Here is a 57,671-nt window from a genome sequence, read left to right as displayed (position 1 = left end):
CGTCGTTAGAAGGGACGTTGTGGTTAGCACCTGAAACACCTCAAGCTAAAGCGACTGAGAACACAATGCAATCTAATCAGAGCTTATTTACACGCGCGAAAACGGACGAGCTGTATGTTCATATCACATCACCATTAAAGGCATGGAAGGAGTCTATCTCTGGTCAGTCTATACCAGGAACGAAAATTGAATTATTTATTGATGGGCAATTAATGACGACAAAGCATGCAGGAAATGATGGGAACTGGAAAGTTGAACGTGGATTGTTACTACAAGAAGGGCAAAAAATACAAATCAGAGCTACTTTAGGTCTGGAAATGATGGAGACAAAAACGTATACAGTAGGAATGGGAGCGCCTATATTTATTAACGACTTAAATAATGATAGTACAAAGGTGACTGGATTGGGAAGTGCGGGGGCCAAAGTTAGTATTAAAACGAGCAGTGGAAGTGAGCTTGGATCAGCTACAATTCCTACAGGCGGTTTTTTTGAAGTTACGATTCCAAAACAGCCAAAAGGCAGTAAACTGTTTATCAGTCAAGCGAGGAATGGGGAAGAAAGTGAAGTGACTGAGGTAGAGGTTGGCGAGGCTAAAGATATATTAGCACCAACAATAACAGCAGGTCTTTATAAAGGGAGTACAAAAATATCGGGGAAAGCGACACCGAAAGCAACCGTTTTTGTGAGTGTTTTTCATAAAAACGAAGGGGGTGGCGCAGGAACTGTAGCAAATGTACGTGCTGATGATGGCGGTAATTGGGAAACGGGTGTTCTGGCGCTAAAAGTAGGTGATATAGTGAGAACTTCATCTAGTTTAGGCGGAGTAAATATTACTAGTGAGGCGGTTGTCGTAGCTCCTGATCTGGTTAAGAATGTGAATTATGTAACTAGTAATAGTACGAAGGTTACTGGTAAAGGAACTCCTGGTGCAACGGCGCAGGTCTGGGTTAAAGAAGTAGGCACGTTGACGAAGGTTGGAACGCAACTCATTGAGAGTGATGGGACATTCCAAGTAACGATTCCTAAACAAGCGGAGGGCACAAAACTGTACGTGTACCAAGAGGAAAATAAAGTTTTGAGTAACCATGTCGAAGTGACTGTAGCAAAAGGTTTAGATAAGCCAACCAATATCAATAGTTTGGATAATAATAGCACGGAATTGACTGGAAATGGGGTGGCAGGTGCAATAATCAGTGTCAAAGCAAACGGTAAGGAGATCGCAAGCGGAGAAGTCGCACATGACGGTAGTTTTGAAGTGGCCATTCCGAAGCAAATAATTGGAACAAAATTGTCTATTACGCAAGCAAAAAATGGCGATGAAAGTGAGGCCGTGATAGTTAGTGTAGCTGGACAACTACCAGCGCCAAAAGTTTCAGATTTTTACATGGGTTCGGCTTATATAAGAGGAACGGTATCCGCTGGGACTAGGAATGTGATGCTTACGATTAATGGGCACGTCGTTCGAATTGGTGATATTGATGATAATGGGAATTACAGTATTTATGCCAATGATGTAGAGGCATTAACAGAAGCGGGAGCATCATTTGGTATTGTCGCGCGTGATGCGAATAATGGCTTAAGTGAAGTAACGATGGGGAAAGTGAAAGAATTTCCAGCACCGGAAGTGGATCCCTATCAGCTAGGTCAAACGTATATGACAGGGACGGTGGCTGAGGAAACATCGAGAATAGCGGTACATGATGAAGTTGGAAGATTGTATCGAGTCGGACAAGTGAATGAAAACGGGACATTTAGAATTTATGTAGGTGGAGTAGAGGCTCTTCAAAGCGTGGGCAGTCATTTTGTAGTAAAGGCAACAAATGCGACTGGCACAAGAATTACGGAAACGAAAGGTACGGTTTTACTAAAGTAGTCTAGAGTTAGACAAAAAGAACAACCTGAAAATCTGGATTTGGCGGTCCACTTTTCAGGTTGTTTTTGCGTGCATTTTTTGATATGTAAGGCTGGAGATGATGATGCTGCATTCGTAAAGGAGGATGAGCGGTAGCGTCACGAGCAGGTGGGAGAGTAGTTCTGGTGGTGTGATGAGGCCGGCGATGACGAGCAGGATGAAGTAAGCGTATTTACGAAAGCGGCGCATGATGATTGGATTGACGAGTGATAGGCGTGTTAGAAATGCGATGAGTAGTGGCATCTGGAAGAGTGCACCGAATGGCAGTATTGTTTGGAGCATGAACTGGAAGTAGGTTGTTAAGCCGATTGTGTTTTGGACGCCGAGTTGTTCGCCGAATTCGAGCATGAATGTGAGAACGAATGGGAAAACGACGAAGTAGGAGAAGGCGACGCCAATCAGAAACAGGAGGCAGATAACAGGGATGTAGCGCAATGTGGCTCGCTGTTCGTGCTGATAAAGGCCGGGTTTGATGAACGCCCAGAGTTGGTATAATGCAAATGGTGCGATGAGAATGAGGGCGATCACAAACGCGAATTGCATGTAGATCGAGAAGGCGTCGGTAACTTTGAAAACGTTCATGGTGATCGTGACGGGCATCTCGTCTTTTTGTAGGAACAGGATGAGTGGTTTGGCCACTAGCATCCCAACAATGAAGGCGGCAAAAAAGGCGATAAACACGAAAATAAGCCTTGCGCGTAATTCTTGCAAATGCTTGGTGAGCGCCATTGGACGGTCAGTCATTTAGTTAGTTCCTTTTCTTCTTTCGGTTCTTCGATCGGTGTTTCTTTGTGTTCATCCATCATGCCTTTGGTTGCGTTCTTGAATTCGCGCAACGTATCTCCAGCTGCTCGGCCGAGTTCGGGTAATTTTTTTGGCCCAAAAATAACGAGGGCGGCGCCGACAATAAGTACGATACTTGCTGGTCCTAGTGCCATTTCTATGTACCTCCTTTTAATCTGATTTTTCTCAAATGGGATTGATTATCATTATCAATTGATTGTACGTCTGATTAGAGCTGTTGTCAATTGTTTTCTATTTTGAATTGACTTTTTTGGGATGTAGTTATATGATAATGATAATCATTTTCAATTGAGGGGAGATGAGCTCTTGAAATCGCGAGTTTGGATGGCTTTGCTGCTTTGTTTTGGTGTGCTACTTTTTCCAAGTGGTGCTAGTGCAGCGGAAAAGCCGGATGTTTCGGTGCCGGAGAAGGCTGTGACAAAAGCGCTTACGGCGCTTGAAAAATCGGATTTTGTACAGGCAAAAGAGGCTTTTCGGGATGGGAAGTTGTGGTGGACGCGGAGTAAGCAGGATGTGAAAGGGAAGTCTTATGATTTGGCGCAACAGATGGATCGGCAGGTGGCGGTAATCACGCTCGCGATTTTGAATGGGGAGGCGAAAGTTGGGACGGAAGGTTTGCATACGCTGGATGGGTTGCTTCGGGATTATCGGGACGGGACGTATACGGACAACGATGGGAAGACGAAGATTACGCTTGCGAGTTATATTAAGAAGCTAGGCGAGACGCGTGAATTCGTGAAAAATGAGGACTGGGGTGCGGCGGATCAGCAAGTGCAGGATTTGCAGAAGCAGTGGCTTTCGGTGGAAGGTGATGTGGTCAGCCAGTCGCAAGTCGCGTACGATAACATGGAGCGCGATTTGATGTTGCTCGCGGCTTATGTGCAAGATCCTACAAATCAGGCGCGCACGGCAGACGTTCTGGATGGCATGGAGGATACGCTAAAACCGTTTGCGAACGTTACATATACTTGGTTTGATGCGGCACTGATACCATTTCGTGAGGGCTTAGAGGCGCTTTTGATTGTGGCAACGCTACTGACATTTGCGAAGCGCGCAAAAACGCCGAACGCTAGGCGCTGGATTATCGGTGGCACGACGGTTGGATTATTGACCAGCCTTGTTCTCGGTCTGATCGTAGCGATTTGGCTATCGACGCTTGCTTTTGGAAATAATAGTACGCTGATTAATGGATGGACTGGCGTGATTGCAAGCTTGATGATGCTTTATGTGAGTTATTGGCTACATAGTAACTCGGACATGGCAAAATGGAATAATTACATGGCATCGAAAAGTGATGAAGCGATCTCGAATGGAAAAATGATTTCGTTCGCTATTTTGGCATTTTTGGCGATTTTAAGAGAAGGATTGGAAACGGTGATTTTTTTGATCGGTATGGTTGGGCGGATGTCGACAACGGAATTGGTCACGGGAATTCTAGTTGGGCTGGGCGTTCTGCTTGTGATTGCGATCGTGATGTTGAAATTTAGTGTGCACATACCGCTGAAACCGTTTTTCAGGATTTCTGCTGCGATCGTGTTTTATCTGTGCTTTAAATTTATGGGCTCGGGGATTCATAGTTTGCAACTGGCAGGCGTGATTCCAGCGACGGTGCAGGATTATTTGCCATCGATTCCAGCGCTCAGCATTTATCCATCGTGGTACAGTATTTTGCCGCAGCTGATTTTTGTGGTGGTGGCACTGTTTATTTTAGTAAGATCAGGTTTAAAAAAACGGGCTATGAAACAGTTGGCCGAGTAAGGGAGTAAGTGGATGAAAAAATTAGGTATGTTGTTTATGTCGGTATTCGCGGTGACAGTGGTACTTGCGGCGTGTAATTCGGACGCGGCGAGTGATGATAGTGTGAAAACGGACGCGAAAAAGGAGCAGACGGAAAGTAAACAAGCAACGGCTGTGAAAAAAGAAGTGAAACAGATGCAGGATGAGTTGGCGACCGTAGAGAAGAATATTACGGCGAAAAATGACGCAGACTTGAAGGCAAGCGCGGCGGCGATGCATAAACATTGGTTGGCTTTTGAGAACAATGTGCGTGATTTGTACCCGATTCAGTACACGGATGTGGAGAAGTTTGAGACACCGATTTTCTATATGTCGAAGCGTGATAAATTGGATTATGCGGAACTGGCAACGAATGCGGCTGGTTTGAAGACGTCGCTTGATGCGGTTGGGAACGCGAAGGAAACGAAGGCGAAGACATCGGAAGTATTGGACAACGCGGTGGATAATTATTCGAAATATGTGGTGGAACAAACGGGTGCTTTTGTAGCGGATACGAAAATCTTTACGGATGCTGTGAAGGCTGGAGATATGGCGAAGGCGAAGGAATATTATTCGAAGTCGCGTGTTTATTATGAGCGTATTGAACCGATTGCGGAGATTTTTGGGGATTTAGATCCGAAGATTGATGCGCGTGTTAATGATGTGGAAGATGGGGCGGACTGGACTGGTTTCCATAGAATTGAGAAGGCGATGTGGGCGGATAATACGCTTACTGGGATGGATAAATATGCAGATCAGTTGAGGACGGATAGCTTGGCATTGCAGAAGGAAGTTGGCAAGTTGAAATTGGAGCCTAAACCGATGGTGGCGGGCGCGATGGAACTTTTGAATGAAGCGGCAACTACGAAGATTACGGGGGAAGAGGAAGCTTATTCGCATACGGATTTAGTGGATTTGGCGGCGAATGTGGAGGGTTCGAAGGTCGTTTATCAAGCGATTATTCCAGCGCTGAACGCAAATGATAAGAATTTGACGCAACAAATTGATGACGCGTTTGTGAAGATGGAGGATACGCTTGCGAAGTATAATACGGACGGGAATTATGTGTCGTATGAGAAGCTGACGCCGGAGCAGATTCGTGAGATTAGTAATCAGTTGAGTCATTTGTCGGAGTTGATGGCACAGACGGGGAAAATCTTTTAATAAACGGAGCTGAAAAAGGCAGATGAAGAATAAAACGGATGGCCAAAAGGATCTTTCGAAAAAGGACGGAATGACGCGACGAGAAATGTTGAAAATGTCGGCTGTGGCTGGGACGGGAATCGCGATCGGGGCGACTGGACTTGGCGGTATTTTGAGCGTGGTGGATCAGGTCGATAAGGTGTTTGATAAGGAGATGGCGCAGGCTGATGAGGGCGTGCCGTTTTATGGGAAGACGCAGGCTGGGATTATTACGGAGCAGCAGACGTATTGCTATTTGGCGAGCTTTGATCTGGAGACGGAGAGCAAGGCGGATGTGATTGCGCTTTTTAAAAAGTGGACGAAGTTTGCTGACTTGACGGCGAGTGGTGGTGCGCTTAGTGATGCGGATAATGACATGTTACCGCCGAGTGATACGGGTGAAGCGGACGGTCTTGGTACGGGAAATCTGACGGTGACAATTGGATATGGCGCGAGCTTCTTTATGAAAAATGGACGGGATCGTTTTGGTGTGAATGCGAAGCGTCCGAAACATTTAGTGACTGTGCCGCACATGGCGCATGATAGTTTGGATGCGGCGTATAGTGATGGGGATCTTTGCATGCAGGTTTGTGCGGATGATCAGCAGGTCGCGTTCCATGGAGTCAGGAATTTCATCCGGTTAGCGACGGGAGTGGCGACGGTGCGTTGGTTGGAGGAAGGATTCATTCGCTCTCCAGAAGGGGAAACACCGCGCAATCTGTTTGGCTTTAAGGACGGGACGGCGAATGTCGACCATGCTTCGAAACAAGGTTTTGCAGATGTTGTTTGGGCGGCGGCGGATGAGCCAGCGTGGATGAAGAACGGTTCGTATCTTGGCTATCGCAAAATTCAGATGCTACTCGAGGTTTGGGATCGCTCGTCGCTGATGGATCAGGAAGACACGTTCGGGCGTCACAAGCATTCTGGCGCGCCTTATGGGAAGAAAAAGGAGCACGATAAGGTGAATCCGGCAAAGTTGCCTACCGATGCCCACGTACGCTTGGCGAAGGACACGAAGCAACAGATGCATCGCCGTGCTTATTCTTATACTTCTGGTGTAGACGCGAAAACAGGTCGTCTCGAAGCCGGTTTGCTATTCATCTGTTTCACGCAGAATCCAGAAACGCAGTACCTACCAATGCTTCACGTGATGGGAAAAATGGACAAGCTAAACGAATATACGATCCCGATTGGCAATGCGTTATTTGCCTGTCAGGGCGGGATTCAAGCAGGAGAATATTTTGGACAAGCACTACTACAATAATAGGACTTGAAAAGGGGAGTTAGTTTTGCGACTAGCTGCCCTTTTCGTTTGGAAAAAAACAGAACGGGAATATTTTAAGAAATGTGAGGAGGCGGATTCAGATGGGAGAGCGTTATTTGAAATACTATTCCCAAGAACCGATTCGAAAAAATAGCGTCGTCATTGTGTCGGATCGTGAGGTTTTTATAGAAAGTATAATGGGGCATCCCGCTTTTGCAGACACATCACTAGAGCCTGTGAGCGATAAAGCTTTGGCAAGCGCGGCGTACGTTGTGTCTGAGCGCGCGATGCCAAATTATTTTATCAAAAAGGACGAGCAAACGTATATTCATTTTTATCAAGGTGAGGTTTTAGAGCCTTTATTAGTGCGGAGTTTGCTTCACGCGGATTATATTGTGACAGATGAGATGCTACCGCTTGATTTGCGAGAAGTTATGTCAGGAGCGGTGATTTCAACGAAAGAATGGGCGGGTAATTTATTGTCGCCGAAACAAGCTAACAATGCGAAAAAGACGATTTTGATGTATTGCGGTGGTTTTAAGAATAATGGGATTACGACGTCGGCGATTAATTTGTTGCATAATTTGGATTATGAACGCTACCGTGTCATTGTGATCGATACGGAGAGGCTTCACGATGACTGTAAACGGAATTTTGAAAAATTGGATCCACGTGTTTTGCGGCTAACAGTTGTTGGCGGGATGTTACGAACGGCGGATGAGAGCAACGCGGAAGAACGACTTTTCACGGCAAGCCACGAGTTATATGTCGAGTTTGGTCCCGATGGTTTTTTAGAAGATGAGGTGAAGCAGTTATATGAGCGCGAATTACGTCGTATTTTAGGGCAAACAAAGATTGATATTGCGATTGATTTCGATGGTTATTTTAAGTACTGGACCTTGTTGCTTGCGACATCTGGCGCAGAACGCAAATTGATTTATCAGCATAACGAGATGATGCAGGAGTACCGTAAAAAATTAGGCGTGGACTACAAACATCGCGTGGATTTAAATGTGATTTTCCTGTTGTATAATTATTTTGATAAAATCGTTTCGGTGGCGGAGCATACGCGGGATTTGAACGAAGCGAAATTACGGCATTTAGTAGAGAATAGCGCAGAAAAAATGGTTTTTGTGCATAATTCGCTGGATTATGAGACGGTGCTTGCAGCGTCAGAGGAGCAGATGGACGTCCAATTGGATGAGGGTGCGTTTTATTTTTTGACGATAGGGCGACTTTCTCCTGAAAAAAATCAAAAGCAATTGATTGTAGCATTCGCCGACGTTGTCAAAAAGCGAGATGACGCGCGGCTACTGGTGATTGGAAATGGGGAGCTGAAAGAAGAATTAGCCGAGGAAATCGTAACATTAGGCTTGGAGAAACACGCGGTACTTCTCGGGCAGGTTGTCAATCCATTCCCGATTTTAAAATATTGTGATGTATTCATTTTACCATCTAACCACGAGGGGCAGCCGATGGTTCTACTAGAAGCACTTATCTTGCAAAAAGCGATTGTGGCGACAGATATTCCAGGCTCGCGTAGCATTTTGGAGGATGGCTATGGCTTATTGATCCCAAATGGAGTGGTGAGTTTGGCTGAGGAAATGTTACGCGTTATGGATGAGGGCACGCCGAATAAGCGATTTGATTATGTGGCATACAACAAGCGTGCGATGGAGATGTTTTATGGGATGTTGGAATAATGACGTGACACCATCAAAAATATAACAAAAAACCGAGTAGAGAGTTACACAAACTCTCTACTCGGTTTATTCAGTGTCGTCTTTTCTGGAGCGTTTACCTAGTAAGAATACGAGGAACAGGCTTAGCAGTAAGACAAATATGGCGATAACAAGGTATACCCAAGTGTAGTCTTTTTCAATATCGAGTGCTGTTGCATTTAGTTCTTTTGCAGTTTTATTATCTATTGTGAAATATTCAGACCATTTCCAAACTTGTCCGCTACTTGTTGCAATCAGGTCTAAGCGATATTTACCGGGAGCGAATTCCCTGTTGTCCCAGCTGATTGGGAGGTCGAAGTTAGAATTTGGTGCCATGCGCATGTTCTGCTTAGAGCTTTCAAATAAAGCTTTCGTGCCATCTTTTTTGAAAACCTTGGCTTCTATATCGAGATCTTTGAGGATCGCAGCTTCTGTATTTTGTAAATTTATCGTCACAACGTTGTGATGATTGATTTGCGTGGGTGTAATGTCATTTAAGGTGAGATCGGCTTTCACTTCGGTGTCATTTTGTGAAAGCATCATGCCGATAACATAGGCGTACTGGTTCTTGATTTGAATATCCTTAGATTGAGATTCTTTTTTCTTGGGTGCTTTTTCTTGGAAGTAGACACCGCCTAGGATCGTTCCGTCAAATGATTCAAGCGGCATCTGGATTTTGATGGGATATTTTTTGCTCGAATAGGCGGGAAGAACGACTTCACCTGCTGATTTTGTGAGCTTGGAAATCGGATACTTTAGCGTTTCATCGAGCTTGGGATTTTTTTGACTATAGTCCACAATCCCGTTATTATTCGTGACAGCCGTGTTCACCGAGGTGAGGATGGTCAGTTCATGATTGGTTTCATTCGTCAAAACAACATCAACCGTTTGCTTTTGACCAGGCGCGAGCTTCAAATGAAAATAATTCTTAGTTTTATCGATTTGGTTATCTGGAATGTTCGCGCTTACGGAAAAGTTCATTTCAGCGGCCTCACTTTGAACGGGAAACAAAAGTGATGAAGCGAGTAATGGTACGATTAAAAGCAGGGTCATCAGTTTTTTCATGTAAGTACTCCTCCTAGAGAATAATGGCGGTAATCACTCTCTAGGGATGGGGGATCGCGCTAGAGAGCTTTAGGTAAAAGGGGATTTTGTTTTTGAGGAATGTGAAAACTGTTACATACTAAGTATAGCGTATAAAAACAACATAATGGGAATTGTATCATAAATTTTCCATACTAAGAAAAAAATGATTTTGAATTTAATAGTGCTTAATAATTTTTTAATAGCATGCTTATTTCCAGTTTATAAATGGAAGTTATGATAAAGAGAGTAATCATTTTTGTAACCAAAAGGAGAATGTTAAAATGACACAATCAAAAAAAGTATTATCTTCTATACTAGTAGCTACGACCGTTTTTGCAGCAGTTGCTCCACAAATGGCGCCAATCGGAGCTTCAGCTGTAACCGCGAATATTACAACTACGGCAGAAATTACGGAATTGCGCGCACTAAACAAGATGACGCTGCAAATTAAGTTTGATGGTACATTGCCGGCAGCAGACGTTTTAGATAGTAATTTGGATGCTATTAAAGCGCATTTTAAATTTAGTAACGGATTGCAGATTGTTAATGTGCCTCGTTTGAAATCCGGTTCTACGAATACGTATATCGTTCCTGTGACGATTCAAAACCCTGGAACAACCTACACGCTTAGCTATAAAGATGGTGCAGAGCAGACTTTCACGGGAAGTAACGAGAAGTTGCCGATTCGGGATACGAACCAAGTGACGAATGATACGTTTGAACTGGAATCATTCCAAGCAGACGGTGTAGTAGATTATGCGAATATTATCGCTGCCTACGCCGGTGGACGCGGCGATCAAGCTTTTACCGTCAATGATGCCAACGAGAATGCAGCAGGCCAAGCTTTTCAGGTTATTTCGTCTTTACGTGATCGAAGTGTGACGATTACCGGGGATAATGGTGATGTGTATACGGCAAACTATGTCCCATTTACGCAGGCATCGGATCGTCGTCAAGCGCCTAAATTCCGCTTGCCAGCAGGTGAAACCTTGACTCCTGGTGTGCACTATACGGTGAGTTCTAATTGGGCAGAATTGACGAACAATTCGTTTACAGCGCGTCAGATGGCGCCTCTAACAATTGATTCTGCAGCGTTTGTTGATGCGACGTCGTTCAAGTTAACACTTGCGACAGACCCTGGAATGGACTTGCTAGCTGGACGAAGTGTCGTACTTAAAGGCGCAGATGGCAGCGAACTAACAGCGAGTTACCGTTTTTCTTCACGAGCAGGGGCGACAGGAACATTTGATGTAACGAGCGGTGGAACGCTGAATCCTGATATCGCTTATAAAATTGTACCACAAAATAACTGGGCAGCGAACACGGATGTTACACTTGGTCAACAAGCAGCCTATAAAATTGAGTCACTGAACAAGATGACGCTACAAATTATTTTTCCAGAGGCACTTTCTGCGGAAGAAGTTGCGGACAGTAATTTAGAAGCGATCAAGAAGAATTTTGTATTTAGCGATGGTTTAAGTATTGTTAATGTACCTCGTCTGAAATCTGGTTCTAAGAGCACATACATCGTTCCTGTGACCGTGCAACAACCTGGGAAAACTTATACGCTCAGCTATAAGGGTGCGCCGGTAGAAACCTTTGTTGGAAGTGATGCTAAAATTAATATGCGAGATTTAGCACAGGTGACCAATGATACGTTTGAGCTAGAGTCGTTCCAAGCGGATGGTGTGGTGGATTATGCGAATATCATTGCTGCCTATGCTGGTGGACGTGGTGACCAAGCATTTATTATTGATAATAATAATCAAGATGCCAATGGAAAATCATTTCAAGTCATCTCATCCTTACGTGATCGCAGTGTGACACTAACAGGAAGTAATGGTGATAGATTCCAAGCGAATTATGTACCATTTACACAAGCTTCTGATCGTCGCCAAGCGCCTAAATTCCGTTTACCAGCTGGCGAAAAATTAATACCTGGTGTCACTTACACGGTGACAAGCGACTGGGCAAATATGGCGACTTCAACTTTCATTGCAAAAGAAATGGCACCATTAGTCATTGCGAAGGCGACGTTTGTTGATGCAACTTCATTTGAGTTGGCATTGGATAAAGACCCAGGAATGGATCTACTCGCTGGACGTCAAGTAGAGCTAAAAGGAAATGATGGTACGACACTCACTGCACAGTACCGCTATTCTTCACGTCAAGGCACGACCGGTATTTTTGATCTTGTAAGTGGAACGTTAGATAAAGATGCTGTGTACACGATTCTTCCGCTTAATGGCTGGGCAACAGCGACAAATGTAACGCTTGGACAAGCCGCAACTACGCCAGAAGTGACAGATCCAGATAAAGAAGTTATCGTGGCACCTGAAAAGGATGCTACAAACAAACCGACGCTTCCAAGCTTGGCAGAAAGTAACGATGCATCAGCGCAGGCAAAGCCAGTAGTGAACGCAGCAACGAATAAAAAAGATTTGCCGAAGACAGGTGACACAATGCCAATTCTTCCGGTGACTGCAGGATTAGGAGCTGTTTTGGTAGCCATTTATATGCTTATCAAACGTAAATTCACGAAGTTAGAAGACTAAATAAATCCTCGTGTTATAACCTAGTAAAGAGATAGCCGCTACTTTTTGATCAAAGTAGGACGGTTATCTCTTTTGTCTTTGTCACGATTGATGTAGAGCATAAGTGTCTAGTGACGAACTCGAGAATATAATAGCAAGCACTAAAAAAGCCATCATCCGCTATATTTACGCCGAATGATGGCTTCCTACATTATTTATTATGGTAATAAAGGAATGTTTTGTTTGATTTCTTGGATGGAGCTCTTAGAATCAAATGTATAAGCGCCAACTAAACGCAAACCTTGTAATGCAGAAGGAACTGCTCCTGTGTATACTGGGCTGTAACCATTTGTCCCATCGATGCCGATATAGACCGTTTTATCGAATGGAATTTTATCTAGCGTGAATTTTGTAGTTAGGGATGATGTTGTAATCGATTGTAATACGTTACCGTTAGCATCATATGCCGTAACTTTTGTTGCTTTTCCAAACTCTAACAAGTCTTTTTTGCCGTTTTTGTTTTTATCGACGAAAAGATCGCCTGTGATGACTGGAAGTTTGCGAATACCGAATTGGAAGTCTGTTGTTTTTGTAAATTTAAGACCTGTTAAATCGTACGAATTACCCCAAATATCGACTTTTGCAAAACGCATAGCGGGGATGTGATTTAATAGTGTTGCGATAGATTGAACTTCGCTAAGCGTTGTGTTGACACTCGTTGCTGTTTCTGTGCCAAGATATTTTTCTACATCTACTTTTTCTACCGAGTTGATCGCTTTTGGTAGGAAAGTTGCTAATGCTTTGATGTAATCGTTATTTGGTGTTGTCGAGATGTCACCTGTGTCCAACAAGGTTGGGTTGTCTAGGATTCCTTGGATATCGCCACCAGAGATAATATTGATGATTGCCGTTACTTTATCAATGTTTCCTAGTAGATCACCAACCGTTAAGTTAAATGGTGAGCGAACCATCACGTACATGCCTGGATCTACGTCTGGCATTTTGATAGCTTCGTTTTTACTGCTTGTTCTGAAAAGGATTGCATCTTCAATGTCTAAGCTACCGCCTAGTGCACCAAGGATTTTAGAGTTTAAATCAAGTTCTGATAAGCGACCACTTGAAATAAGGTCTGCTGTTTTTTCTAAGTTGATGAAGATTAATGTTTTGCCGGTTATGATTGATTCGTTGCTGTCTTTCACGCCATTTCCGTTTAAATCTTCAAATGGTGTCAAAGTTAAGTTTGTTGCTTTCTTCGTTGCTAAGTCTGCCCAAGTTACAACATTCAACGTATTGATTGTTACTGTTGCAATTCCTGGAATTTGTTTTCCAGTTGCGTCAAGTGCTGAATTTTGTTGCGCGATAGGTTTTGTTGTTGTTTCTGTGCCGTATTTGATGAAGTAGTTCCCTTTTGTGAGTTTGGTGAAGTTATAAACTCCGACTGCGTTTGTTTTTGCACTAGCGACTGCATTTGTTCCTGCTTGTGCGTCAGCCAATGTTTTGTGAAGTGTTACGGTCATGTTTGCAAGTGGCAAGTCCAAGTTGTGCAACTCCATCACGCCATCGCCATCTGTGTCTGCGTAAACTGTCCCAGATACAGTGTAAATCGCTGGATTCAGAATACTAGCGTTCGCTGCAGGTGCAAAAGATGCGAAAAATACTGCAAAAATAAGAATCATAGCAGCGATACGCTTATTGAAAAAGTGTTTCATTAATAATTCCTCCCTTTTTTAACTAGGTTATAACTTTAGTTTAGCGGGTGAGGGGGGAAAAGGCAATGGATGGTGGAATCGTTTTTTGCTGCTGTATAAAGAAGGTGGCATCTGATTGTTTTATTATAAATATAACTTTATATGCATTTGGATGCTTGTTCTTTGGCTTTGTAAAATTTTAAAGTTTTAATTAATACTTATATAATTGGAATTGTTAGTCAGAATTTGAATACAAATATTTGTATTTATGCTTTTATCAGGCAAACTAGTTCATATTCTGCAGTTTTTTTGTGATAAAGTTCATAAAGATTTCACATATTAAATCTATATCATTTTTTTTTGAGTTAACACGCTTTATAAAAGTTTTGATTGTAACTTTAAAATGAATTCCTAATGAAAATGTCATCGTGTGTGTGACATTTCTGTGGTTTTTTTAGTAAGCGTTATCAACTATACTGAAAAGGAGTACAGGATAACGTTATCAATTGCGTGTAAACAATAATAAAATTTGGAGTTGAGCTGAAATGGAAATCATGAATATAAGTGGAATAAATGTGGCAATGCAAGGGACGACAAAAGCTGAGATTTTGAAGGAGTTTGCGGAATTGGCGCTTTTGAACGGGAAGGTTTCAAGTGCGGAGGGTTTTTATGGTGATTTATGGTTGCGGGAAGAAGAGTCAACAACTGGATTTGGTGGGGGGATTGCGATTCCTCATGCGAAATCAGCTTTTGTGACAGAGGTTGGTGTTTTGGTTGGACGTGGTACTAACGAGGTGGCGTGGGAGGCGCTAGATGATCAGCCGGTGCATTGTTGGATTTGTTTGCTCGTGCCGGAAACGGGTGGTCAGGAGCATTTGCGTCTGTTATCCCAACTAAGCCGTAAGTTGATGGATCCAGATTTTGTTGCTAAGTTGAAGTCAGGGAGTGAGCAAGAAATTTTGACGTTAGTTCAGGGTGTTATTTCATAAAAAGGGAGCGAGTAGGATGACGAGTTTAAATATTGTAGCGATTACGAACTGTCCGGCGGGCATTGCGCATACGTATATGGTTGCTGAGGCGCTAGAACGTAAGGCAGTTTCGCTTGGATACACGATAAAAGTGGAGACACAAGGTGCGAGTGGTGTTGAAAATCATTTGACCCCGGCGGAAATTAAGGCTGCAGATTATGTGATATTGGCTTTAGGTCGCACGATTAGTGAGGAAGACCGGTTCCGTTTTGCGAACAAGAAGGTCGTGGAATTGAAGGTTTCGGAGGCCTTGAAGCAAATTGAGACGATTTATGATGATTTAGAAGGCAAGGCAACGGTGTTTACAGCAGAAAATAATATTAAAATGGGAAAACAAGATGTACCAACAGGAAGCGTGATGAGCCATTTGATGGCCGGCGTTTCTGCTGCCTTGCCGTTTGTTATCGGTGGTGGTTTACTCGTTGCGATTGCGAATATGCTTGTACAGTTTGGGATGCCTTATGTGGATATGGCGAATGGCGATCCGTCCTTTACTTGGGTAGTGGAAACCATTGGTTACTTAGGATTCAAGTTTATGATTCCGATTATGGGTGCGTACATTGCGAGCTCGATTGGGGATAAGCCTGCATTTGCCCCCGCCTTTTTGGTAACCTATTTGGCGAATGATAACACGATGCTCGGCACAGAGTCTGGCGCTGGTTTTCTAGGTGCTGTTGTCCTCGGTCTAGCTATTGGTTATTTTGTGAAATATTTCCGGAAAGTCAAGTTGGGCAAGGCTTTGCAACCATTACTTGGTTCCATGTTGATTCCGTTTGTGACGCTATTTGTCTTCGGTATTCTAACGTATTACGTACTAGGTCCTGTGATGGGCGGCATGATGGACGGTATGCTTCATTTCTTGAACACGATTCCGACTGAAATGAAATTGGCTGCGGCGTTCTTAGTTGGCGCGATGCTTGCGTTTGATATGGGTGGCCCGGTTAATAAAACAGCTTGGTTCTTCTGTTTCTCGCTGCTCGACAAAGGAATTTATGATTGGTATGCGATCGTTGGTGTTGTGGCGCTCATGCCTCCAATGGCTGCAGGAATCTCGACATTTATCGCTCCAAAATTATTTACAAAACAAGAAAAAGGTGCGGCAATCAGTTCCATTATTGTTGGTTCGACCGTTGCGACGGAGCCGGCGATTCCATACGCGCTCGCTGCACCATTCCCGATGATTACAGCCAACACGCTTAGTGGTGGGATTGCTGGGATGTTAACGATTATGTTCGGCGTACAAAGGCTAGCACCTGGTATCGGTATTTTTGATCCGCTGATCGGTTTAATGTCGCCGTGGTATTGGTTTTATCTGGTGTTAGCATTTGGTCTTGCTTTAAATATTTTCTTGATTATTGTTTTGAAAACATGGTGGGTAAAACGGAAAGAGGCGAAACAAAAAGATGGAGACGAATTTACTGAAACAACTGGTGATGGCATCGGGAACTAGCGGTGACGAGCAAGAAATCCGCGAAATTTTGTATAGGGAATTAGTCGACCAGGCGGACGAAATCGCGTTTGATGGTTTGGGCAGTTTTATCGCGCGTAAGGGCTCTAGAGGTCCAAAAGTGGCGATTATTGCGCATATGGATGAGGTCGGATTTATGGTGAAACATATTTCGGCGGACGGCTTTATCCTTTTTGAGACGGTGGGCTCGTGGTGGAATCAGAACATGTTGAATCATCGTGTGGAGATTCGGACTAGCATCGGAAAAGTGGCGGGGATTATTGGTTCGATTGCCCCGCATGCGCTGAGTGAGGCAGATAAGGCGCGCCCGATGGAGCATGATGCGATGTTTATTGATATTGGTGCGGACTCGGCGGAAATGGTGCGCGAGATGGGTGTTGCAGTCGGGGACTTTGTTTGCCCAGAGCCAAATTTTACAACGCTTACGCCAGATCGGATTCTTGGGAAGGCGCTGGATAACCGAGCGGGATGTGCGCTTGTTGCCGAACTTTTTAAACGCTGTGATAACGATGAAATGACGCTTTATGTGGTGGCAACGGTGCAGGAGGAAGTCGGACTTCGCGGGGCGCAAACTTCGGCGGAGGTGATTAAGCCTGATATTGCGATCGTGATTGATACGATGGTTGCGGGTGATACGCCAGGCTTTGATCGGACGAAGTTCCCTCTGAAACTTGGCGGAGGCGCAGCGCTTGCCCTGTTTGATAAACGCTACATCCCCCATCAAAAATTGAAGCAGAGCCTTGTGGAAACGGCAAATAAGATGGATGAACCGCTTCAGTTTTGCACGATGAAGACGGGAGCAACGGATGGCGGTCGTTATAATGTGATGGGTGGTGGACGCCCAGTCGTGGCTTTTTGTTTACCGACGCGATATTTGCATGCGAATGCTTCGATGATTTCACGGACGGATTACGATAGTTTGGCGACATTATTGCATCATTTCTTGGCGGAATATGGCGAGGAAAAACATGAGGCGATTTGTAAATTTATATAAGGACGAAAGGCTTGGCGGACGCGCTGAGCTTTTTGGAGAAAGGGATGACATAATGGGAAAATACGATTTTAATGAAGTCGTCGACCGGAAAAATACATATTGTACGCAGTGGGATTATATAGAAGACCGTTTTGGGGAAGCAGATTTATTGCCGTTTTCCATCTCGGATACGGAGTTTCGGGTGCCAACGCCAGTCCTAACAGCGATTCAAAAGCGAGTGGCGCACGGGGTTTTTGGCTATTCAAGATGGAATCATGAGGCGTTTAAGGGCAGTATTATTCAGTGGTATAAAACTAGATTTGATGCAAGCTTTAACAAAGATTGGGTACTGTATAGTCCAACGGTTTGTTACGCTATTTCTGTTTTATTACGCCTGAAAAGTGCAGAACGGGGCCGTGTCGTGGTTTTTTCGCCGATGTATGATGCTTTTTATAACCTGATTCGTGAAAATAATCGGGAACTAGTCGAAAGCAAGCTTCTGTGGGATAATGGGAAGTATCGCATTGACTTTGATCAGCTGGAAAAACAGGTGGCAAATGCTTCAATTTTGTTGCTAACTAATCCGCATAATCCGACGGGACGCGTTTTTGATAAAGAGGAATTAACGCGCATTATCGAGATTTGTGAGCGGAACGAAGTTTTTATTATTTCAGATGATATTCATATGGATATTGTTTACAAAAACGCGCAGTATACGCCGATTCTTAGTTTGAGTGAGAACCGGATGAATATGTGTATTTGTACGTCTGCTAGTAAGACGATGAATACGCCGGGCTTGATAGGTTCTTATTTACTCGTACCAGATGAGGCTTTACGCGTGGCTTTTTTGAAGCAATTGAAGGAACGGGATGCGCTTTCCTCCGTTAGTATTTTAGGCATGTACGCAACGATGGCAGCATACAATGAGAGCGCAGATTATGCCGATGAAATGGTCGCACACTTAGAAGGCAACATGCATTTTGTGAAAAGCTTTATCGACGAACAGATGCCAGAAATCAAGTTTGAAATACCAGAGGGAACTTACTTGGCATGGCTTGATGTTTCGGCGCTGGGCCTTACAAAAGACGCTTTGCAAGACGCATTGGTGCATGTTGGGAAAGTGGCAATCATGCCGGGAGAAACATATGGCGGGGAAGGTTTTTTGCGATTGAACGTGGCCTGTTCTCGTAGTAAATTAGTGGATGGTTTAGAGCGAATGCATAAGGCAATTCAAACAGTGAGGAGGTAATACGATGCTAAATCAGCGACAAGTGCAGATCATGGAACGTTTAGAAAATAGCAAAGCAAGCGGTTTAGAATTAGCAAAATTAATGGGAACATCGAAAAGAACCATTTTGCGTGATATTTCTCAAATCAATCATCTTTTGCAATCGATAGGGGAAATTACTTCTAGTCAAGCCGGCGGGTATCAGTTGCAGATTCATGAGCGGCAAGCTTACAGAAACCTTTTGCATCAGTCTATGTACGATGATGAGCTTATTTTGCTGGAATTATTACGCCATGATTTTCGAACGCTTGATGATTTAGCAGCGACGTTATTTCTTTCTAAGCCAGTCCTATCTGAAAAAATCGTTTTTTTGCGGGCGCATTATGCGAACCGATTAGATATTAAGTCCAAACCGAACTATGGTCACTATTTAGATGAGCCGCTTTTTAGAAAAATGATTTTGTTAGCGAATTTAATTGATAAAAATCCTACTTTTTTCTGTGAGCGCCTTGAAATTACGATGAATGACTATCTTCATATGTTACAAATAATTCGGGAGATGGATACAGCTCGTGTTTATCCTAATATTCATTCGGCGCATTTGGTGAGCTTGGTGCTGGCAGCGATGGTATTGGGAGATGATGGCGTTGCGCTGGACGTTCCCAAAATGACTTTTCTAGAAGAGCTAGGGATTTCACGGGGAGCGCGTCGTTTGCTACATGATTTTATTGAAACACAGCAGCGAAAAAGTGCGGCTATTACGACAAATGAGTTGCAGTTGATTTTACAGCGACAGGCAGAACAGTATAGTACGCCGGTTTATGACATGGAGCTTGTGGAACAGTTGGCGGGGCATTTGAAGCGAAGTATCGCATATCCGATTATTTTGCACGATCGTAAATTGCATAATATCGCTAACATTAAGGCGGTCTATCCGCTGGCGTTTGATCTCAGTATCACTTTTGTGGCGAGTGCGAATGCCGTGTTTGGAATGGAGCTATACGATATTGATTTGATCGGTTTATATTTTTCATGCGCGATGGAACGGATAAAACAGGCGTCGGCGAAGGTTGTTTTGTTCTCGGATCAATATGCAGTGGCCAGTATTAATAAACAAATGATGGAGCGGGAAATTCAGACCGTGGAAGTCATTGTCGTGACGCACCAACAAGAGTTGCAGCAAATACTTGAACAACAGGAGATTAAGCTACTTTTGAATAATCATGCGACGTTTCAAGATATTCAAGTGGATGTGGAGAGTATTGATATCAAGCAAGTCATCACCAAGACCGAATTACAAGCAATACAAGATACGTTAGAAAAAATTGATGTTCGCAAAAATATTCGTACTTTTTTTCCGGAAGAGTTAGCGATGGATTATGCTAATAAGGCGGATGAAGATTGGGACATGATTGTTCATGGCATTTGTGAGCAGCTTGTGGAGAAGGCGGTTTTAAGCCCAGACGAAGCATTGAAAATTCGGGAACGAGAGCAAAAGGGAAATAATTTAGTGATCAACCATCTTGCGTTGCCTCATTGTACGACACAACGAAGTCAAGCTTTTTTTGCAGTGTTTGTGCATTTGGCTAATCCTGTTCAAGTCGACGGTACGGTGGTGCAAAATGCTTTATTTGCTTGTGTGAATCCAAACGTGAGTACAGAATTGAAGGTGTTTAGCTACTTATATTATGTACTTAATGAGCACGACGATGAGTCGATTTTAGGTTTATCTAATTACGCGGCGTTTATCGCTTGCATAGAAAAATAGGGCAGAAGTTACGTTTGTGAGTAACTCCTGCCCTATTCTCATATATTATTCCGTGATATCTAAAACGATTTCGTGTAGTTCGCTACCTTGTGCATTGTAACCGATCACGCTAACGAAGTCAGTAGAACGGATTTTTTTGCCGCTTAGTAGGTTGTTGAATGTGTAAGTTCCGTTTGATAAAGTAGCAACTTGAGCTACGCGGCCTTCTACAAGAAGTTTAACGGATGTAATGTCAGAACCGTAAGCGCCAGAGAAACTATTTTGTGATAGGCTTAAAGCGTTTGGTGATGTGATAGAGAAGCTATTGATTTTTTCCACTACTGGTGGGATTACAACGTCGTCTGTGTATGCAGGAGTCATTTCGATTTCATGCATTTCAGAACCTTGCGCGTTGTAACCAATTACGCTAACGAAGTCAGTAGAACGGATTTTCTTACCGCTTAGTAAACCGCTAAAAGAATAAGTCCCGTTTGATAAAGTTGCAACGCTTGCCACTCGACCTTCTACAAGAAGTTTAACTGAAGTGATGCCAGAACCATACTTGCCGGAAAAACCATCTTTTGTTAAATTTAATAGTTGTGGTGATGTAATAGAAAAGCTGTTTAATGTGCTGGCAGACAGGGATGATGTTGCAGCTTGTGCATCTGTCGGAAGAGTGGCTACCACTGAAGTTGTAAGCATTGTTGCTGCGATTGTTACCATTGTCCATTTCTTCATTGAGTTATTCATGATTAGTTGTCGTCCATTTTGTATAGAATGGCTTCATCTTTAGGCAACAGCCAATATTGGACCTCGAGGTATTTATGCACCGGTAGGCTGGGCTTTCTTAGCTAATAGACATTCTGAGATGTTGTAGCAACGTTGGTGTCACTACTTATACAATGATAGCACTAAGGAGCAGGTTAAAAAATACAAAACTTCCATAAAGCAAGTCGGTTTTTTAGTTGAATTATGTACTTTCTGTCACATATTAAATAAACAAAAACGCCGCATCATTTTCGATACGGCGTTTTATGATTTATTTTCCAAAAAGAACGCTAAATGATTTGCCATTTTTGGCTGCTGTGTTGACCTGGATGCGCCAATTTTTTCCGGATGTGGTGACGCTGACTTCAGGAGATTTGCTTTTTAGTTTATGGCCAGTCATTTTTGGAACGAGGAATATGATTTTTGTTTGTTCCATTGTTGGATCGGCAAGGATAACTTTTTCTGAGGTTGCGGTTTTGCGAACCATAATGGAGCCGCGAGTTTGACCGACAAAACCATTGACTGTACCGAGTTGACGGAAGTTTCCAATCCAAAGATTTTGTGATTTATCGAAGACGGCTTGTTGGTTGAGGTTGTTAGCACGGATTTCAACATCGATTTTTTTACTATACGCTTCGGTTGCTTGTTTGGATTTTCCTGGTAATAGGATGTAGCTATAGGATTTATTAACTGGTTTTCTGCCATGTGAGATGGTAATGCCCGCATAATTTGCGCTTACCGGTGAGGAAGCATTGCGAATATTGAGTGTGTTCCAGTTACCGTATCGTGTCTTTTTATAAGCGGTGACGGTTGTGGCAGTTGGGAAGACGTATCCGATGCTTTGGCTTGGAGCCGCGCCGTTTAGATAAGCCCATTTTGTTTTAGTGATTGTTTTTGTTTGACCAAGATTGATTGTTTGACCGCCAACGATAAAGCTATTCAAATTAGTATTAAGTAATTTACGATTTTCGACAATTGTTTCCGTGTTTAAATTCTCTTTGGAAGTGATTCCTGCCCCGAGCGCCACAATTTTTCCGTTTAAAAAGAACCAGGATTTGCGCGCTTCAAGCGAACTGCCTGTTACATTTTTCATGCTGTAGTGCATAGTTGCTGCACCGTTTTGTAAATCAGAGACGCCGCCCGACCAGGCTTGGGGATTGAGATATTTGGCATTATCGGACGTTATTGGCCGTGTTTTATGATCGGTGGTGGTCCCAGCAAGGCTAGTCATATCAACTGTTGGGTAGTAGTTACCTTCAAAAGCCTCATCGCCATTGTAAAGATAAAGGGCGCCGGTTCCTGTGTAAAAACCGAGTTTATTTTGCCCAGCGATACTTTCAAAAGCGGAGATACGTTTGGAAAACATGCTTAGTCCGGCAACATAATTTGGTTTGAAATCGATCATTTGGCTGGCACCGGCCATCATTTTATTTTGCGTCCGATTTGGATAGGTTGCTGGAATATTTTTGTTAAGTAGGACCATTTGGAATGATTGCGCTTGTGCTACGGTAAGGTTTTTGTAGAAATCGGCTTTTAGTGATTGACTGATAATTGAAGATTTTGTAATATTGGCATATTTCCCACGATAGGACGCATTTGTATTTTTTTGACTGATGGTGAACATGTCATAGAGCATTGTTTGTGCTACTTGTTGGTTTGAGATCGCTTTTAAGGAGGCTCCACGACCACGAGTCATATCTAGCACTTCATCTTTATACAGAACAGGAAGATAAGTGGTATCGAGATAAGTAAAAACCGTTGGAAGGGATTTAAAGCCGCTAAGTGTTTTCGTACCAGCGAGCAACTGATAAAAATCGGCGCTACGTGCAAGTATCTCAGCACCATAACCGGTTGTGTAGGGCGTATTTGTATGTTGGATAAAGGAACCGTCTGCATAGAAACCATCACCAGAAGTCACTGGAGTGTAGACACGTTTCACGATTTCAGCTCCGAGGTTAATTTTGGCTTGATTTCCTCCAATAACACCGCGCATCGTCACGATAAATCCTTTATTAATGCGATTGGCTCCTGTTCCAATGTACCGGTCGCTGGCAGTTGCTGGGGCGAAGCGATCGATGGCTTTTAAGTATGATTGTAGCTGTGCGGAAGGAATCTCTGCTTTCATAAGTGCAAGGCTATTGACGAGTGAAATCGGTGTACCAATTTGCCAGTCGTACCAGTTCCCATAAGCGTTTGTTACTTTCTCATTATAAATATGGCTGTAAAACCATTGTAGGGAGTAGAGAATATCTTGTTTGAATGCAGCATTACGATAATAGATGGAGTTAGGTGTTTGATACAACGTCGCCATTTTTTCAATATTGGTAGCAGTAATGGTGATTTGGGTTGAATTTGTTTTCCAAGCGGTCACATTTGAAAAAAGATAATTTTTTTTAGGGTCTTTATTCAAGCGACTCAAAACTGCTTGTTGCATGCTCCGCTCATTTTCAGCTAAGGTTAATTTTAATGCAGTATTTGAATTTGGAAAAGCTTTTCCAGTCAAAGATATTTTCCAATTGTTAAGCGATGTATTTTGCTCCGCAACTGTTTGAGCGGATGTTTTCTCTCCATTGACGAGTAGTAATGATAAAACTAAGAAAAAAGTAATCCAATATTTTTTCATGGTAATCGCCCTCCTTTGTATTTTTCACGTTTTAGACACATTTTGTCGTATATAAGTAACTCATTTAACAAGTTACCCTTAAATATGTCGGTCAAAACACAAAAAACGCAAAAAAATATAGAAGTATTGTCAAAAATGCAACACTTCTATATTTTTTGTAAATTATATTACTTTATTTTTCCGAGATCTAGGATGATTTTAATCGAAAATAACAGGATGATTAATGGTAAGAAAACACCGCCTAGTTGCCCGCTAAAAATGCTATTTGCTGCTGACAGAATGACGAAAACACTTAGCGCAAAGTAGAGCAATTTCGGAACTACTATACCTTTTCGTAATTTTGAATAATTATTGAATAATAGTAGGGCGAATATAGCGTAGAACACACAAAATACAGCCGCTAAAATCCGTGCTATCTGTAAGGCTTGCAGGGCATCTGCTTTTACTCCTGCTGTCGATAAAGTGAATAGGAAGAATACACCCATCAAGGTAAATAATGCGAACAAAGAACAAATAATCGCGAGCGTTAATGTCATCCAACGTGGATTAGTTAGCTGACTACGCAAAATAGCTTTTTCATCTGGTTGATTTTCCATCTTTACAATAGCTCCTTCAAATAAAATTTTTACTTCTATCTGAATGTAACATACATGAGCGGAATTATAAAGTTGTCATGTGACGTTTTGCACTAAAAAAGTACATCGATAAAGGCCACCAAACGACAGCAAAAATCGGATAAATGGCCCAAATCACACCAGGAGAAAACGCCCAATTCATAGCGATAACAAAGGCGCTAAGCCAAATACTAGCCTGAATAGAGAATGCGAAAAAGCTTCTATGACGCGCGTGGTAAAGCGATAAAGGCCACCAGCCAACAGCAAAAATAATGACAATAACCCACGGATAACTCGGTGAAAAAGCGATATTCAGTAGGGCATAATACACGATTGTCAGTGTAGCACCAATGACAGCGGCAGTCAACGTGTATGCTTTTTCGCCAAATGCCGTAAAGACAGGCCAGAAAACAAGCGGATATAGCGCGTATAAAACCCATAGTACTTCAGGCGATTCACGCAAATTGATAACAGTGAGCAAGATAATGAACACCGTACTGGTGAAGAAAGCGAACTGTTTCAAATTTTGGCGGTAGACGAAATACATGGATAATGGCCAAAGTAGCAAGGCGATGCATGGATACATACTCCAATCAAGCGTAGGCGTCAAGAAGTAATTGAGCATGACGAGAAAGAACATACAAATGGCACTACCAACGATAGAGAAGCTGACTAAACCTTTCAATTCATGACCTCCCCTTGGACGCGTAAGCATCTAAAGTACATTGCAAGTGGCCACCAAACAATACCGAAAGCTGGGAAAACGACCCAGAGAACGTGTGGTGTATAGTAGATATTGATGAATAACAGCAGACCGATAATGAGAGCTGCGCCGACGATGGAAAACTGAAAATGCGTCCAAGCGAGGTAAGATTTCGGTGGCTTCACACGATATTCCGCGAGTTCCATACGTAAATCCGTCAAGTCCCCAAGTTCCACGATTGCCTTATTGATAGCGTCTTCTTCCGATTTTCCGTGAGCCATTAAGACGTCCACCTTATCTTCCAAGCCATGCAAAATTTCTTCCTTCATAAATAAACTTTCCTCCGTCACCGGAATATCTGCGAATAATAGGTCCACATGTTTTTTTATAGTTATCATTTCCAAAACCTCCAAAGTATTCAAAAATACAACTGCGCGCACAGTGTTCTATCTGATAGAGTAATGATAACACGAATTACTCTATGTGTCAAAGTAATTATTGGGGTTCTTAAAAAGCGTATTTTGCTTTTTTAGAACCCCAATATGGCTAGGAGCGAAGCGAGTAGGCGAAACCAAAGTGTTGATAGGAAACGAAGAAAAGAAACAAATGCAAATATACGTTAAGAAAACGAGGAATTATTGCAAGAAGAGCTAGGAATATATGCAGAACAAAGATAAGTAGATAAATTAGGAAGCCGCTATATACGCAAAAATTAGGCGAGTAGGCGAAACCAAAGTGTTGATAGGAAACGAAGAAAAGAAACAAATGCAAATATACGTTAAGAAAACGAGGAATTATTGCAAGAAGAGCTAGGAATGTATGCAGAACAAAGATAAGTAGATAGATTAGGAAGCCGCTATATACGTAGGAGCGCAAGTCTCGCATTACTGTGACGTCCCCCCCCCCCTGTCTCCAAAACTTCTTCAAATTCTAATATTTTGGTAACAATTTGTTCATCTTTTATGGGTAAAGTAAGTTATAGAAAAAAGCGGAAGGGGCGAGCATGATATGTGGCATAAATTAGCGTTATTTGGAGGCTGTATATTTTTAGCGATAGCGGTGTTTGGATCGATTAGGGCCTACTCAGCGAAGGTCAAGGATGTTGACCTATCTAAGACGACACCGATTGTGCTCGTTCACGGGACGCATGGGACAGCGAACTCATTTAATGGCATGATCTCGCGGATTACAGAGACTTACGGGAAATCCACAGACAAGGTAATCGTGTTAGTAAAAAAAGATGGTACATTGGAATATCAAGGAACACTGAGCAATAAGTCAAAAAATCCATTTATCCAAGTCGTATTTGAAAATAACGATGCGCCGATTGACCAAGAGGCTACTTGGGTGGCCACGGTAATCAAAGATATTCAGAAAAAATACAATGTGACACAATATAATGCGATTGGGCACTCAAACGGAGGGCTGGCGTTGACGACGTATGCGGAAAAATTAGCAGATGATTCGGCTCCTATAATGGAAAAATTGGTTGTGATTGGAACGCCGTTTAATGATTTGGATGGAGATGATAATGCGGCAACGACGGATTTTACAGACGTAGCTAACAGAACAACGGAATTGCAGCAGTATATTGATGATAGTACGAACTTGGATGCCAAATTGCAAGTGCTCTCGATCGCAGGAGACTTGGATAATAACGCGGTTTCTGACGGTGTTGTGCCGGTTCAGAGCGCCTTATCTTCGCGGTTAATTTTTGAAGGGAATGTGGCGAATTATAGCGAGGAAATTGTGACCGGTGCCAATGCGCAACACAGTGACTTACATGAAAATACGACAGTGGATGGGATTGTAGCGGACTTCATCTATTAGTAAAAAGCGAAAACGATCAGTTACTGGTCGTTTTTTGTGTGGAGAGAGTTTATAATGAAGGAGAAATGGAGCGTGAGGGCAGTGAAAACAATCGGGCTGATCGGCGGGATGAGTTGGGAATCAACGACGGAATATTATCGGATTATAAATGAGGAAGTGCGCGATGTGCTAGGCGAACTACACTCGGCGGAGCTGATTTTGTATAGCGTGGACTTTTTCATCATTGAGCAACTTCAGCATAGCGGTGAATGGGATGAGGCGGGGCGTATACTGGCGGATATTGCGGTGAAGTTAGAGCAAGCCGGCGCTGATTTTATCCTAATATGCACGAATACGATGCATAAGGTGGCGCAACAGGTGGAGGATGCGACGGGGATTCCTATTGTACATATTGCGGAGCCAACGATTCGTTCTATTCAGGAACAGCGATTGACGCAAATTTTACTACTCGGGACGCGATACACAATGGTGGAAGACTTTTACAAAGGGCGTTATGCGGGGAGCGGTATAGAGGTTCAAATCCCCGACGAGTCCGCCTTGGCTGAGGTAAATCAGATTATCTTTGAGGAATTATGTCTCGGTGTGATACGTGAACAGTCACGAGCGCGGATGCTGGCTATTATTGAAGCAGCACGTCAAAAAGGGGCGCAGGGCGTTGTTTTGGGATGTACAGAATTGGAATTGTTGATTAGAGATGAAGATGTCACATTACCGATCTTTAAAACGGCGGAACTTCACGCGAAGTATGCGGCAAAGGAAGCCTTGCGATAAGGGACTAAAACCGTTATAATTTGGATAAGGCGTAATGAAATTTTGAAAAGAGGTTTTTAAAGAATGGAAAAAAGCTCGATTTACGGGTTAACGATGGCGCAGCTTGGCGACTGGTTTGAGGGAAAAGGCGAGAAGAAATTCCGCGCAACGCAAGTATGGGACTGGCTTTATGTCAAACGTGTCACGGAATTTGCGCAGATGTCGAACTTGAATAAAGCATGTGTGGATATGTTGGAGGAAAACTTCACGATGCACACCTTGAATGAACAAATTAAACAGGAATCTAAAGATGGTACGACGAAATATTTATTCCAACTATCGGATGGTAACTTGATTGAAACGGTTATGATGACGCATTCTTATGGACTGAGTGTTTGTGTGACGACGCAGGTCGGATGCAATATCGGTTGTACTTTTTGCGCGAGTGGGTTGTTGAAGAAGCAGCGTGACTTAAATGCTGGCGAGATTGTCGAGCAAATTATGAACGTGCAGCTTTACCTGGATTCGAAGGGCAATGGTGATCGTGTCAGCCATATCGTGGTGATGGGTATCGGCGAGCCGTTCGATAACTATGACAATGTGATGGATTTCCTTCGTGTTGTGAACGATCAGAAGGGTCTAGCGATTGGAGCGCGACACATTACGGTTTCGACAAGTGGTTTGGCGCCGCGCATTATTGATTTTGCGAATGAGGATATTCGTGTCAATTTGGCCGTGTCTTTACATGCGCCGAACAACGATTTGCGTACGCGCGTGATGCGGATTAATAAGACGTATCCACTTGAGAAATTGATGGAAGCGGTCGAGTATTATTTGGAGAAAACGAATCGCCGTATTACGTATGAGTATATCATGCTAAAAGATGTCAATGATCACAGGCAAGAAGCGCTTGAACTCGCGGCTTTAATCGGTGAGAAACGTCATCTGGCTTGGGTGAACTTGATTCCGTACAATCCAGTCGACGAGCATGATCAGTACCAACGTAGCGATACCGAGGTTATTGACGCTTTTTATGAAACTTTGAAGCGTAAAGGCATTAACTGTGTCGTTCGTCGCGAACATGGGACGGATATTGATGCGGCGTGTGGCCAGTTGCGCAGTAAACAAATTAAGAAAAAAGGCGTTCGAGAACGGATGCGTGAAAAAGCAGAGGCGGAAGCGAAACAAGAAGCTGCTGCAGAATAAGATTTGGAAGAGCTAGAGTGAAGTAAAAATGAACTTGTGCCGCAAAACCTTAGCGTGCCCACAAAAATGAGTGTTTGTAGGCGCAATGAGAGATTTTGCGGGCTTTTTCTACATAAAGGAGACGCGGGCTATGAAAGCATTGGTTTTTAATGAGTTTGGGAATTCGGATGTATTGCAGTATGTGGATATTCCAGATGCAGTGGCGGGAAAAGGGGAAATACTGCTTAGCACGACGGCGATTGGGCTTAATTTTGCGGATATTTATCGCCGTAAGGGAAATTACCATCTTGTTGGGGAGCCGCCGTATGTGCTGGGGTATGAAGGCGCGGGGGTTGTGACGGCGATCGGTGAAGGCGTGACGGAGTTTGCGATTGGGGACCGGGTCGCGTTTGTCGACGTTCCGATGGCTAATGCTGAACTTGTAGCTGTGCCTGTCACGCAAGCGATTCCGATTCCAGATGCGATTCGAGACGATGTCGCGGCTTCTGTACTGCTTCAAGGTTTGACGGCGAGCTATTTGGCAAAAGATAGTTACGCGATTAAATACGGGGATGTGGCGCTCGTTCATGCTGTTGCAGGCGGGGTCGGTCAAATGTTGACACAAATTATCACATCCCTTGGTGGAACAGTGATTGGGCTGACCTCCACACAAGAAAAGGCCGACGTTGCACGGAAACTTGGAGCAGAAGAAGTTTTGCTATATAGTGATGATTGGACTGAGAAACTCGCTGGAAAAATTGATGTTGCTTATGATTCTGTGGGGGCGACGCTGATGGGTAGTTTCAAAGCTGTACGAGATAAAGGAACGGTGGTTTTTTACGGCATGTCTGGCGGTGATCCTGCTGCAGTTGATCCACGGATGCTGATGGATTCGTCGAAAACCTTGACTGGAGGCGACTTGTGGAGTTTCTTAACGAGTAAAGAAGAGCGAATCAAGCGTTCCCATGCCCTCTTTGAAATGATTAGTACGGGCAAAATAACGGTGAATAAGCCGCGGAAATTTGCTTTATCAGAAGGAAAAGCGGCACACGATTTACTGGAAAGCAGAAAGAGTACCGGTAAAATTTTGCTAATACCATAAAAAAATAGCAGGTAAGAAGGATCCGTCTAAAGATCCAACTTGCCTGCTATTTTGACGTTCTAAGGGAAAATGAGCCATAAAACAACGGGAATGGTGACAATACTGAGCACTGTGCTGATAAAAGTAGTACTGGAAACGAGGTCTGGCTTCGTATTGAATTGCACGGCGAGTAAAGTTGTGTTCGCGGCGGTTGGCATGGCTGCAAGCAAAATCATGATCTGCTTCGTCATCGGATCGACCGGCAGAATGAACGTAAACAAAACGGCGATCAGCGGTGAGATGAGCAGTCGTAATATGAGTGAGATGGAGACTTTCGGAATATCAATTCGGCGGAAGGAAATGACCGCGAGTTGCATTCCAAGCACGATCATAATCGTCGGAATCGCGGCGTCCCCAACGAGCTTCACACACGTCATGACGCCAGCAGGAATCGGCATATGTATTAATTGCAAGACAATCCCAAGTAGCGCCCCATAAGCAACCGGCATCCGGACCACGCGTTGCCAGACCATTTTGATACTTGCGTTTTGCGAACTTCCTCGTGCCGCAAAAAAGACCCCAATCGTACTCATCGCAAGTTGTTGCAAGACCATCAAAATAACCGCAATATCAAGCCCCGCTGCGCCGAAAATCAGCAACACAACAGGCGTCCCGTAATTCCCGTTATTCATGAACGCCGAAGCGAGAATCATCGCGCACGCATCCGGAATATCATAGTTCATCACCTTCGCAATCACATAAATAATCGCAATAATCGACAAACAAAGCCCAACGACGAAAATCAGCAAATACGCATAGTCCATCGTCAATTTATTCGTGTAAAACGTATTAAACGCCAAAAACGGCGACATCAAATAAAGCGTCAACTTCGACAAATTCGGAATATCAAATTTCAGGGTTTTCTGCCCAATAAACCCAATCGCAAAAATTCCGAAAATCGGCAACAAAATCAAAACAAATTCCATCTAAAACACCCTTTTCTTAGTTAGCAAACCTTTTTACTATCTTAGCATAAAAAAAGCAAGACCGCGCTACTATTTTTCAGCGAGGCCTTGCTTTTGTGTCCTTTTTATTTTGTTACAGTTTTCTTACCTTTAGGACGAATATCTTTCACGAATAGGCTTAGAATCAAGCCGACTACTGCGAAAGCGACAGCTACAAGGAATGCAGCTTTCATACCATCTAAGTTCGCCGTCATCGCTTGGCTAGCAAAACCTTTTGGATCAGTCATCGCTAAAGCTTTTTCAGGCATGTTGCTCTTCGTTACGTTGCTTAATACAGTAATCAGAATCGCTGTACCAATCGAACCTGCAACTTGGCGAATCGTGTTGTTTACCGCGGTACCGTGGCTCATCATGTTCAGTGGCAACGAGTTCATACCAGCAGTTGACATCGGCATCATGACCATCGAAATACCGAAGAAACGCACGGCGTAGAAGACGATAATGTACGTAGTTGACGTGTCTTTCGTCAAGAACATGAATGGAATCGTACCCGCGACAAGTAATGTCATACCAACGACTGCGAGCAATTTCGGACCAATCTTATCGAAAATAATACCGGTAATCGGACTCATAACACCCATCACGATGGCACCTGGAAGTAGTAATAATCCAGAGTGTAGCGCGGTTTCGCCGAGAATATTTTGAATGTAAAGCGGTAAGACGATCTCTGCGCCGATCATCGACATCATGACGATGGCACTAATAATTGTTGAAAGTGTGAAAACTGGTGATTGGAAAACGCGAAGTTCGAGCATCGGTTTTTCCATTTTCAGTTGGCGCCATACGAATAGGACTAAACCAATAACACCGACTGCGAACATCGTAAGCACAAGGCCGTCTGTCCAACCATCTGTCCCCGCGCTACTAAAGCCGTAAAGAAGGGCACCAAAACCAAGTGTTGAAAGCGCAATCGAGATAATATCGATCTTCGGATTCGTTAGTTCCACCACTTTTCTCATGGCGAAAAAGGCAAAGATAATATCAAGAACGGCGATTGGAATCAAGATGATGAAAAGCATGTGCCAATCATAGCTATCAACGATCCAACCTGATAAAGTAGGCCCGATAGCTGGCGCAAAAGCGATAACTAATCCGACCATCCCCATTGCTGCCCCACGACGATCTGGTGGGAAAATAAGTAGGAAAATCGTTTGCATGAGAGGCATTAAAATTCCGGCCCCAGCTGCCTGTACAATACGTCCAGCGAGTAACCAAGCAAAGCTATCTGAGAAAGCAGAGATAACTGTACCTGCCGTAAAGACGATCATCGCTGTTAAAAAGAGTGTTTTCGAGTTGATTTTACCGATTAACATAGCCGTAATCGGAATCATAATCCCGTTTGTAAGTAGGAATGCTGTTGTTAGCCATTGTCCTGTAGATGCTGTGATGTTTAAATCGACCATAATGTGTGGAAGAGCTGTTGATAGAATTGTTTGGTTTAAGATAGCAACGAATGCCCCCACAAGCATTACTGTCATTAGTAACAAACGATTATAAGGTTTCCCCTGAATGTCAACTGGTTTTTCCATGTGTGTAGTTTGTGTCATGTTCAATCTCCTTTTGATTTAAAAGTAATTAGTTCACTTAATTAACTATTTGATTATTATAGGGCAAATTGGGAAAAGAGTCAATGAAAAACTTTAAAAAAATTTGGCATGTATAAATGATGGCGCTATCTTTATTTGTGGGCCTTGTTTCGCATGTTTTGAGGGCAAAAAAATACGGCGAACAGAAAAGAAACTCTGTTCACCGTATGGTTAGTATAAAAATTACCGACCATCGCCGTATTCCCAGTTACTGATAGAATCGTCTTCATCAAATGTCACGAGGACATCGACGACACCTTTTACAGTTAGGATACTTTCTTCGAGCCGATCTTTGACGTCATCCACCTGAGCGAGCGTCATCTCTGGATCGAGTTCGACCTCGACTTCAACATGGAAAAAATCGCCTTCTTTTAGTACAGTAATAACTTGGATATCTTGCACGTCTGGGTCTGTCATGACAAGCTGGCCGATTTGGACTTGCATCACCTCGTCAGACTCGCCGATCGCGCCGGCTGCATTATCGAGGAACACCTTGCCGACAACGATAAACATGAGGATACCAATGAGCACAGACGCGATGCCCTCAGCTTGGTGATAAGGCGTGTAATAGGAAATAATAATTGCAATCATTGCCAAAAGTCCGCCCCCTGTTGCAACGGAATCTTCTAGAAAAACAAGACGGGTTGCCGCTTTTGCTTTGCCAAAATTCGCGAGGCTATCTTTGAAAAGCTTAAGCCCACGGGATTCTAGACCAACATCATGCGCGATTTCATGCATTGCTTTCACGAGTACGAAGCCCTCAAGAATCGTACAAACCCCGAGAACAAGCAGGTTAATGAGGAAACCAGTTGATTCTGTCGGATGGAAAATGTGAGCTAGACCTTCTTTGATCGTTTCGAACGCCATGATACCAACGATAAGTACGGCGCCGAGAAGGACGAGGTTCACGACACGACCAAAGCCGTTCGGAAAGCGCTTTGTCGGACGCTTTTTACTGAGTGCAGAACCAACGAACACGAAAAATTGATTGGCAGCATCGCCAAGACTGTGTAGCGTTTCGGCAAACATCGCGACGTTACCGGTGAAGATATAAGTAGTTCCTTTAATAATAGAGACAAGTACATTAACGATTGCCGCGGTGAGTGCAGATTTGTTTCCCTTTTTTAAAAGCTGAAATATTTCTTTCAAATGAATTCCTTCTTTCTGGTTCTTAGGACAAGTAGTGTGTTCCTTATTTTTTCGGAGTTAACGGGCTGGTTCAGCTTTTCATCAGATCCAGCTTCACCAGCCAACTCCTCGAAATTTACATAGCCTCCAAAAAAATCAAGGGAGGATTTTTCTTGCGCCTGTTCAAAATTTTTTCGGATCTAACGGGCTGGTTCAGCTTTTCGTCGGATCTAGCTTCGGCGGCCAACTCCTCGAAATTTACACAGCCTCCAAAAAAATCAAGGGAGGATTTTTCTTGCGCCTGTTCAAAATTTTTTCGGAGTTAACGGGCCGGTTCAGCTTTTCATCAGATCTAGCTTCGGCGGCCAGATCCTCGAAATTTACATAGCCTCCAAAAAAATCAAGAGAGGATTTTTCTTGCGCCTATTCAAAATTTTTTCGGATCTAACGGGCCGGTTCAGCTTTTCATCAGATCTAGCTTCGGCGGCCAGATCCTCGAAATTTACACAGCCTCCAAAAAAATCAAGAGAGGATTTTTCTTGCGCCTATTCAAAATTTTTTCGGATCTAACGGGCCGCCTCAGCTTTTCATATGAACGGATCAAAGTAATCGTACTCGGTTACGCCGCCTTGGATTGGTTTGCTTATTCGGATTAGCTCATTTACGATTTTCTTTGCATCATCGCCAAAAACGGGAAGTGGTTGGTAGTTATTTTCGTTTAGGCTACCATCTGAATTTTCGTAAGTCGGAACGATAGATAGGTTTTTAAGAACTACTTTACCATTATCTTCTGTGAAGCGCAATCGGAACATCGATGTCATGCGGGAAAGCAATGTTGGATCGGCGCCAAATGCGAAATCGCCCATGCTGTACACGATATATTTACCATTGTACTTCTCAACGCTTTCTAGGCGATGCGGGTGGGAGCCCATGATGGTGTCAGCGCCTGCGTCAATAATGGCGTGACCGTATTGGGTCTGATAATCGACAGGTGTTTCACGATACTCGACACCCCAATGCATGTTAACGATGACTAGATTATTTGGTTTTTTATATTTCTTAACGTCAGATTCGATTTTGGCAAGATAGCTCGCGGATTGTTGACTGGAACGGCAATCGTAGCCAAGTAGGACGGTTTCGATACCGCCGATTTTGGTAATGAGTGGCATGTCTTTGTTGAAAACGGGAATCTTGTTATCCTTGAAGGCTTTAAGTGTATCGTCATAACCAACTTGGAAATAATCCATGGTGTGGTTATTGGCAAGGTTTGCCGCGTCAACCCCACTTGCTGGCAAAAAGGCAACATGCGCTGGATCACTTTTGATGCGCCACATCTTTACTTCGGCTTTTGTCGCGTTTGTGAAGGCACTTTCCGCATTGATAACGGTGTAGTCATCAGATTTGAACCATGGTAAGCAGTTTTTGTAGACGTAGGTGTTTGTTCCGTTATTTTTTTGGAAGACGTTATCGAACTTGAGGTGTTCAGGCGTTTCTGGATAAGTTCCAAAGGAGTTGTCGCCAACCATTGTTAGCGTGATGACGCCTTTTTGCTTGAGACCTTGTTCATAATTTGCCGCTGCTGCATAAAACCATTGGTATTGCGAGGTTTTCGCGATGTCGGTCAGCTTGGTTTCGCTGGTAACGAAAGCTGGATAGACGGCGCCAAGTGCTTTTTTATCAGCCTTACCAGATTTATATTTTTGCAACGTTTCGAGGCAAGCGGTGACATTTTTGATGTAGTTACTGTTGGTATCGCTTGTTAATTTGTATTGTTTGGCGTTTTTTATTAGGGCGGCTAATTGCTTTTGTGAAGCTGCATCGCCACCGGAATCGGCCAAGGATTGGAGTGTTGTTTTCGTTTGTTTGGAGAGCTGTTGCACGGATTCTTGGGTGGGGGTTTTGAGCGGTTCTGGCTTTGCTGTTTGGTTTAAAGAGTGAACTGTCCAAAAAATCCCCACTGCAAAAATTAAAATGATGATGCCTGATATGAAAAATGCTTTTTTCTTCATTACTCTGCTCCTTTCAAGAGCTGTTTTCTTTTAGTATATTATGTGTGGCGGGGGATGGCAATGTTAAAATGTGGATTTTTATTGGTGGTGTGGGGAGTCGAGAGTAGTAACTCCGGAGCCGGCTTTGTTGTGGTTCTTGAAAAGCGTCGTGTGCTTTTTAGAACCTCAATATGCAGTTGAGTGGAATGAAACAGCCATCTAATTCACTGGTCCTCGAAATTTATACAACCTCCAAAAAAATCAAGGGAGGACTTTTCTTACAGCCTCTAACAATTTTTTTCGAATCTAACGGGCCGTCTCAGCTTTTCATGTTATACTTAAAAAAACACAAAAAAAGATTGAGGTTGAGTTATGAGATTTGATAATATTGGTTCGGATATTGAGAAGGCGTTGGCTGGTTTGGGATATACGGAGGCGACGGAGGTGCAACGCGCTGTTGTGCCGCTTGTTTTAGCGGAAAAGGATGTCGTGGTGAAGGCTCAGACTGGGAGCGGGAAGACGGCTTCGTTTGCGATTCCAATTTGTGAACTCGTGGATTGGAACGAGAATAAACCACAAGCATTGATTTTAGAGCCGACGCGCGAACTGGCAGTGCAGGTCAAGGAGGATTTTACGAACATTGGTCGCTTTAAGCGCATCAAGGCTACGGCGATTTTTGGTAAGTCTCCTTTTGCGAAGCAGAAACTCGAGCTGAAGCAGAAAAGTCATGTTGTTGTTGGTACGCCAGGTCGAACGCTCGATCATATCGAAAAAGGAACGCTGAGCCTTGAGAAGGTGCGCTATTTGGTCATCGATGAGGCGGACGAGATGCTGAACATGGGCTTCATTGAGCAAGTCGAGGCGATTATCCAATCTCTGCCGAAGAATCGCGTGACGATGCTTTTCTCGGCGACCTTACCGACGGATATTGCGATGCTTAGCAATAAGTATATGAAGACGCCGCAACACGTTGAAATCGCTGCAACGGGACTGACAACGGTGGATATTACACATGAAAAAGTGACGGTAAAAGATGATCGCAAAATGGTGGCATTACGAGATACGTTGATTGTGCATAATCCAGAGAGCGCGATTATTTTCTGTCGGACACAAGAGCGTGTGGATGATACGTATGATCAACTGCGCCGTATGGGCTATCCCGCTGAGAAAATTCATGGTGGCTTGACGCAAGAAGATCGTTTTGGCGTAATGAACGATTTTAAACGCGGCATGTTCCGCTTTTTAGTCGCAACGGATGTGGCGGCGCGCGGGATTGATATTGAGAACATATCGCTCGTGGTAAATTACGATGTTCCGCTTGAAAAAGAGAGTTATGTGCATCGGACTGGCAGGACAGGGCGCGCAGGTCGGAGCGGGAAGGCAATTACTTTTGTCACGCCGTTTGAGAATCGTTTTATCGGTGAAATTGAGGAGTATATTGGCTTTGAAATTCCGCAAGTTGATTTGCCAAATGAAGCGATTGTGGCAGCTCGAAAACCAGCTTTTGATGAGAAAATGGAAGAAGCACCAGTCGTGAAGAAAGATAAGAGCGCGGCGTTGAGCAAAGATATTATGAAAATTTATTTTAATGGTGGCAAGAAGAAGAAGTTGCGCGCGGTGGATTTCGTGGGGACGATTGCGAAATTGGACGGGGTTAGCGCGGATGATATCGGAATTATCACGATTGAGGATAACGTGTCGTTTGTGGAGATTCTGAACGGTAAGGGCGCGCAGGTCGTGAAGGCGATGCAAACCGTGACTGTAAAAGGTAAGAAGTTGAAAGTAAGCAAAGCACGTAGATAACGCAAAAAATGCCTAGTCAGCGCGATTAGGCATTTTTTGCTGTAGTTTTTCAACGGCGGGGAGATTAGCTGGTGACCATTTCAAGTTAGGCATTTCGCTAGCATCGAGCCATTTCATCGCCTGGTGGACGTGCAAAGTTGGTTCGCCGGTGACGAGTTCGCAAAGGAAACAGGTGAGGTGGACATTGGCGAATTCGTAGGCGTAAATGGTGTGGTCAAACGCTTGATTTACCGTGATGACACAGCCGATTTCCTCTTGGACTTCGCGAATGAGTGCTTGTTCTGGGGTTTCACCTGGTTCGATTTTGCCGCCTGGAAACTCCCAATCAGCGCCGTTTACCGCAGAATCAGCACGTTGGACACAGAGGGTTTTATTGTTTTTTTGAATGATGGCACCGACGACATGGATATCTTTTTGCATGGGGATTCCTCCTTTTTCATTCCTTATCATAGCATAGTAACCCCGGATCCTGCTATGGTGTTGAAGGAACAGGGTGGGTTGCTAATCATGGTTACGTTAATTTTTAATTCAAGAAAACGATGAGCGAGTTTCGAATAATGAAACACTGGAAAGAATTGATACCGTTTTTAAAGGAGTACGTTGGTTAATTTTTTCGTAATAAATGGAAGTTCTCTTGCAAGAAAAAGAGATAGAGATAAGGATCCTACCATTTTACTTGAACAAATAAGATGAATTTCCAAAAGTAGAGTACTGAAAAAATTGATGCAAAAAGAAAGTTGCGTTTATTTTTGTGTCTGAGATTATTTTAGTATGGAGTTGAAACTAGCTAAAAAGGCTTTAAAGCGTGTCTGAGGCATAGGTGAATACACGAGATTATGGGATAAGAAGAGGTAATAGAGCAGAAAACAAATAACTTACATGTTGTTTACAGATACTAGTATATTCCTGTATAATAAACATGATAACCATGGAAGAATATATTAACATTTATCGGAATTTGATATGGATGGCTACGTTATAACTGATAGACTGCCATGTTGTGTGACTAAATGTATAGATTTTAAAAGAATGATATATATTAGACTAGTTTTCTAAAAGATGAAGTAGCAGTAGATAAAATTCTAAAATAGTCTATGGTTCGGACCTCTACGAGATATACTTGAAAAGAGAAAGGGAGAAGTGTTTTGCTGAAAGTAATAGATTTATTTGCTGGTGCTGGAGGGCTAAGTTTGGGTTTCCTGCAATCAGGAGGCTACGAAATTGTTGCAGCAGTGGAAAATAATAAGGATGCAAGGTTGACTTACAAAAATAATCATGATAAGGATACCATCTTGTATGAAGACGTAAGAGATGTTGATTTTTTTGATATGAAAGAAAAATTTGGTGAAATAGATGTTATTATTGGAGGCCCACCTTGTCAGGGATTTTCAAATGCGAATAGGCAAAAAAATCATATTATTAGCCTGAATAATTCATTAGTTAAAGATTATTTTAAAGCAGTAAGAGAATTATCACCAAAAGCTTTCGTTATGGAAAATGTGAAAATGCTTACATCAGAAACTCATAGATTTTATGACTCATATAAAGATCATGAGGAAGTAAGCAATTTAGGTTTGAATATGGCTAAGTCTGAAATATTAATAGGTAAGAAATCGATGGGAGAGTATGATCTTCAACTACTACTAGAGGAAGGGTCAATGAATAAAATAGAACAAGAACTTCTTCCAAATAATGTGTTTATTTTACTGAATACTTTTATAAAGAAAAGAGACATATTAAAACAGAGAAGTTTTTTTGAAAAAAATAGGTTAAAATTAACAAATTTAATCACTAAATGCATAGGTGAAAGCAGTGAGTTAAATGAAGAGATTGGCCAGAGCATGGCTAACCTATTTATTATGATAAAGGAGAAAAAATTTTTCTACAGCAAGGGCATGTTAGATAGAATTACATATTTGGTTAGATACCAGCAATCTTTACGTGTGCTAAAGGAGATTGAAGATAATAAAATTATTAAAAAGTTCAGTACTAACGAATCAGATGAAATAATAGCGGAGGTTCAATCTTACTCAGTAATTGATTATATAAATAAAATATTGAAAAACGACTACGTTCAAGATGGAAGGATTTTCAATTCACTGGATTTTGGTGTACCACAAACTAGAAAGAGACATATTATTATAGGTGTTAGGTCTGATGTTATGAAATCAGAGTTTACTTTAGACCACTTCTTTCGCAATAAGAAAATAGTTAACACGGTTAGAGATGCTATTTTAGATTTAGAAGAGATAACAACTTCATATGATATGAATTCAAGTGCTCCAATACGAACGGAAATAAAAGGGATATCTGAGTATGCGGAAAAACTGAGGGACAATGAAAGAATATATAACCATATAAACACTAAATCAACACCAATTGCTATAGAGCGGTTTCGAAAGCTAAAAGAAGGGCAAAATTTTCATGACCTAGATGAGAGTATGAAAACTACATACTATGATTCTAAGCGAACGCAAAACACTATATATTTGAGACTGAAATATGATAGTCCTTCAGGAACAGTAGTGAATGTCCGAAAGTCAATGTGGATTCACCCGATATTAGATAGAGCGCTTAGTATACGAGAAGCTGCTCGTTTACAATCATTTCCAGATAGCTTTGTGTTTTATGGGAGTAAGGATTCACAGTATCAGCAAGTAGGAAACGCTGTACCTCCTATGGTTGCTAAGGAAATAGGTAGTTGTGTAAAAAAAATCATAGGCAGGCAATAACTACGAGTGTTCTGAATAGGGAGGAAGCTATAATGAATAGAGATGTTGAAATAAGTATTCCTGCAGCTAAAAATATGATCCAGTCTTTAAGAGCAATTGGATATGATGCCGCTACTGCTATAACTGATTTGATTGATAATTCAATCGATGCGAAAGCCAATAAGATAGAGATTTTTTTTCTTAGAGAAGTGATTGCAGGCGTCCAAATCATAATCAAAGATAATGGTGTTGGAATGTGTGAAAAAGAGCTTCAAAAAGCTATGACTATAGGTTCGAAAGATCCTTCTGATAATAGAGGAGAGGGAGAGTTAGGCAGGTTTGGAATGGGGTTGAAAACAGCCTCTTTTTTCTTAGGAAGGCGTCTAAGCATTGTGTCAAGAAGTGGTGGACATGATAGTCAGCGATCTTGGGATTTAGATCATGTATACAAAAATGATGTGTGGGAATTGTTTACTTCTATACCAGAGGAGCTCCCATCTTTAAGCACTAATTTAAATGGAAGCCATGGAACCATAGTGACTATAGATAGAGTAGATAAGTTTTTTGAAGAGGCAAAAAAAGAAGAAACTAATGATAATAGATTTAATTTAGCTATAGACAAAATGAGAGATAAGGTTAGTTTAGTTTATCATAGGGTTTTAGAAGAGGATGGAGTAGAAATTTTTATTAATGATCAGAGACTTGAAGCGTGGGATCCATTTTTTGTAGACAGTAATTCTACTAAAGAGTTAGAGAGTGTTGAGATAGATTTTGAGAAAAGTAAGATCACTATATCACCATATATAATTCCAAATCCAGAATACTCCAAAGCTATAGAAGGTAAGCAGGCTGGTAGAGTGAGCAAAATGAAACCGTATGATTATCAAGGAATATATTTGTACAGAGCAAAGAGACTTATTCGATATGGGGATTGGATGGGGATTTTAAAAAAAGACATGGCTTACCAACTAGCAAGGGTAAGAATTGACATTGACAATAACCTAGATGATATTTTTCAGTTAGATATTAAAAAAACAAAAATAAAATTTCCAAATGAATTAAAAAAAATGATAAGATCAGTACTTAAAAAGGCTACAAGAGAATCAAAAGCATCAGTTTATTTCAAATCAATAGCGTTAGAGGCAGACCAAGAAAATAGAATATTTGATACTCCGTGGGATGAAAAAAAAATAAATAAAGAAGCTTATTACGGTATTCGAGGACTACATCCACTTAGGAAAGAAATTGAAACGAGCATGACTGAGAAAGCAAAAAATGATTTGAATCTTTACTTGCAACTAATTGCAATAACTTCACCAAGTAATGTAATTATATCTGAGAAAAAAGATGAAGTGACTTTGATGAATTATTCAAAGGATGATGTGAGGGTCTTATGTAATATAGCCAGAGCGTTTATGGACAGTAAACGTATTAGTAGTATAGATGATTTTGTAGATGTTTTTTTTGAATTACCAGGTACAAGGCATTTTAATAAAAGTACAATTTTTGCGATTTTAGCTGAGGGGGGTATGTGATATGCATACATACGAGCGAAAATTTTATGACACTTGCTATCTTATATATATGAATAAAATGAAAAACTTAGAAGTATCTTCTGAGGTTGCAATGAGGGAGAGCATTTCTGCGGTTAAGCATGAGTTTTTAGCTGAAGGAATTGAAATTAGTGAGAATGAATTTCGAAGCTGGGTGACAAAAATATGGAGCGAGATAAAGATAGAAATGTCTGATAGTGTCTTATCAACAGGAAATAAGGAAAATCAACATGACTACAAATATTCAGAATCGAGCTTTTTCTGGAAACGATATATGATTAAGTTAAAAGAAAAAAATAGAGATGCTAAGACTATTGGTGAGATAGACAAAATTACTGATGAAATACTAAACCTCATCATTCCCCCGGCAACTGGTGAAATTTTTGATAGAAAAGGATTGGTGTTAGGCTACGTTCAATCAGGTAAAACGGCTAATTTTATTGGTGTCATTAATAAGGCTTTTGATAGAGGCTATGATTTAATAATCGTTTTAGCAGGAATGAGTGACGCGCTAAGAAAGCAAACTCAAGAAAGGATAAATTATGAGGTGTTGAATGGAAACCAGGGGTTAGAAATGGACGACATTAATTATGTTTGTGCTCTCACAAGCGATGTTGATGATTTTAGATATAGGCATATGGGAAGAGAACTGGATCTAAATAAAAAAACTATATGTGTTGTAAAGAAAAATCCATCGGTTTTAAGAGATTTGATTAAATATATAGGTAATAGTGATATAAGCAATTTTAATAGGAACGTATTAATTATCGATGACGAGGCTGATCAAGCATCAGTTAATACTGCTGTGGCTACTAAGGGGGAGGGGCCGAAAACTGTAAATAAACTAATTCGACAATTGTTACGATTGTTTGATAGAAAAAGTTATATAGGATATACCGCTACACCATTCGCTAACTTTTTGATTAATACCGAAGAGGATCATTCGGAGGTTGGAAGAGATTTATTTCCAAAAGATTTCGTTATTAGCCTACCCAAACCAAGAGGGTACTATGGACCGGAAGAGTATTTTAACGATTTAGCAAAAGAAAGAAATCCATTACGTTTTATTGATTATAGTGAAAGTACTGAACTAGCGAAGATTTCGGATGATGAGGCGGTAATTCCATCTGGTTTATCCGAAGCGATCCGGCATTTTTTGATAGTAGCTGCCATCAGAGAGCTGAGTGAACAAAGGAGTAATCATAATAGTATGCTGATCCACGTTTCGCAACTAACTAAAGGTCACAAAATACTCTTAAAAGTGGTAAACCGATATTTTAAAGTATTAAAAACAAAGATATTAAATACTGATACAACAATGTTAGAGCTACTAAAGAAAGAATATGATGAAATTATGTTTCATTCTAACAAGTGGAAAAATAAACGCGTAGGTATATGCTCGTGGTCAAAAACACTGGAGCTTATAAAAAAGAATATAGGTAAAGTAGAATTAATGATGTTTAATGGGGAAAGTAAGGATGTACTAGATTATTCAAATTATAGCAAGGTAGGTAAACATGTTATTGTTATTGGAGGTAATAAGATATCAAGAGGCTTAACATTGGAAGGTCTGACAATTTCTTATTATGCTAGACCAACGAAAATAATGGACACTTTGATGCAGATGGCTAGGTGGTTTGGGTATAGAGAAAATTATATTGACATATGCAGAGTTTATACAACCAAAGAGTTAGCTGAACAATTTTCAGATATTGCAAATGCAATGATTGAAATACGTGAAGAGTTGGAGAAGATGAGGAAGAGTGGGAAGAAGCCTTCTGAATTTGCGATAAGAATGAAGACTCATCCCACAATGATTTTAACTAGTAAATTAAAAATGCAAAATGCCAAGTTAGCTATAGTTAATTATGAAGGAAGATTAGTTCAAACTCGTAATTTTGGAGATGGAAAGAAATTTTACGAAAACAACATGAATGCCACTAAATTATTACTAGGATCTTTAGAGAAGAAGAGGGTTATTTCGGGAGTTGGTAAAAAATTGAGCTATCATTTATTTTCAGAAGTAAGTGTTAGCAGGATTAAAAAGTTTTTAGAACAATATGAAACAATAAATAGTTATAGAGCTGATTCTAAGTTGATGAAAAAATACATCGAATATGCTAATTCTATGAATGAACTCAGGAATTGGAGCGTTGCAGTCGTCGAAGGATATGAAGGGGGATATAAGGTAGAACTACCTAACGTATATATTAAAAATGCTATTTATCGTAGAAAAAATGAATTCGATAATTACAGAGGGGGGCATCCAGATATAAAAGCTTTGGTGTCCGGAAATAATGAAGAATTTTTAGATATGGCATTAAAGAATATTGACCTGAATGATACAGCTAGAATAACTAATAGGAGGAAGAGATCCGGAACAGAAGGGCTATTATTAATATATCCACTTAATCCTAATGTATCTACGTTTGAAAAAGTTGATGTGAAATTCACAAGCAAACTAGTTCCGATTGGAATTGCGATATCTTTCCCTTTCTCCGAGAAAAACATGGATGAGAAACTGTATTTATATAATAAGAGTATAAAGACCAACGTTGGGGTGAGATTATGAAAATAGATATGGAAGAAAAATATGCTGAGTTAATAAGTATGCACACAGGGGATAGTAATAGTTTAAAACTAAACATGTTAAACATACCTGAAAGATATATTTTCATTGGAATTGAGCCAGAAACGAATCATCTATATCTACTTTTAGAGCTTAGAGATGAAGAAACTAGAGATGTAAAAATTGATGTCTTACCTAAGCTACGAGGGTTAAGAATAAGTAAGAATTATGTTAAACAACTTGGGCCTATTGAAGATGGATATACTTTGATGTTCTCGCAAGAAAAAGAGCAAGATAAAGAAATTTTTATATCATTTGTTCAAAATTTAGTAGACAATGTTCTATTTACGGAGTTATCATTTTCACAAGCTATGTATTCCGTTTTAGAGCGATGGCAATATTTCTTTGGAAAAAGAAATGATAAAAAACTTTCATCACAGCAACAGCAAGGATTATTTGGAGAACTCTATTTTATTATAATGTGGATGGATAAATTTAGGGATTCCCCGCCAATACTAATTCATAATTGGTGGGGACCCAATGGTTATCGTTTTGATTTTTTACAAAAAAATATTGGCATAGAGGTAAAAACCACAGTTGCAACAAGTAACATGATTTCAATTTCAAATGAATCTCAATTGAGGATGACAAAAGGCCTTAAAAGCCTATTTCTAATGGTTTTTAATTTATCTATATTGGATTCGGATGATGGTGAGACACTAGATGGGTTGGTTAATAAGTTGAAATTGAAATTAGATCAATACCCAGAGACCCTCACTTTGTTTGAAAATAAATTATTAGATGCTAAATATGAAAGTGGGGTATACACACATCCATATTATTTTATCAATTCAGGTGAGGGGTATGCGATAGATGATGATTTTCCAAAAATAACAAAACTTGAAAAGGGGATAACAAGTGTTAAATACACCATTGATTTAAATTTTTGTACAGCACACAAATGCGATAGCGAGGATGTATTCGATTTATTAGGGGAGGTATTATGACATGAGTGACTTACATGAATTAAAACAGTTTTATGCAGATTTGAAAGATAGTATTAAAAGAGAAAACGATGTTATAGAGGGGTGGGAAGAACCTTTTCTATATGAGATGATGTCATACATAGATTCAGAGAAAGATATTATATCTTCATACTGGAGTAAGGCAAAAAAGAATATTAAAATTAATGCGTATTTATATGAAGAAGAAGAAAACATTTTGAATCTTTATATAGTTTATTTTGATCAGGATCAAGCTATTTCAGGTTGGAAAAAAACTTCTAAGACAGAGATGAAGGAATATGCAACGAAGGTAAAAAGGTTTATCAGTCAAGCCTTGAAAGAAGAACTTTATAAGTTGATAAGTCCATCGGATCCAGTTTATGAATTAGCGAAGCTTATATATGAGCAAAAATATTTTGCTACAGTTAATATTTTTGTGCTGACTAACAGATATTATGAGACAAATAAGCCTATAGATATATCAATGTCTCAATCTGAGATAACAAGTGTTACAGTTATAGATATAGAAAGGGTCTATCAACTTGTGTTAGCAGAAGTTAAAGCAGAGGATGTAGAAATAATCTGTGAAAATGAATTTGGAGATAACCTTAATCTCTTGAAAGTGCCATCTAGCTCGGGAACCTGCCATGAGTGCTTTATGGGATATGTCTCTGCTGAGGGATTAGCAAAGGCATATCATGCCCATGGTCCCAAACTTGTAGAAAGGAATGTGCGTTCTTTTTTACAGGCTAGGGCTACTACTAATAAAGGAATAAAGAGGACATTAGAAAATGAAGTAGATAAACAAAAATTTGTTGCCTATAATAATGGGATATCTTGTATTGCTAAGTCAGCAAAAATGAGTGTGAAAGATGACAAAAGTAATTTATATAGTATTGAGAGCTTAAAAGGATTGCAGATTGTCAACGGTGGGCAAACAACTGCGTCAATTTATGAAGCGTATAGAAAAGATATAGATATTTCAGGAGTATATTTGCAGGTGAAACTGACTATTTTAGATTTTTCTAATTCACGAGAAAATGATCGCCGAGATTTAGAGGATGAAATGATTGCTAATATCTCAAGGTATGCTAATACACAGAATAAAATAAACGCATCTGATTTAGAAGCTAATGGAAGAGTACTTGTTGAACTAGAAATTTTATCAAGAAAAACCTTTATACCATCTCAAGACGAAAGAAAACCAGAGCATATGTGGTATTTTGAAAGGGCTAGAGGGCAATATTTGGTTGATGTTGGGCGAAGAAAAAAAGGAAAGGAGCAAAAAGATTTTAAAAAGAGGTACCCTAAAGAAAATCTGATTCAAAAAATAGATATGGCTAAACATTACCTAGTGTGGGAAGGGCACCCTTATGTAGTATCTAAAGGTGGCGAGGCAGCGTTTAAAAAATATATGGAATTGAATCATGAAATTGAAGTTGAGGATCTTTTCTATAAAGAAAGTATTGCAAAGACAATTATTTATAGACATATCGAAGATATAATAAAGAGGAAAAAATTCCTTGGCTATAGAGCAAATATAATATACTATACTACTTCATGGTTTAGTTTAAGATATAAGAAGAATATAGATTTATTAGAAGTTTGGAATAAACAAACTATAGGAAACGAATTTGATGAAAATATTGGAGAAATGGCTGATCAGGTTTCCAAATATTTAACTTCAATAATTGATAGTGGAAGAAATGTAACACAATGGGCTAAGCAAGTAGCATGTTGGGAAGAGTTAATAAACAAATATGAATCTGCATCAAGGGTATAATAACAAGAGGGCTGAGACACTACGAGGGGTCATTATATCTCAGCCTTCTTATGCTATATTATTACACTACCATATAATGTTCGAATACCTGAAAAATGTTCGTTTGAGAGGAGTAGAATTATTTACAGTTCATCGATTGCTTCGCATAAGAAATATCCAACTCTAAATCTAAATCAGGGTATTTCAACGCTAAGCCTTCAATACACGTAATAAACTGTTCACTCTGCAAAGCTGCTGAGATATCTTCAAATACCTCACTTAACCACGCTAATATCTCAGGGCTACAATGTTGAAAGTATTCTAAAGTCTCATTTTCGTTCTGCGAAAATATGTTCGTAAGTCTCTCCCATTCTTCTTGAACGCTAGGATCATCGGGGTGAAGGCTTTTTCTTCGGGTTACTATATCGGTAACTAGCTGGTTGTCTATCAATTCAATCAGTCCTTTTTGATTTTATGGTTGTCTAGAGTTGTCGGGAATTATTGTGCCGACCTTGCCATCAGTTTTAATAATTCCAACACGAACTCCTTTATATTCTGAAAATGTCCATATACCATCGGGAAGGTTAGGGTTACTTGGTAATTTAGCTATATAATCGCCTGCTTCGAAAATCTGTTTTTCAGACCAATTATCTGGAAACCAAGCCTGCCCTTCACCAGTTCTTTTAAATTTGTTTTTATGGCTTGGAATATTTCCAATGCGTACACCATTAGGATATTCTTTTAAGACATTGAATTCGATATTATTTTTCTTTAGATAAGATATATTATCTTGTCCATGCCCACCATTTATTATCCGATTATTAGTATTGAAATCTCCGATATTCGCATGTTTTACAGTTTGATAAGGGACATTTTTTGATGAATTATACGACCCGTTTTTGATGAGTAAATTACTTTGTATCTCACTGAAGTCAGTTTTTGGGACTTTAATTCCTGTGTTCTTCATTACAATTGCCCCTGCAATAAATCCAGTTATAATTGAAAAACTTTGTACTTTGCTAATAGGTTCATCTGTATAATAGTAGATTCCATTCATCGCTGCTTTCATTATCTTAGCTTCTACATCTTCTTGTTCATTTTTTACAGGTTTGACAGAGCCATCGTTCAAACTTTCGTTATATGCAATCGTCGCTTCTGCGCAATCTGCATCTGTTTTTCCGTTCTTCGTCAGTACCCAATAGCTTCCTTGTAGTGTCTTGTCGTATTCACCAAAGTTAAAAGATTTCTTTGCTTTTTTAGGTTCTAGGGTGCCCAGGTTTATTTTTTTAGAATGGAACGTATGGGAAGAAGCGTCAAAAGCAATACCACTTTCTATTTGTGCCAAGCTTTGTTTTACTTGATGGAGTTTTTCTAAAACGTCACGAAGGACATTTCGATGTGTTGCTTCAAATTGTTCGTATTTCTCTAATATTTGTTCTTCTCGTCGGAAATTTCCGAGGGCTGACTCCATTCCTAATTGTAAACCAATATTTTCCCCAATGGAAGCCATACTATTTGCTGTGGAATTGACGCTTGCTTTTAAATTTTCTATCTTGTTTTCATATTTTCTCATATCTGCTTGTAATTCATACATGCGAGCTAAATCGAGTTTTGCATTTGCAGATGGATCTACTTGAGCGTGGAAATCGGATAGATACTTTTTCAAACGTTCTTCGGCATCACTTAAACTTGTTTTCGTTGCATCTAGAAGTGGATAATAAACATCTTGGTAATAAGCTTTTGCCTGGTCACCTATGTTTCCTTGAATATCTGAATCAGATAAAAAATGCCCAATCGCAGTCTTTTTATGGTTTAATTCCATTTGTACACGCTTGGATTCTGCAATGAATACGGTCACAAAATTATGTATTTCTGCAATATCAATACGCGCCATTGGCTTTGTTCTCCTCTAGTAATTCTAGCTGGTTACGAATTTGTCGCTGCTCTTCTACAAGTTGCTTCTCTAATGTGTTCGCATTTTTACGCGTTTCCCGCCACTCTGCTTCCATCTCATCTTGTAGTTGCCCAATCGTTGTATAGGCTTGGTTTCCTTGCCAAGCATCGCTGAAATTCATCAGGATTTGTGCTTTCTCGCGATTGAGCTCAATTAACCCAATCTGTATATCTTCTAAATTGCGACGTTTTTGCAGTGCTCGTTCTAACTTTTCCTCAAGTAAAGCTTTCTCTTTTTCCATCTTCCTGAATGCCTCCTTCTAATTACTTCTTCCAAGAAAAATCTACGCCGGTTTGTAGTAACTTAGCAATGTCTTTTTCGGATGCAACAAAAGCTTTTTCTACATTGCGCAGGTTTTGAACATCTTTTGAAAAGGCCCTAGGAAACGCTTGCAAAAATTGGGTTATTTCCATGCAATCATAGACTAATTCTTGTGCTGTTCCTGTAGAGTAGGATACATTTGGCCTCAATTTCAACGCCAAAGCATCCGTGTTTTTTCCAATTGCAGTCGCATGTTCAGATAATCTGCCACTAGGAAGTTGTATTTTCTTTGCCACTTCTTACTCATCCTTTCCTTATTTTAGTCACTTATGAGGATATTATACCATAAAGATATATGAATGTATGAGTTGAAATTCCTTATTTGTTATCACTAAGATTCATGTTATACTAAACCATGTGAATATATAAACAAAGGAGCTCCGCAAAATGAAAAAAGCTGCACTTGCTTGTATCGCGTTACTGGCCCTTGCGCTAACAGGGTGTACTCAGCCAACCGAACCATCTTCTGAACCAAATATATCTCCAAAAATCCAAACAAACCAACCTCTCACCATCTACCAAGCCACTGACATCCACTATCTCTCTAATACCCTCACCGACGGGAAACAGGCGTTTAAAACCTACCTCGCAACGGGTGACGGCAAGCAGCAGAATTACATTACGGAGATTACCGATGCTTTTGTAGATGATGTGAAGGCGCAAAAACCGGATGTCCTCGTCCTTAGCGGTGATATTACTAACAATGGTGAGAAGGTAAGCCACGAGGAAATGGCGGAGAAACTGGATGAAATCGAGAAATCAGGTGTCCAAACTTTTGTTATCCCCGGGAATCATGATATTTTAAACCCTTATGCTCGTAAATTTGAAGGGGATCAGCAGGTGAAAGCCGAAAGTATTACGCCGAAAGAGTTTGCTTCGATCTATCATAATTCGGGTTATAATGAGGCGGTGATGCGCGATGACACAACGCTTAGTTATCTCGTGGCGCCGTCTAGCGATGTCTGGCTTTTGATGGTGGATACGTCGGAATACGAGAATAATAAGCGTTTCGGGGCGCCGGAGACGAATGGTTATATTAGCACGCAGACGTTTGAGTGGATTCAGAAATGCATCGATTTGGCGAAGAAGCATGACGCGAAATTGATTACGGTAACGCATCACAATTTGCTGGATCATAGTGAACTTTTAAATAAGGGTTTCACGATTGTGCAAAATAAGGCGGCGGTCTCGCTTTTTGCGAAGAATGATATTCCGCTCAACTTGAGTGGGCATGTGCATATTCAGGATATTCGTTCGGATACGCGCCATGGCAAAACGATTTATGATGTCGCGACGAGCTCGATGGCGATGTATCCGCAGCAATATGGCGTCATCAACTACGCACCAAATCAAGGTTTATCGTATAAAACGCAACGTGTCGATGTCGAAAAATATGCCAAAAAAATAAACTCGAAGGATCCGAATCTTCTCGATTTTCAGCAGTATTCGAAAGATTATTTTGGTAAGTTTGGTTATACAAAGGCTCTGGGCGAACTGCTTCTAAAAGGGAAGTATGATGTGGATGATGCTGACAAGATGGCAAAAACGATGGAACAGGCTAATTTTGCGTATTTTACGGGTGATAAAAGTTATTTGCAGGGTATTGAAAAAACGCCGGGCTATGCTTTGTGGCAAGCGGCGGACGGCGAGTTTTTGACAAAATATATTGATGATATAGTGAAGAATAAGGCGAAAAATGACCTCACGTTGGAAATCCCTGAAAGTTAGATAATGGTCAATGGCTTGTTTCAATGCTATACTTAGTGAGAATGATTATCACTAGGAGGACTATCGATGAGTAAAAATATATCAGAAGTTATAATGGAACGTCGTAGCATCAAACAGGTGGACGAGACGCCAATCGAGCGTGCGGTGATTAATGACATTTTAGAGAAATCAGCTTTTGCACCATTTCACAGTAAAATAGAGCCTTGGCATGTAGCGGTTTTATCGACGGAAGCGGAGAAGCGCCGTTTTGTGGAGGCGATTGTGAATTCGATGGAGCGCATGCAGGGCGAACCGTTGACGCATGAGCGACGCGAGCAGATTCGGGCTGGGAATGAGCGCAAGATTGTGGCGCCGCCTTATACGCTAATCGTGACCACAGATATTATTGGTAGTGGCAAGAAGGATTTTGAGGCGATTGCTGCGACGAGTGCGCTGATCCAAAACATTCAGCTCTTGGCTTGGGAAGCTGGACTCGGTGTGCTTTGGCGGACGAATAATTTTATTTTTGATCCGGATGTTGTCACGGAGCTTGGTCTGGATGGGCAGCAGATTGTGGGCTGTTTGCAGATTACACGCGTCAATGAAATTCCTGATGCGAAGCCACGCCGCGCAATGGATGAGTGGGTTAAGAATTTAGGCGAATAACGGAAAATTTGGCTCTAGTCGCGCATCAGATGACTAGAGCTTTTTTGTTATTTTGTGCTATAATAGTTGTGTGATTAGTTCGAAAACTAGGAGGGATTCTGATCGTTAATTATCAGGGTAAAAAATTCACAGTGGTCGAAAACTCGGGAAATGGCGAGGTGTCTGAAAAGACGGTTTTTCATTATTTTCAAGATGGCGATGTTATTTCGGGGACATACGAGGGTGGCGAGATTGAACGTGGAACGCTGATTGGCGTTGTGCATAAAGACGGATCGTTGGATTTTCGCTATAATCATGTGAGCGTTAACAAACGAATTCGAAGCGGGACCTGCCACTCGACACCAGAATTTTTACCAGATGGGAAACTTCGTATGCACGAGAAATGGCAATGGAATGGGCTTGAGAGAGATTCAGGGACATCGATTGTGGAAGAGATTTGAGATGGTATTGCTCCTTTTTGAGGGGCTTTTTGCAGTTAATCGACACAATTTGACTCGATGTATTCGTATGTGATACAATTTGGATGTTATAAATGAAACTAAAAAGGAGTAGGGGTTTATGAAAACAACTTGGAGAAAGAATGGTATTGGAATTTTTGTGATTGTGTTACTTTTAAGTGCATTTGGTTGGTCGATGAATGTTTATGCAGCATCAAGTTCTTACAGCGTTAGTGGAAGTAGTTATATTGATGGGAAAGCTTCTAAGTCTTGGAAAACATTAGATCAAGGGAAAGCCTATATAAGAGTCAACAGCTTAGGTGGAAAGGGAACTCCATATTTCAAGCTAAAACGGATGATAACGATCGGTATTGATAAATCATATGGTGAAATTAAGGTGACTAAAAAAGGGACATTTAAATTCCCAAAAAACGCGGATAAAAACGATAATCGCTATTATTTAGTTGTGAATATAAGTGGTGGGAAAATGTCTTCATCAGGCTATGTATTGAACTGATGGGATACGAAGAATATACAATAGATGGCTTAATACCAATGTTTTTAATCATGTGTGTTTATGTGATAACACGAGTCGTACTTATTCTCAAAAACAAAAAAATGGATTGGCACAGAGAAGTAAGCCGCTTATTTCTTGTTTTGTATTTAGGCGTGTTGATTGTTGTGACTTTGTTTCCGATAAATATCATTATCGGGGAGTATGAGCAACGGTATCGGGAGATTGTGGTTAACCTAAATCCGATGCAGTTTTTCGGTTTATTAGATGCAGATTTTTCAATAATTATTAGGAATCTGGGTGGGAATCTTGTGATGATGATACCTTTTGCGATTTTATTGCCAGTGAACTTTCGAGGGATGCGGCAGTTTGGTCGTGTCATTATGGTGGTTGTAGCGACGTCGATAGTCATTGAAATTTTGCAGTATATTTGGCAATTGACGATGCTCAATGTTTGGCGGGCAACGGATATCAATGATGTCATATTGAATGTTTGTGGCGGAATTATTGGCTATGCTTTGTATTATTATCTATTTCGACGTGTTCCCTTTATGAAGCGCTTTATAATTTAGAGAGGGTATTTTACTGGAAATTGGCAATAAAATCCAAATCAAATTTTTACGTCTGTTGCTATTGTGTTTTTACCTATCATTTTTGGTATATATAGTTGTCACGTTGCATTTTTTGATTTTAAGCATGGAACCATCAAGAACCAGCTATTATTAAAAGGTTACACTTCGCTCTTCTTTAGTAAGCTGCTATCGATAGTGCTTGTTGCGATTGCTACAGTTTCGGCTACTGTGCTTATTTCGGTAGGCATTCAGTTTGTATTCAATAGCGTGATGCAAGTTCAGCCTAACGTAAGCGTGCATTATTTGGCAAAATTACCATTGCAAGTGGTGTATCAATCTGTTGGCTTGATTTTATTTGGATGGTTCTTCTTTTTATTGACAACAGCTGTCCGGTCCACGCTGGTTAGTATTGTTACGCTATTTTTGTACATGCTACTCGTTCCTAATTTAGGTGGCTTTGATTTGAAAAATTTGATGCTCCTTACTGTATCGAAAATATATAATACATCTGCTGCGACGATGGATGTAGCATCTGGGGAAAGCACGAATTTAATAGTAGGTTATGTAGTCATATTTGTTGTGTTTGCCGTATTAACATTTTGTGTGTATAAATGGGATAAAAAAAGGCTGTGCCCGAAGCTTTAAATGGATGGTGTTACATTTGATAGAAATAGAAAAAATTTGCTACTTGAAATGCTAGGATGGACCACACTTCGTCGTTTTTGTGAAAAAATTAACTAATCTAAAAAGGCAAATTATTTGTTGACATCTGATTTTGAAGATGGTAAGATACATCCAATCATAAAAATTATACATTCCTTATTAAGAGTTGGGGGAGGAACCTGGTCCTTTGATCCCACAGCAACCGCTAGTGATAGAACGGTGCTAATTCCAGCAGGCGAGCGTATTTGGCCTGGCAAATGGGGAGAAGAGGAATCTCTTTTCCAATTTCGGAAGGGAGGTTCTTTTTTGTTTTAATTCATAGTAAATTGATCGGATATATATGATTTGAAAGAAAGTGGGGATGGGATGAGTCGAATTGTGATATTGTCGGGTAGTCCTTCGGCGCAATCGGGGACGGATAAGATTTTGCGGTATGCTGGTGAGGTGCTGCAGGGAGATGGTGTGGAGGTTAGTTTTCATTCGGTACGGGAATTTGATGCGGAGACGTTGGTGCATGCGAATTTTCAAGATGTGAGGGTTGGCGAGTTGGTTGCGGATATTGAGGCGGCGGATGGTGTTATCGTGGGTTCGCCAGTGTATAAGGCATCGTATACGGGGGTGTTGAAGGCGGTTTTGGATCTGTTGCCGGAGAATATTTTGAAAAATAAGGTTGTTCTGCCGATTATGTCTGGTGGGAGTGGTGGACATGTGTTGGCGATTGATTTTGCACTTAAGCCGCTACTCGGTGTGTTGAAGGGGGAGGTTTTGCAAGGGGTTTATGTGGTGGATGCGCAGGTGGATAAGGCGGCGGTTGTGCCGATTCGGGATGCGGAGTTGGAAGAGCGATTGCGTGGCCAGTTGACGGAATTGGTCGTCGCGGTTGGTAGGCGTGAAGTGAGACAAATTATTTGAAAAGGGGACTAGTGAGATGGCGGAAAAGTTAGGAATTGTGGTTTGGGCGAAACAGGGTTGTGCGTATTGTGCGGAGATCAAGGACTACTTGACGAAGGCGGGGCACGAATTTCAGGTGGTCGATGTGACGGACCATGATGAACAGCGGGACATTTTGCAGGCGAAATACGGGGTGCGTTATGTTCCAGTCGTTGAGATTGGGCGGGGGCATACATATCGGGGCGTGACGGAGCTCGGTTTGCCAGCGCTGGAAACGGCTTTGAAGGAGGTAGAAAAATGGGATTTAGACTCAGTTTATTAGATCAGAGCCCGATTGCGGATGGTCAAAGTGCGTATCAGGCGTTGCAGCAGACGATTGCGCTTGCAGAGAAGGCGGAGGAATGGGGTTATCACAGGTTTTGGGTGTCAGAGCATCATGATACGAAGTTGCTCGCGGGTGTTTCGCCGGAGGTCTTGGTGTCCCATTTGTTGGCGCGCACCGAGCGGATTCGTGTTGGTTCGGGGGGCGTGATGTTGCAGCATTATAGCGCGTATAAGGTGGCGGAAAACTTTCAGCTGTTAGCCACGTTAGCGCCAAACCGAGTGGATTTGGGTGTTGGGAAGGCACCTGGTGGTTTGCCGCTCTCGACGAAGGCTCTGCAGTTTGGCAGGACGGGAAAATTGGATTTTGCGGAGCAGTTGGCGCTTTTGAAGCAGTTTGTGGATGGCACGGTGCCTGAGGATCACGAACTAGCGGGTGTTGGTGTTGCCCCAGAGCCGCCGACGAAGCCGGATATTTTCTTGTTAGGCGCGAGTGTGGCGAGTGCAGAACTGGCTGGTAGGCAAGGAGTGAATTACTGTTTTGCGAAATTTATTAACAGTGATGAGCTGGTGTTGAAAGAGGCTGTGACGGCTTATCGGGCGGCGAATCCGGACGGTGAATTGATTATTGCGGTTCCTGTTTTGGCGGCGGATACGGAGGAAGCGGCACGAGCGCTTGCCGGTGAGCAAAAAGTGGTGCGGGTAACGCTTGCGACGGGAGTCTCGGTGACTTTGCAGACGGTGGCGCAGGCGGAGGAATTTGCGAGACAGGCTGGTGTGACGGATTTTGAAGTGGAGGAACGCACGGCGAATATTATCGCAGGGACTTCGCAACAGGTGAAGGCGGAATTGGAACGATTGCGGGCGACGTTTCATGTGGATGAGTTTGTGATTCATACGCCGGTGACAAGACAGGACGCGCGGTTCAGGTCGGTGCAGCTGATTAGTGAGGCAATTTTGACGGCGGACGTGAGATGAGGAAGGGGAAATGAAGAAATGGGAAAAATTAAATTTGGCGTAATGTTGCATGGTCCTGGTGGGCATATGAACGCGTGGAAGCATGAGAGTGTGCCGGCGGATGCGAGTGTGAATTTTGAGTTTTATAAGGAGCAGGCTTTGAAGGCGGAGGCGGCTGGTTTTACGCTTGCTTTTGTGGCGGATGGGTTGTTTATTAATGAGAAGTCGATGCCGCATTTTTTGAATCGGTTCGAGCCTTTGACGGTGCTCTCGGGATTGGCTGCGGTGACGTCGCGGATTGGTTTAGTTGGAACGCTTTCGACGTCTTATAGTGAGCCATATACGGTGGCGCGCCAGTTCGGGTCGCTGGATTTGATTAGTCATGGTCGGGCTGGATGGAATGCGGTGACCACGCCACTTGAGGGTTCGGCGAATAATTATAGTAAAAAAACGCATCCGGAACATGCGCTGCGTTATGAGATTGCGGTGGAGCACTTGGAGGTCGTGAAAGGGCTTTGGGATTCGTGGGAGGATGACGCGTTTGTGCGGGATCGCGAGACGGGGCAATTTTTCGATAAAGAAAAGTTGCATCGGTTGAATTATAAGGGGCGCTTTTTCTCGGTGGAGGGACCGCTGAATATTGGTCGTTCGAAGCAGGGGCAGCCGGTGGTTTTTCAGGCTGGGGCGTCGGAGCCGGGTAAGGATTTGGCGGCTAAGAGTGCGGACGCTGTGTTTACGAACGGTGGATCGCTTGCGGAGGCGCAGGCGTTTTATGAGGATGTGAAGGCGCGGACGGTGGCGAATGGCCGTAACGCGGATGAGATTAAGATTTTCCCTGGGTTTGCACCGATTGTTGGTGAGACGCAAGACGAGGCGGACGCGAAATATGAGGAAATTAAGAATTTGGTGTCAGACGAGGAGGCACTCGCGTATCTTGGTCGCTTTTTTGATCATTTTGATTTCGGGAAGTTTCCGCTGGATGAGCCGTTTCCGGATATTGGGACGGTCGGTGAGAATAGCTTCCGAGCGACGACGCGAAAAATTAAGGAGGAGGCAAAGCGTGAGAATTTGACGTTGCGTGAGGTGGCGCTCAGGGTGACGACGCCAAAATCAGCTTTTGTGAGCACGCCGGAAGGAATCGCCGATGAGTTGATCGCTTGGTTTGATGGTAAGGCGGCGGATGGCTTCATTTTCGGAGCGCCCGTTTTGGGTGAGGGATTGGATGATTTTGTTGCAAAAGTGATTCCGATTTTGGAGGCGCGCGGGTATTATGATCGGGAGTATGCGAGCGATACGCTGCGTGGAAATTTGGATTTGCCGTTTAAGGAAAGTCGTTACGCGAGCAAGGTTGAGGCGCAAAACTAAGGAGGAATTTTTGTGGGAGATGTTATTCGGTTAGCTACGCTTGCAGATGCGGGGGTTGTGCATGATGTGTCGATTCGCGGATACAAGCCGCTGAAGGATATGGATATCAAATTTGTTGGGGCAACGGCGGATTTGGCGACGGTTGAGGAGAATATTCGGCGGAATGCGAATTATGTATTGGAACGCGATGGCCGGATTATTGCGACGG

50 protein-coding genes and 1 riboswitch (2 of these 51 cut by a window edge) are annotated in these 57,671 nt (G+C 41.8%); of the genes, 32 read left to right on the top strand and 18 right to left on the bottom strand.

Annotation, left to right across the window (positions count from 1 at the left end; translation table 11 throughout):
- Positions 1 to 1,874, top strand: the 3' portion of a protein-coding gene (locus HCJ54_RS10795) for an Ig-like domain-containing protein (protein ID WP_187137638.1). The gene continues 49 nt to the left of window position 1, outside the view; 1,874 of the gene's 1,923 nt are visible here — the last part of the coding sequence; the start codon falls outside the window, past its left edge; the stop codon is at positions 1,872 to 1,874.
- Positions 1,875 to 1,928: 54 nt separating this feature from the next.
- Here the strand turns inward: HCJ54_RS10795 and tatC are convergent, their stop codons facing one another.
- Together tatC and HCJ54_RS10785 are read right to left on the bottom strand one after the other, a co-directional pair.
- Positions 1,929 to 2,657 (bottom strand): twin-arginine translocase subunit TatC, encoded by a 729-nt coding sequence (gene tatC / locus HCJ54_RS10790; RefSeq protein ID WP_187137637.1) that lies wholly within the window; start codon positions 2,655 to 2,657, stop codon positions 1,929 to 1,931.
- Complete coding sequence (locus HCJ54_RS10785) at positions 2,654 to 2,851, bottom strand: twin-arginine translocase TatA/TatE family subunit (protein WP_036067486.1); 198 nt, start codon at positions 2,849 to 2,851, stop codon at positions 2,654 to 2,656. The genes tatC and HCJ54_RS10785 overlap by 4 nt, the downstream gene beginning before the upstream one ends.
- 190 nt (positions 2,852 to 3,041) lie before the next feature.
- On the opposite strand from HCJ54_RS10785, the gene HCJ54_RS10780 reads away from it, so the two are divergent.
- The 4 genes from HCJ54_RS10780 (at position 3,042) to HCJ54_RS10765 (ending at position 8,642) form a co-directional block, all read left to right on the top strand.
- Positions 3,042 to 4,475, top strand: coding sequence for an FTR1 family iron permease (locus HCJ54_RS10780; RefSeq protein WP_187137695.1), 1,434 nt, complete (start codon positions 3,042 to 3,044; stop codon positions 4,473 to 4,475).
- Between the two features lie 12 nt (positions 4,476 to 4,487).
- Positions 4,488 to 5,657 carry an iron uptake system protein EfeO gene (gene efeO, locus HCJ54_RS10775; RefSeq protein ID WP_187137636.1) on the top strand — a complete coding sequence of 390 codons (1,170 nt, stop codon included), beginning with the start codon at positions 4,488 to 4,490 and terminating at the stop codon, positions 5,655 to 5,657.
- A 22-nt stretch (positions 5,658 to 5,679) separates the two neighbouring features.
- Complete coding sequence (gene efeB / locus HCJ54_RS10770; protein ID WP_187137635.1) at positions 5,680 to 6,939, top strand: iron uptake transporter deferrochelatase/peroxidase subunit; 1,260 nt, start codon at positions 5,680 to 5,682, stop codon at positions 6,937 to 6,939.
- A gap of 101 nt (positions 6,940 to 7,040) precedes the next feature.
- Positions 7,041 to 8,642 carry a glycosyltransferase gene (locus HCJ54_RS10765; protein ID WP_187137634.1) on the top strand — a complete coding sequence of 534 codons (1,602 nt, stop codon included), beginning with the start codon at positions 7,041 to 7,043 and terminating at the stop codon, positions 8,640 to 8,642.
- 66 nt (positions 8,643 to 8,708) lie between these two features.
- On the opposite strand, the gene HCJ54_RS10760 is transcribed toward HCJ54_RS10765, so the two are convergent.
- Positions 8,709 to 9,725 carry a WxLIP family cell surface protein gene (locus HCJ54_RS10760; RefSeq protein ID WP_187137633.1) on the bottom strand — a complete coding sequence of 339 codons (1,017 nt, stop codon included), beginning with the start codon at positions 9,723 to 9,725 and terminating at the stop codon, positions 8,709 to 8,711.
- A 302-nt stretch (positions 9,726 to 10,027) separates the two neighbouring features.
- Between HCJ54_RS10760 and HCJ54_RS10755 the strand changes: the two genes are divergently transcribed.
- Positions 10,028 to 12,301, top strand: coding sequence for an LPXTG cell wall anchor domain-containing protein (locus tag HCJ54_RS10755; RefSeq protein ID WP_187137632.1), 2,274 nt, complete (start codon positions 10,028 to 10,030; stop codon positions 12,299 to 12,301).
- A 197-nt stretch (positions 12,302 to 12,498) separates the two neighbouring features.
- On the opposite strand, the gene HCJ54_RS10750 is transcribed toward HCJ54_RS10755, so the two are convergent.
- On the bottom strand, positions 12,499 to 13,989 hold the full coding sequence (locus HCJ54_RS10750; protein WP_187137631.1) for an SdrD B-like domain-containing protein: 1,491 nt from the start codon (positions 13,987 to 13,989) through the stop codon (positions 12,499 to 12,501).
- Between the two features lie 524 nt (positions 13,990 to 14,513).
- Between HCJ54_RS10750 and HCJ54_RS10745 the strand changes: the two genes are divergently transcribed.
- From HCJ54_RS10745 to HCJ54_RS10725, 5 genes are read left to right on the top strand one after another with little or no spacing between them, the layout of a single operon-like run.
- Complete coding sequence (locus tag HCJ54_RS10745; protein ID WP_187137630.1) at positions 14,514 to 14,957, top strand: PTS fructose transporter subunit IIA; 444 nt, start codon at positions 14,514 to 14,516, stop codon at positions 14,955 to 14,957.
- A 16-nt stretch (positions 14,958 to 14,973) separates the two neighbouring features.
- Complete coding sequence (locus HCJ54_RS10740) at positions 14,974 to 16,446, top strand: PTS fructose-like transporter subunit IIBC (protein ID WP_185409382.1); 1,473 nt, start codon at positions 14,974 to 14,976, stop codon at positions 16,444 to 16,446.
- Positions 16,400 to 17,458 (top strand): zinc-binding metallopeptidase family protein, encoded by a 1,059-nt coding sequence (locus HCJ54_RS10735; protein ID WP_187137629.1) that lies wholly within the window; start codon positions 16,400 to 16,402, stop codon positions 17,456 to 17,458. Before HCJ54_RS10740 ends, HCJ54_RS10735 begins: the two co-directional genes overlap by 47 nt.
- Before the next feature lie 52 nt (positions 17,459 to 17,510).
- A complete protein-coding gene (locus tag HCJ54_RS10730; protein ID WP_187137628.1) occupies positions 17,511 to 18,686 on the top strand; it encodes a MalY/PatB family protein in 1,176 nt (391 codons plus the stop codon).
- Positions 18,687 to 18,690: 4 nt separating this feature from the next.
- Positions 18,691 to 20,433 carry a PTS sugar transporter subunit IIA gene (locus HCJ54_RS10725; RefSeq protein WP_187137627.1) on the top strand — a complete coding sequence of 581 codons (1,743 nt, stop codon included), beginning with the start codon at positions 18,691 to 18,693 and terminating at the stop codon, positions 20,431 to 20,433.
- A gap of 45 nt (positions 20,434 to 20,478) precedes the next feature.
- Here HCJ54_RS10725 and HCJ54_RS10720 read toward each other — a convergent pair whose 3' ends face one another.
- From HCJ54_RS10720 to HCJ54_RS10700, 5 genes are all read right to left on the bottom strand, one after another.
- Positions 20,479 to 21,162, bottom strand: a complete 684-nt coding sequence (locus tag HCJ54_RS10720; RefSeq protein ID WP_187137626.1) for an immunoglobulin-like domain-containing protein — start codon at positions 21,160 to 21,162, stop codon at positions 20,479 to 20,481.
- 289 nt (positions 21,163 to 21,451) lie between these two features.
- The gene (locus tag HCJ54_RS10715; protein WP_187137625.1) at positions 21,452 to 23,803 is read right to left on the bottom strand and encodes a polysaccharide lyase 8 family protein; all 2,352 of its coding nucleotides are present in this window, start codon (positions 23,801 to 23,803) and stop codon (positions 21,452 to 21,454) included.
- A 167-nt stretch (positions 23,804 to 23,970) separates the two neighbouring features.
- Positions 23,971 to 24,399 carry a hypothetical protein gene (locus tag HCJ54_RS10710; RefSeq protein ID WP_187137624.1) on the bottom strand — a complete coding sequence of 143 codons (429 nt, stop codon included), beginning with the start codon at positions 24,397 to 24,399 and terminating at the stop codon, positions 23,971 to 23,973.
- Between the two features lie 64 nt (positions 24,400 to 24,463).
- Positions 24,464 to 25,102 (bottom strand): hypothetical protein, encoded by a 639-nt coding sequence (locus tag HCJ54_RS10705; RefSeq protein WP_187137623.1) that lies wholly within the window; start codon positions 25,100 to 25,102, stop codon positions 24,464 to 24,466.
- Positions 25,099 to 25,518: a permease prefix domain 1-containing protein gene (locus tag HCJ54_RS10700; protein ID WP_036068260.1), complete on the bottom strand. Its 420-nt coding sequence runs from the start codon at positions 25,516 to 25,518 to the stop codon at positions 25,099 to 25,101. Before HCJ54_RS10700 ends, HCJ54_RS10705 begins: the two co-directional genes overlap by 4 nt.
- 610 nt (positions 25,519 to 26,128) lie before the next feature.
- On the opposite strand from HCJ54_RS10700, the gene HCJ54_RS10695 reads away from it, so the two are divergent.
- The 4 genes from HCJ54_RS10695 (at position 26,129) to HCJ54_RS10680 (ending at position 29,987) form a co-directional block, all read left to right on the top strand.
- Positions 26,129 to 26,950, top strand: coding sequence for an alpha/beta hydrolase (locus HCJ54_RS10695; protein ID WP_187137622.1), 822 nt, complete (start codon positions 26,129 to 26,131; stop codon positions 26,948 to 26,950).
- Positions 26,951 to 27,031: 81 nt separating this feature from the next.
- Positions 27,032 to 27,721 carry an amino acid racemase gene (locus tag HCJ54_RS10690; protein ID WP_187137694.1) on the top strand — a complete coding sequence of 230 codons (690 nt, stop codon included), beginning with the start codon at positions 27,032 to 27,034 and terminating at the stop codon, positions 27,719 to 27,721.
- Between the two features lie 63 nt (positions 27,722 to 27,784).
- Positions 27,785 to 28,906 (top strand): dual-specificity RNA methyltransferase RlmN, encoded by a 1,122-nt coding sequence (gene rlmN, locus HCJ54_RS10685; protein WP_185525863.1) that lies wholly within the window; start codon positions 27,785 to 27,787, stop codon positions 28,904 to 28,906.
- Between the two features lie 130 nt (positions 28,907 to 29,036).
- Positions 29,037 to 29,987: a quinone oxidoreductase family protein gene (locus tag HCJ54_RS10680; protein ID WP_187137621.1), complete on the top strand. Its 951-nt coding sequence runs from the start codon at positions 29,037 to 29,039 to the stop codon at positions 29,985 to 29,987.
- Between the two features lie 59 nt (positions 29,988 to 30,046).
- Here HCJ54_RS10680 and HCJ54_RS10675 read toward each other — a convergent pair whose 3' ends face one another.
- The 4 genes from HCJ54_RS10675 to HCJ54_RS10660 all read right to left on the bottom strand — a co-directional run bounded on the left by HCJ54_RS10675 (position 30,047) and on the right by HCJ54_RS10660 (position 35,714).
- Complete coding sequence (locus tag HCJ54_RS10675; protein WP_187137620.1) at positions 30,047 to 30,952, bottom strand: AEC family transporter; 906 nt, start codon at positions 30,950 to 30,952, stop codon at positions 30,047 to 30,049.
- A gap of 104 nt (positions 30,953 to 31,056) precedes the next feature.
- Positions 31,057 to 32,538, bottom strand: coding sequence for a DHA2 family efflux MFS transporter permease subunit (locus HCJ54_RS10670; RefSeq protein WP_187137619.1), 1,482 nt, complete (start codon positions 32,536 to 32,538; stop codon positions 31,057 to 31,059).
- Positions 32,539 to 32,760: 222 nt separating this feature from the next.
- Positions 32,761 to 33,726: a cation diffusion facilitator family transporter gene (locus HCJ54_RS10665; RefSeq protein ID WP_187137618.1), complete on the bottom strand. Its 966-nt coding sequence runs from the start codon at positions 33,724 to 33,726 to the stop codon at positions 32,761 to 32,763.
- A 566-nt stretch (positions 33,727 to 34,292) separates the two neighbouring features.
- The gene (locus HCJ54_RS10660) at positions 34,293 to 35,714 is read right to left on the bottom strand and encodes a CapA family protein (RefSeq protein WP_187137617.1); all 1,422 of its coding nucleotides are present in this window, start codon (positions 35,712 to 35,714) and stop codon (positions 34,293 to 34,295) included.
- Between the two features lie 351 nt (positions 35,715 to 36,065).
- Here HCJ54_RS10660 and HCJ54_RS10655 point away from each other — a divergent pair, with 351 nt between their 5' ends.
- Positions 36,066 to 37,496 carry a DEAD/DEAH box helicase gene (locus tag HCJ54_RS10655; protein WP_187137616.1) on the top strand — a complete coding sequence of 477 codons (1,431 nt, stop codon included), beginning with the start codon at positions 36,066 to 36,068 and terminating at the stop codon, positions 37,494 to 37,496.
- A gap of 12 nt (positions 37,497 to 37,508) precedes the next feature.
- Here the strand turns inward: HCJ54_RS10655 and HCJ54_RS10650 are convergent, their stop codons facing one another.
- Entirely contained in the window at positions 37,509 to 37,916 is a 408-nt protein-coding gene (locus HCJ54_RS10650) for a (deoxy)nucleoside triphosphate pyrophosphohydrolase (RefSeq protein WP_187137615.1), read from the bottom strand.
- 725 nt (positions 37,917 to 38,641) lie between these two features.
- Between HCJ54_RS10650 and HCJ54_RS10645 the strand changes: the two genes are divergently transcribed.
- The 5 genes from HCJ54_RS10645 to HCJ54_RS10625 are packed head-to-tail and all read left to right on the top strand — an operon-like array spanning position 38,642 to position 47,116.
- Complete coding sequence (locus HCJ54_RS10645; RefSeq protein ID WP_185525869.1) at positions 38,642 to 40,228, top strand: DNA cytosine methyltransferase; 1,587 nt, start codon at positions 38,642 to 38,644, stop codon at positions 40,226 to 40,228.
- Between the two features lie 32 nt (positions 40,229 to 40,260).
- On the top strand, positions 40,261 to 41,742 hold the full coding sequence (locus HCJ54_RS10640; RefSeq protein ID WP_185525870.1) for an ATP-binding protein: 1,482 nt from the start codon (positions 40,261 to 40,263) through the stop codon (positions 41,740 to 41,742).
- A gap of 1 nt (position 41,743) precedes the next feature.
- The gene (locus HCJ54_RS10635; RefSeq protein ID WP_187137614.1) at positions 41,744 to 44,332 is read left to right on the top strand and encodes a Z1 domain-containing protein; all 2,589 of its coding nucleotides are present in this window, start codon (positions 41,744 to 41,746) and stop codon (positions 44,330 to 44,332) included.
- Complete coding sequence (locus tag HCJ54_RS10630; RefSeq protein ID WP_185525872.1) at positions 44,329 to 45,336, top strand: PD-(D/E)XK motif protein; 1,008 nt, start codon at positions 44,329 to 44,331, stop codon at positions 45,334 to 45,336. Before HCJ54_RS10635 ends, HCJ54_RS10630 begins: the two co-directional genes overlap by 4 nt.
- Position 45,337: 1 nt before the next feature.
- The gene (locus HCJ54_RS10625; protein WP_185525873.1) at positions 45,338 to 47,116 is read left to right on the top strand and encodes an AIPR family protein; all 1,779 of its coding nucleotides are present in this window, start codon (positions 45,338 to 45,340) and stop codon (positions 47,114 to 47,116) included.
- Between the two features lie 118 nt (positions 47,117 to 47,234).
- On the opposite strand, the gene HCJ54_RS10620 is transcribed toward HCJ54_RS10625, so the two are convergent.
- From HCJ54_RS10620 to HCJ54_RS10605, 4 genes are read right to left on the bottom strand one after another with little or no spacing between them, the layout of a single operon-like run.
- Positions 47,235 to 47,546, bottom strand: a complete 312-nt coding sequence (locus HCJ54_RS10620) for a hypothetical protein (RefSeq protein ID WP_185525874.1) — start codon at positions 47,544 to 47,546, stop codon at positions 47,235 to 47,237.
- A 21-nt stretch (positions 47,547 to 47,567) separates the two neighbouring features.
- Complete coding sequence (locus HCJ54_RS10615; protein ID WP_187137613.1) at positions 47,568 to 48,989, bottom strand: T7SS effector LXG polymorphic toxin; 1,422 nt, start codon at positions 48,987 to 48,989, stop codon at positions 47,568 to 47,570.
- Complete coding sequence (locus HCJ54_RS10610; RefSeq protein ID WP_187137612.1) at positions 48,976 to 49,290, bottom strand: hypothetical protein; 315 nt, start codon at positions 49,288 to 49,290, stop codon at positions 48,976 to 48,978. The genes HCJ54_RS10615 and HCJ54_RS10610 overlap by 14 nt, the downstream gene beginning before the upstream one ends.
- Before the next feature lie 22 nt (positions 49,291 to 49,312).
- Complete coding sequence (locus HCJ54_RS10605) at positions 49,313 to 49,606, bottom strand: hypothetical protein (RefSeq protein WP_185409363.1); 294 nt, start codon at positions 49,604 to 49,606, stop codon at positions 49,313 to 49,315.
- A 151-nt stretch (positions 49,607 to 49,757) separates the two neighbouring features.
- Between HCJ54_RS10605 and HCJ54_RS10600 the strand changes: the two genes are divergently transcribed.
- From HCJ54_RS10600 to HCJ54_RS10550, 11 genes are all read left to right on the top strand, one after another.
- Positions 49,758 to 51,098, top strand: coding sequence for a metallophosphoesterase (locus HCJ54_RS10600; RefSeq protein ID WP_187137611.1), 1,341 nt, complete (start codon positions 49,758 to 49,760; stop codon positions 51,096 to 51,098).
- Between the two features lie 66 nt (positions 51,099 to 51,164).
- Positions 51,165 to 51,743 (top strand): nitroreductase family protein, encoded by a 579-nt coding sequence (locus HCJ54_RS10595; protein ID WP_187137610.1) that lies wholly within the window; start codon positions 51,165 to 51,167, stop codon positions 51,741 to 51,743.
- 95 nt (positions 51,744 to 51,838) lie between these two features.
- Complete coding sequence (locus tag HCJ54_RS10590; protein WP_483403571.1) at positions 51,839 to 52,183, top strand: avidin-fold protein; 345 nt, start codon at positions 51,839 to 51,841, stop codon at positions 52,181 to 52,183.
- Between the two features lie 118 nt (positions 52,184 to 52,301).
- Positions 52,302 to 52,697, top strand: coding sequence for a hypothetical protein (locus HCJ54_RS10585; RefSeq protein ID WP_187137609.1), 396 nt, complete (start codon positions 52,302 to 52,304; stop codon positions 52,695 to 52,697).
- Positions 52,698 to 52,735: 38 nt separating this feature from the next.
- Positions 52,736 to 53,266 carry a VanZ family protein gene (locus HCJ54_RS10580; RefSeq protein WP_187137608.1) on the top strand — a complete coding sequence of 177 codons (531 nt, stop codon included), beginning with the start codon at positions 52,736 to 52,738 and terminating at the stop codon, positions 53,264 to 53,266.
- Between the two features lie 195 nt (positions 53,267 to 53,461).
- Positions 53,462 to 53,911: a hypothetical protein gene (locus HCJ54_RS10575; protein WP_187137607.1), complete on the top strand. Its 450-nt coding sequence runs from the start codon at positions 53,462 to 53,464 to the stop codon at positions 53,909 to 53,911.
- A 171-nt stretch (positions 53,912 to 54,082) separates the two neighbouring features.
- Positions 54,083 to 54,193, top strand: a riboswitch (SAM riboswitch).
- Positions 54,194 to 54,295: 102 nt separating this feature from the next.
- Entirely contained in the window at positions 54,296 to 54,841 is a 546-nt protein-coding gene (gene ssuE / locus HCJ54_RS10570; protein ID WP_187137606.1) for an NADPH-dependent FMN reductase, read from the top strand.
- A 16-nt stretch (positions 54,842 to 54,857) separates the two neighbouring features.
- The gene (locus tag HCJ54_RS10565) at positions 54,858 to 55,142 is read left to right on the top strand and encodes a glutaredoxin family protein (RefSeq protein WP_187137605.1); all 285 of its coding nucleotides are present in this window, start codon (positions 54,858 to 54,860) and stop codon (positions 55,140 to 55,142) included.
- Positions 55,118 to 56,119: an LLM class flavin-dependent oxidoreductase gene (locus HCJ54_RS10560; protein WP_187137604.1), complete on the top strand. Its 1,002-nt coding sequence runs from the start codon at positions 55,118 to 55,120 to the stop codon at positions 56,117 to 56,119. The genes HCJ54_RS10565 and HCJ54_RS10560 overlap by 25 nt, the downstream gene beginning before the upstream one ends.
- A gap of 18 nt (positions 56,120 to 56,137) precedes the next feature.
- Positions 56,138 to 57,463 (top strand): LLM class flavin-dependent oxidoreductase, encoded by a 1,326-nt coding sequence (locus HCJ54_RS10555; RefSeq protein ID WP_187137603.1) that lies wholly within the window; start codon positions 56,138 to 56,140, stop codon positions 57,461 to 57,463.
- A gap of 12 nt (positions 57,464 to 57,475) precedes the next feature.
- Positions 57,476 to 57,671 carry the 5' end (the start) of a GNAT family N-acetyltransferase gene (locus HCJ54_RS10550; RefSeq protein WP_187137602.1) on the top strand. The gene runs 344 nt beyond the window's last position, so the window shows 196 of its 540 coding nt (coding positions 1–196); it begins with the start codon at positions 57,476 to 57,478; its stop codon lies off the right edge, out of view.

The organism is Listeria grandensis, assembly GCF_014322885.1.
GTDB lineage: Bacteria > Bacillota > Bacilli > Lactobacillales > Listeriaceae > Listeria_A > Listeria_A grandensis.
Note: the sequence above shows the minus strand (reverse complement) of the source record. Positions and strands in the feature narration are given on the sequence as shown.

Coding starts and splice junctions, on each gene's coding strand:
- HCJ54_RS10745 (WP_187137630.1), top strand. CDS start 14,514: ATGGAAATCATGAATATAAGTGGAATAAATGTGGCAATGCAAGGGACG.
- HCJ54_RS10675 (WP_187137620.1), bottom strand. CDS start 30,952: ATGGAATTTGTTTTGATTTTGTTGCCGATTTTCGGAATTTTTGCGATT.
- HCJ54_RS10780 (WP_187137695.1), top strand. CDS start 3,042: ATGGCTTTGCTGCTTTGTTTTGGTGTGCTACTTTTTCCAAGTGGTGCT.
- HCJ54_RS10610 (WP_187137612.1), bottom strand. CDS start 49,290: ATGGAAAAAGAGAAAGCTTTACTTGAGGAAAAGTTAGAACGAGCACTG.
- HCJ54_RS10785 (WP_036067486.1), bottom strand. CDS start 2,851: ATGGCACTAGGACCAGCAAGTATCGTACTTATTGTCGGCGCCGCCCTC.
- HCJ54_RS10715 (WP_187137625.1), bottom strand. CDS start 23,803: ATGAAAAAATATTGGATTACTTTTTTCTTAGTTTTATCATTACTACTC.
- HCJ54_RS10635 (WP_187137614.1), top strand. CDS start 41,744: ATGCATACATACGAGCGAAAATTTTATGACACTTGCTATCTTATATAT.
- HCJ54_RS10760 (WP_187137633.1), bottom strand. CDS start 9,725: ATGAAAAAACTGATGACCCTGCTTTTAATCGTACCATTACTCGCTTCA.
- HCJ54_RS10600 (WP_187137611.1), top strand. CDS start 49,758: ATGAAAAAAGCTGCACTTGCTTGTATCGCGTTACTGGCCCTTGCGCTA.
- HCJ54_RS10640 (WP_185525870.1), top strand. CDS start 40,261: ATGAATAGAGATGTTGAAATAAGTATTCCTGCAGCTAAAAATATGATC.
- HCJ54_RS10565 (WP_187137605.1), top strand. CDS start 54,858: ATGGCGGAAAAGTTAGGAATTGTGGTTTGGGCGAAACAGGGTTGTGCG.
- HCJ54_RS10735 (WP_187137629.1), top strand. CDS start 16,400: ATGGAGACGAATTTACTGAAACAACTGGTGATGGCATCGGGAACTAGC.
- HCJ54_RS10615 (WP_187137613.1), bottom strand. CDS start 48,989: ATGGCGCGTATTGATATTGCAGAAATACATAATTTTGTGACCGTATTC.
- HCJ54_RS10555 (WP_187137603.1), top strand. CDS start 56,138: ATGGGAAAAATTAAATTTGGCGTAATGTTGCATGGTCCTGGTGGGCAT.
- HCJ54_RS10650 (WP_187137615.1), bottom strand. CDS start 37,916: ATGCAAAAAGATATCCATGTCGTCGGTGCCATCATTCAAAAAAACAAT.
- HCJ54_RS10585 (WP_187137609.1), top strand. CDS start 52,302: ATGAAAACAACTTGGAGAAAGAATGGTATTGGAATTTTTGTGATTGTG.
- HCJ54_RS10750 (WP_187137631.1), bottom strand. CDS start 13,989: ATGAAACACTTTTTCAATAAGCGTATCGCTGCTATGATTCTTATTTTT.
- HCJ54_RS10595 (WP_187137610.1), top strand. CDS start 51,165: ATGAGTAAAAATATATCAGAAGTTATAATGGAACGTCGTAGCATCAAA.
- efeO (WP_187137636.1), top strand. CDS start 4,488: ATGAAAAAATTAGGTATGTTGTTTATGTCGGTATTCGCGGTGACAGTG.
- HCJ54_RS10730 (WP_187137628.1), top strand. CDS start 17,511: ATGGGAAAATACGATTTTAATGAAGTCGTCGACCGGAAAAATACATAT.
- HCJ54_RS10740 (WP_185409382.1), top strand. CDS start 14,974: ATGACGAGTTTAAATATTGTAGCGATTACGAACTGTCCGGCGGGCATT.
- HCJ54_RS10655 (WP_187137616.1), top strand. CDS start 36,066: ATGAGATTTGATAATATTGGTTCGGATATTGAGAAGGCGTTGGCTGGT.
- HCJ54_RS10680 (WP_187137621.1), top strand. CDS start 29,037: ATGAAAGCATTGGTTTTTAATGAGTTTGGGAATTCGGATGTATTGCAG.
- efeB (WP_187137635.1), top strand. CDS start 5,680: ATGAAGAATAAAACGGATGGCCAAAAGGATCTTTCGAAAAAGGACGGA.
- HCJ54_RS10625 (WP_185525873.1), top strand. CDS start 45,338: ATGAGTGACTTACATGAATTAAAACAGTTTTATGCAGATTTGAAAGAT.
- HCJ54_RS10670 (WP_187137619.1), bottom strand. CDS start 32,538: ATGACACAAACTACACACATGGAAAAACCAGTTGACATTCAGGGGAAA.
- HCJ54_RS10580 (WP_187137608.1), top strand. CDS start 52,736: ATGTTTTTAATCATGTGTGTTTATGTGATAACACGAGTCGTACTTATT.
- tatC (WP_187137637.1), bottom strand. CDS start 2,657: ATGACTGACCGTCCAATGGCGCTCACCAAGCATTTGCAAGAATTACGC.
- HCJ54_RS10725 (WP_187137627.1), top strand. CDS start 18,691: ATGCTAAATCAGCGACAAGTGCAGATCATGGAACGTTTAGAAAATAGC.
- HCJ54_RS10755 (WP_187137632.1), top strand. CDS start 10,028: ATGACACAATCAAAAAAAGTATTATCTTCTATACTAGTAGCTACGACC.
- HCJ54_RS10695 (WP_187137622.1), top strand. CDS start 26,129: ATGTGGCATAAATTAGCGTTATTTGGAGGCTGTATATTTTTAGCGATA.
- HCJ54_RS10710 (WP_187137624.1), bottom strand. CDS start 24,399: ATGGAAAATCAACCAGATGAAAAAGCTATTTTGCGTAGTCAGCTAACT.
- HCJ54_RS10560 (WP_187137604.1), top strand. CDS start 55,118: ATGGGATTTAGACTCAGTTTATTAGATCAGAGCCCGATTGCGGATGGT.
- HCJ54_RS10700 (WP_036068260.1), bottom strand. CDS start 25,518: ATGATAACTATAAAAAAACATGTGGACCTATTATTCGCAGATATTCCG.
- HCJ54_RS10660 (WP_187137617.1), bottom strand. CDS start 35,714: ATGAAGAAAAAAGCATTTTTCATATCAGGCATCATCATTTTAATTTTT.
- HCJ54_RS10765 (WP_187137634.1), top strand. CDS start 7,041: ATGGGAGAGCGTTATTTGAAATACTATTCCCAAGAACCGATTCGAAAA.
- HCJ54_RS10720 (WP_187137626.1), bottom strand. CDS start 21,162: ATGAATAACTCAATGAAGAAATGGACAATGGTAACAATCGCAGCAACA.
- rlmN (WP_185525863.1), top strand. CDS start 27,785: ATGGAAAAAAGCTCGATTTACGGGTTAACGATGGCGCAGCTTGGCGAC.
- HCJ54_RS10630 (WP_185525872.1), top strand. CDS start 44,329: ATGAAAATAGATATGGAAGAAAAATATGCTGAGTTAATAAGTATGCAC.
- ssuE (WP_187137606.1), top strand. CDS start 54,296: ATGAGTCGAATTGTGATATTGTCGGGTAGTCCTTCGGCGCAATCGGGG.